Source organism: Flavimarina sp. Hel_I_48, assembly GCF_000733945.1.
Taxonomy (GTDB): domain Bacteria; phylum Bacteroidota; class Bacteroidia; order Flavobacteriales; family Flavobacteriaceae; genus Leeuwenhoekiella.
On the sequence record NZ_JPOL01000002.1, the window covers coordinates 644,388 to 701,858 of the forward strand.

Sequence of the window (57,471 nt, forward strand, 5' to 3'; positions counted from 1 at the left end):
ATAACTTATAAGAAGGTCATAATGCTGGTTCATAAAAAAATCAGTCTGCGCATTGCTCAACTCTCCCTGCCAGTTTATCGCGCGATTGTCAAAGGTACTATTCGAAGGAAAGCCCGTTTTATGAACACGCTCCACATAATAGATCACATTGATCCTGGCTTGTTTCTGTAAAAGGCTCAACGCGCTCGTAAGGGCTTCTATGTCAACATCTTCTGTCGTATCTACAAGCAGCCCCACACGTTGAATAGACGTTGCAGGGGATGCCCCGGGGTATCCTAAAGCCGCCTCCTTGAGATTTCTTTTTATTCGTTTTTCCCTCCAAACGTCTAAAAACATCTAATTTTACATTTTATACACACAAATGTACTCAAATTACGCCAACTCAAAACCTTAATTTTACATTGACTATGCGCGCGCTACTTTTTTCAATATTCCTCCTTTTCCTTACCAGCAGTTGCATGAATTCCTCACTACATCTTCAGAAAATCGAAGGTGAACAGATAAATATCAATGATAGCCTTTCCGCAGACGCTAAGATCAATGCGTTTATAAAACCCTACAAGGAGCACATTGACAAACAAATGGATAGCGTACTCGCCTATTCTCCAAGAGCGCTTTCTAAAAAAGATACTAAATACAATACGGCCATTGGCAATATGATGGCAGATGCCGTCATGGCTTATGCAGACCCCATTTTTAAAGGCCGTACCACCTTTGATATTGATGCGGTGCTGCTTAATTTTGGCGGTATCAGATCAACCCTTCCGCAGGGAAATATCACCATGCGCGAAGCGTATAACATCATGCCTTTTGAAAACCGTGTGATTGTTCTGGAACTTAGCGGAAAAAAAGTGAACGAACTCTTTGATTATCTCAAACAGGGAACTGCCCACCCTATAAATGGCCTCCAGCTGATTATCAATGACGATGGCGCTATTGAAGAATCAAGAATTCACGGTAAACCGGTAGATACTAACGAAACCTATTTTATAGCCACAAATGATTATTTGCAAAATGGTGGCGATCATATGGATTTCTTTAAAAATCCGGTGAGCATGCTTGATTTGGATTACAAAGTGCGAAATATACTCATAGATTATTTTGCCGATACTGATACTATTGCCCCCATTGCTGACGATCGTTTTATAAAAAGATAAGTACCATGAGAAGAAGGGATTTTATAAGGAATACAGCGGCTGCAACCGCTTTTACGGGACTTGCAACCTCACCCGTACGGGCAATGACTTCCGCGCCCGCAAAACATATTACCATTTTGCATACCAATGATGTGCATAGCCATATTGAACCTTTTGATTCAAACGACCCGGAGTACGCTAATCAAGGTGGGGTGGCAAGAAGACTGGCGCTTATTGAAGCTGTACGCCAGGAAAATCCCAATACGCTTTTGCTTGATGCCGGGGATATTTTTCAAGGGACTCCCTATTTTAATTTTTATGGGGGCGAACTTGAATTTAAGCTTATGACCATGCTCAAATATGACGCGGCCACGGTGGGCAATCATGATTTTGATAATGGCGTGGGCGGTCTCGCCGCACAAATGCCGAATGCAGGTTTTAAATTACTTGTTGCTAACTATGACTTCTCCAATACCCTCATGGAAGGCCTCACAAAACCTTATGAAATCTATGAAAGTGACGGCATTAAAATTGGTGTTTTTGGCCTTGGGATTGAACTCGACGGACTTGTAGATCCTAAAATGTATAAGGAAACAAAGTATCTCAATGCGCTTGAAATTGCTCAGGATATGACCCGGACCTTAAAAAAGGAGGAAGGATGTGATCTTGTTATCTGCTTATCCCATTTGGGTTATGCCTATGAATATGATAAATTATCTGACCAGACGCTGGCGGCAAAAACGCAGGATATTGACCTCATAATAGGCGGCCATACCCATACGTTCCTTCCAAAACCGTTAGTTGTAAAGAATGCTGCTAATAAGAATGTATTGATCAACCAGGTGGGCTGGGCCGGAATAAATATGGGCCGTATCGACTTTTACTTTGATGAAGGTAAAAATGTAGAAAATAAGGGCGTTTTGATTCAGGTTTGAGGTCGTTTTTAGACACATATTCCTAATAAAGCAACTTTTCTTTTCGGCGGAAGCTTAGGGCTTACTGTACTTCTTATTAATTTCCTACCTATGAAAAAAAAAAATTAAAGTCTTTTTTGCATTTTTCTTTTTGATTGCGTTAAAAGGCAACGCGCAGCTTGACCTAAAAACTTCCATTGAAAATATTCTTAAGGGAAAAAAGGCGCAAGTAGGGGTTGCCATTGCATCAAATAAAAGCAAAGACGCTATAAATATCAATAACGACTTTCAGTATCCACTTCAAAGCGTTTTTAAATTTCCTATTGCCCTTACCATTTTGTCTGAAGTGGATAAAGGTAAATTTTCCATAGACCAGCCCATTGAAATATCAAAAAATGAATTAGCTGCCAATACCTGGAGCCCCATCAAAGATAAATTCCCTGACGGGACAATCCTGACTCTTGGAGAAATCCTTGCATATACCGTAGCCCAAAGTGATAACATAGGCTGTGATATTTTACTGAAATTGATTGGTGGAACTGCTACGGTTGAAACGTTCTTGAAGGACAATATTATAGAGGATATTGTTATAAAAGTGAACGAGCAGCAAATGCATGAAGACTGGGCAGCACAATACAAAAACTGGGGAAAGCCCACGGCGCTCAATGAATTGCTGATCAAAGCCTACCGTAACGAAGGCCAGATGCTTTCTCACAAAAGCCATGAACTTATCTGGAAAATAATGCGGGAAACTACTACCGGAACCAAGCGACTAAAAGGAAATTTACCTCAACATGTTGCTGTAGCCCATAAAACCGGAACCTCTGGAACGCGTGAGGGCTTAACACCAGCTACTAATGACATTGGCGTTATTGAACTTCCTGATGGCGAAGTGATTTTCATTAGTGTTTTGGTAGTAAACTTTCAGGAACAACCTGAAACAAATGAGCAACTTATCGCTAAAATCTCCAAAGCCGCTTTTGATTATTATAAGCGATAAGACGAAAAATATTTTCCGGACTCTGGTCTTCTTCATAAATCTCTAAAAAAGGCCTATAAAACAAAGGTTTTTAAGCCGTTTTCTGTGTTTTGAACATGAAAATAACGGTTTCGCTCTTACACTTTAATATTCCTTCGGAAATTAGTTATGTTATTTACTGTCACGGTTTGGGAAGAGATTTTTCAGTATAATAAGCATCATACCAATCACATTTGCGGTAGAAGTTATCAGTAAAGCAATGAGTACCTCATCACTTAATTTATAGTGCAGGTTGTTTCCTATAAGAATAGCACCACCGCAAGTAACCATAAGGTTATGATCATTGTAAAAGCGGTAGAAAGGTTTTCCCGCAACCTGGTTTCCCTGCGCTATAGCGTTCCTCCTGCGGGGTAAGTACCGCTTCATTCAGCCGTTTATCGTCTACTTTTCCCTCCGCATAATCCGCAGCCGAATATTTCGCTTTTAGGTCAGAATTAGGTAATTTATTGAGCAATTCTTCACTAGACATATCAATCCACTAATCTAAGTTTATAGTGCCTTAAGATTTCCTCGTTCGGTATTTCTGAATCCCGCGTATCCTCTTTGTAGATTTTTTGCCAGGACGTGTCATTGGCGTGGGTTATGGCGCTAAGTTCAATACCATTGTAACTACCGTACATATCCCAGATACGCTCCAGAAACTCTGCATCATCTTTAGAGATCGTTTCTTCCCTGTCATAAGGCAGGGGGTCTGAAATCTCGATCTTTCCCTTCAATTTGATATTATCAAATAAAGAAGGAAAAACAGGACCGTATTTCCATGCCTGTATTCTCTCGTCAACCAACTTTTCTCCGTCAGTTAACGTCAGGTACCAACTGTGGGCAAAGTAAACCAACTTGATAAGTTTTATGGGAGTAAGCTTACCAAATTTTGCCTTTTCCTTAATATAGTAATTTGCTATCGTCGTGGGACTATACGCCATATATTAAAGTTAAGAACCCTTCGCGCTTTGCGCGATTTCTAATATATAAATATACTGAAAATTTAAATAAAAAGGCCGTAATGTTTTAATACACAGCTACCTTAACCGGGAACGAATAAACCTGTTGAATTATACTTGAGTTTTTGTCCATGTCGCCAGCCTAATATCGCACTTCTTATAATCATTAAAGTCTAAAACAACCTATTCTATGGCAAATTATTCCACTCTTTACTCTCTATTCTTTGCTTTTTGCTCTTTGCTCTTTACTCTATATTCTTTACTCTTTGCTCTTTACTCTATATTCTTTACTCTTTGCTCTTTACTCTTTACTCTTAATTCCCCTAAACCATCCCTAAAAGATCAGCTTCGGAAATAATAGAAATCCCCAGACTTTCTGCCTTGCTCAGTTTCGCCGGACCCATATTTTCCCCCGCCACCACATACGATGTTTTAGAGGAAATTGAACCGGAAACCTTACCGCCATTATCTTCGATCAGTTTCTTTAGATCCGTGCGTGACATTTCAAAAACGCCTGAAACCACGAAAGTTTTTCCCGCCAGAGTTTCACTTTGATTTTCCAGTAGTTCAGGATCGATTTCCAATTGAAGTCCGTAATCTTTTAACCGGTTGATGATCTCCAGGCTTTTTTCCTGCGCAAAAAAGCTGACCACGCTTTCCGCGATGCGCTCCCCTATTTCGTCAACCGCGACCAGTTCCTCTTCGCCTGCGGCTGCCAGGGCATCTATATTTTTGTAGTGCTTGGCCAGTTTTTTGGCCACCGTTTCGCCCACATAACGTATCCCCAGACCGAATAAAACCCGCTCAAAAGGGACGTTTTTTGACGCTTTTATGCCATTTATTAGGTTTTCTGCCGACTTTTCTGCCATGCGCTCCAGCGGTAGCACTTGCTCTTTTTTGAGTTCGTAAAGATCAGCGTAATTATGAATCAGGTCATTTTTGACCAAAAGCGCAACCGTCTCCCCGCCCAGGCCTTCAATATCCATGGCGCGACGCGAAATAAAATGTTGAATACGCCCAATAATCTGCGGCGGGCAGCCCAACGCATTGGGACAATAATGAATCGCCTCGCCTTCGGTGCGTACCAGTTCTGTCTCGCATTCGGGGCAGGTTTTTCGGTATTCCGTAGGTTCCGAATTGGGATCGCGTTTTTCAAAATCCACCCCAATGATTTTCGGGATAATTTCCCCTCCTTTTTCCACAAAAACGGTGTCCCCCTCGCGTATATCAAGCTTTTCAATCTGATCTGCATTGTGCAAAGAAGCGCGTTTGACAACCGTTCCCGCCAGTTGTACCGCTTTTAAGTTGGCCACTGGCGTTATCGCCCCGGTTCTGCCCACCTGATAGGTGATTTTCTTCAACAAAGTAGAAACCTGTTCTGCCTTAAATTTGTAGGCCATCGCCCAGCGTGGCGCTTTTGCGGTAAAACCAAGCTCTGTCTGTTGTTCAAAACTGTTTACTTTGATCACCACGCCATCGGTCTCATAAGGTAGATCGTGGCGGTGCGTGTCCCAGTACTTGATAAAATCAAGTGTTTTTGAGGTAGATTCAACCAGTTTTGCCGCTTCCGGAACTTTAAAGCCCCATTCTCGTGCTTTTTCCAGGCTTTCAAACTGTGTGGAAATATCCAGGTTCTCACCCACGATCGTATAAAGCAAACATTCTAAGGGACGACGCGCAACCTCAGAGCTGTCCTGTAATTTCAAACTTCCGGAAGCCGTGTTCCGCGGGTTGCTGTACGGCTCCTCCCCGTCTTCTACGCGCGCCGCATTCATCTGCGCAAAACCAGCATATGGAAGCACAATTTCACCGCGTATATCAAATTTTTCGGGAAAATCACCCTTAAGTTTTAAGGGTACAGAGCGTATGGTGCGCACATTGTGGGTCACGTCATCGCCCTGTGTACCATCGCCGCGGGTAATGGCGCGCACAAGTTCGCCATTTTCATAGGTAAGGCTTATGGATGCCCCATCGTACTTTAGTTCGCAAACATATTCCACCTCGCCTTCGACCAACTTTTTAATGCGCTTTTCCCAGTCTTCCAGATCTTCCTGTGAGTAGGAATTGGCCAGCGAGTACATGCGCGTATCGTGCTTTACGGTCTCAAAATTTTTGGTCACCATACCGCCCACGCGTAAGCTTGGCGAATTGGCATCGTAAAATTCAGGATGCTTTTCTTCCAGTTCCTGAAGTTCCTTCAGCTTTTTATCAAAATCATAATCTGAAATCTCTGGAGTATCAAGCGCATAATACTTGTAATTATGCTGCCGCAGTTCGTCGCGGAGTTGGTTTATTTTTTCTTCAATATTCATGTACTGTAATAAAAAAATCGGATTTATGAATAAGATTTTGGGCGTTACCCTAGCGGGTCGGGCTTTGCGCTACAATCTTTTGGCTCGTTCCTCGCAAAAAGGATTTTCACTGCAATCCCTAACGCAAAACTTGTTCTTTATAAGAGAGAAATTAAATTATAAATACTTAAAGTTCTATGTTCGTCATTATATTTTTTGAAATTGGAAACAACATTTATTTAAATAGAAATCCAGTGTTTTACCCCTCCGCCTTCGGCACCTCCCCTTGAAAAAAGGGGAGGAACTTCTCCTGAGTAAAAATAATTTTATGTTTGTTCCAGTTTTAACCATTTTGCCTCAATGGTAGGCTCAAACGTTTCCATTTTGTGCAGTAGCGACTCTATATCTTCATCTACAATGAGCAGCTCCATATTTGCTGTTTTGAGAAATCCCTGGCGTACCATTTCTTTGAGCAGGGCGATCAGGTGGTCATAAAAACCGCTGGTATTGAGCAGGCCAATGGGTTTATGGTGCAGTCCCAATTGTGACCAGGTGATGATTTCAAAAAGTTCTTCCAGGGTACCAAAACCTCCCGGCAACGCGATAAACGCATCGCTCCTTTCCTGCATGAGCATTTTACGGTCGTGCATGTTCTTTGTCGTGATCAGCTCATCGAGACCCAGATGAACAATTTCTTTTAGTTTTAAAAACTCTGGGATGATCCCCACAACCTTCCCTCCATTTTCAAGCGAAGCATGGGCGACTTTACCCATAATCCCTATTTTTGAAGCACCATAAACCAGGGTTATTTTTCGTTTGGCAAGTGTTTTTCCCAGTTGGGTGGCTTGTTCAATGATTGCGGCATCTTTGCCTTCGCTGCTTCCGCAGAACACACAAATGGACTCAATTTTGTTCATGGTTTTGTAGCTTTTAACATTCTGGCTTTGCCAAATATATCGTTACGTAAAATTATCTCTTTATAACCAAAACCCGCAACCAGATCGCGGGTTTCCGCTTCAAGATACTCATTGATCTCAAAATAAAGGCAGCCGCCTTTTACTAAATTTTGCATTCCCAGCGCCGCTATTTTTCGATAAAAAACCAGCGCGTCATCATCAGCCACAAAAAGCGCTGATGCCGGCTCGTGGTTCAAAACATTGGGCTGTAGTTCTACTTTTTCAAGCGCGCGCACGTAGGGCGGATTGGAAATAATCACATCATACTGTTGCGGGAGGGATTCACACTTTAAAATATCCTGCTGTAAAAATGCTACTGAAACTTCACTGAGGAGCGCGTTTTTTTTAGCCGTTTCCAGGGCTTTTTCAGAGAAATCAAGACCAAAAACCTGTGCTTTTTCAAGCTTTTTTGCAAGCGAGATGGCGATACAACCGGAGCCTGTACCTATATCCAGTATTTTTGGCCTTTTAGTATTTATATCACTTTCTGCAGAAATAGCTTTTTTTTTTAAATCGCTGAGCACCCAGTCCACTAGTTCTTCGGTTTCCGGGCGTGGGATCAGCACGTCACTATTTACCAGAAATGGAAGTCCATAAAACTCGGTTTCCCCCAGGATATATTGCAAAGGTTCGTGCTGCAACAGGCGTTTTAATGCCATTTGTAACCGATTTTCCTCACTTTTGGTCAGTTTTTTATCAGGATTTAAAGTCACCTCTATGCGTGTCATGCCCAGATAAGCTTCGGCAAGGCGCTGAAAGAACGTCTGAATTTCCATTGCGGGATAGGCAGATTTTAATTCTGAACTAAAATATTCCCGGAAAGCTTTAACCGTCATGTTCTTCCTTTAAATCTTTCAACATGTGCACGGGACAGGCACAGTGACCGGTATTGCCCATGGGACCGTCAATGTAGTAAAATCCGGATTTTTTATAAAGGTTTTGCGCGCCTTCCATATTCGGCATGGTTTCAATATAAACCCGCTCAAAACCCTGTTTTTTGGCAAAATCAAGACATATTTGCATCAATTGTTTTCCGTAGCCTTTGCCCCGTATTTCGGCAAGCGCGTACATTTTTTGGAGTTCGCAGACCGGTCCATCATAGTTGGCCAGCTGCGCGATTCCCGCACCGCCCAGCAGTTTTCCATTTTCTTCGATCACAAAATATTCGGCTCTCGGCTCATCGTAGGTTTCATAGAGCATATCAAGCGCTTTGTCTGCATAAGCGGTGCCTACTTTAGGCACGCCCATCTCGATCAGCACTTCGCGGAGCACACGGGCCATCGTGGCGTTGTCTTCTTTCTTTATGGGTCTAATGGTCATATCTGAGTAAATTTAAACGTTCTTAAAGCAACTTTTAAAGGATGCGTACGCCATCATTTTTACTTATTTTTGAGACGTGAAGATACATGAAAAATATATGGATCGCTGCCTGCAACTGGCTAAGAATGGCTTTCCGGCGGCGATGCCCAACCCATCTGTGGGCGCGGTGCTTGTGGTTGATGGTGTTATAATAGGTGAAGGTTTTACCAGCCCCTATGGCGGCCCTCACGCGGAAGTAAATGCGATTAATGCGGTACGCGATGCGCGCCTGCTGAAAAAGGCAACGTTATATGTAAGTCTTGAACCCTGCAGCCATTATGGGAAAACCCCACCCTGTAGCGATCTTATCATTGCTAAAAATATTCCGAAAATTGTAATTGGCACCATTGATCCCTTTGCAAAAGTCGCCGGTCGCGGTATTCAAAAATTGCTTGAGGCCGGGCGCGAAGTTATGGTGGGCGTTCTGGAAGACGAATGTCAAAAAATAAATAAACGCTTTTTTACCTTTCACGAGAAAAAAAGACCTTTTATCATCTTAAAATGGGCGCAGACCATAGATGGTTTTATCGCTCCAGATCCTGAAACCCGGGATAAAAAAGAACCGGTGTGGATCACAAATACCCATTCCCGCCAACGTGTGCACCAACTTCGGGCAGCAGAACAGGCCATACTGGTGGGAACAAACACGGTTTTACAGGACAATCCCAGCCTAACCGTTAGAGACTGGAAAGGCAACAATCCCGTGCGGATCATTATTGACCGAAACGGTAAAATACCCGCCGATTTTTCAGTTATGGATGGCGAAGTAAAAACGCTCATTTTTACCGAAAAACAGCAAGAAAACAGTCAAAATCCCGAGTTTATTACGGTAGATTTTAATGGAAACGTACCCCAACAAATTTGCAATAGCCTCTTTAAACGCGATATACAATCGCTAATCGTAGAAGGTGGAGCCGCAACCTTGCAACATTTTATCGACCTGAAATTATGGGATGAAGCGTGGGTTTTTACAGGGAATAACCAGTTTCAAAAAGGTATAAAATCGCCTGTTTTTCAGGGCAAATTAACCGAAAAACAGGCGATTTTAGAGGATATTCTACATATTTACGAGCCGCTTGTCGAAGCAGTCGCAAATGACTAATCCGAAGAACTGCTGGCGTCGTCTAAGCGATCGAGTTGATCCTTATTCAGATCAATTTTTACGGCCCGGTAAAATGCTTCCAGATGTTCGGGCTTGGTAGCGCTGGCTATGGGTGCGGTGATTCCCGGTTGCGCCATCGTCCAGGCTATCGCAACGGCAGCCTGCGAGGAATTATGCTCTTGAGCTATATCTTTTAATGTATTGAGAACCTGTTCCCCTTTTTTATTGAAGAACTTACTCACATGTTTCTCACGTGCCCTTCCCTCAGAATCTTCTTTCGCATCGTATTTTCCGGTAAGGAAACCGCTGCCCAGTGTAAAGTAACTGGTTACAGAAATGTCATTTTCAATACAAAAATCACGAACTGCACCTTCAAAACCATCGCGTCGCATCAGGTTATATTCTGGCTGATAAACCTCGTAGCGCGGTATATTTTTAGTTTTTGAATGTTCAAGGGATTCCATCAATTCCGCAAGCGGAAAGTTGGATGCACCTATATAACGTACTTTTCCGTCGTTTACCAGTTGGTTATAGGTTGCCAGCGTTTCTTTGATAGGCGTATCATCGTCATGTTTATGGCTAAAATAAACATCCACGTAATCTGTTTGCAGGCGCTGCAGGCTCTGATCCATCTGTTTTTTTATATGCTCTGCGGAAAGTTCTACGTGACCCTGTCCCATATCCATTCCCACTTTTGTGGCAATAATCATTTTATCGCGGTTGCCGCGTTCTTTCATCCATTGACCTATCACCGTTTCACTTTCCCCGCCTTCATGGCCCTCAACCCAGCGTGAATATACATTTGCGGTGTCAATATAGTTGAAGCCTTTTTCCAAAAGCTCATCAAGAAGCCTAAAAGACATCTTTTTATCTGCCGTCCACCCAAAAACATTTCCACCAAAGGCAATGGGGGGAATCTCCAGTGAGGTCCTGCCCAGTTTTTTTAAATTCATATCATGTATTTTACCTCAAAATTACAATGCCTGCACTACAAAATAGAAGGTTGAAAATTAAAGTCCTGTTAATATGCGGGCAGCATGTCATGGGCAAACAATATTCACGTATTTTAGTCGACTAACTAACCGATACTTTTTACAATGAAAAATCTTTTTAGGGCGCTGATCGCCGGCTGGGGAGCAAAAAAAATAGGCGGCGGCCGCTGTGGTTGCATAGGCACCATTGTGGTTTTTGCAATTCTTTACTGGTTGCTAGGTTATGTATTCCAGGTATTTTAAACCAGAATCCAGAACAATTTTACAACACAACTTATGATTCAGGTTTCTCAAGACGTTCCAAATAACGCCAATAACGCACCCTTAGATTTTAGTGATCCAGCAGACGTGATCATTTTTATCGTTTTGCCCGTGCTCTTTATCATCCTGTATTTTATATGGCGGAACAAAAAGAAGAAAAAACCCTGATAACCTGCCGCCTGTGATCAAAATACAGCGTGCAATCCAGAATAATAAAAGCCATTTTTGGTCAGAAATTGATCAAAAATGGCTCATTTTTTTATATAAAATCCCTATTTAGTTTATGAAAACAACAAAATCACTTTCCTGTAAAGCACTTATTTTTGATATGGATGGCACCATGGTTGACAATATGATGGTACATCACCGCGCCTGGCAGCAAAAGCTGAAAGAACTGGGACGTGATCTTACCTTAGACGAGGTAATGCGTGATATTCATGGGGTAAATGATGAGATTTTAAAGAGGCTTTTTGGCGATCGCTTTTCCGAAGGGGAAATGCAGGAAATTGCCAAAGATAAAGAAGCAACCTACCGTGAACTATACGCCGAAGATATTAAACTCGTTCCCGGCCTGGCAAGGTTTCTAAAAGAAGCTAAAGCCCTGGGAATCCCAATGGGAATAGGAACTGCAGCCCCCGCCGAAAATCTTGAATTTACGGTAAAAGCCCTTGACCTACAGGAGTATTTCAGTGTTTTTATTCATGCAGGCGATGTGAAAAAAGGAAAGCCAGATCCCGAGGTTTTTACAAAAGTTGCCGAAAAACTGAACGTAAAGATCGAAGATGCAATCATTTTTGAAGATAGTCCCACGGGCGCAAAAGCAGCAGAGAATGGAAAAGCAAAAAGCTTTGTTCTCACTTCCACACATCAAAAAAGTGATTTTGAAGGTATAAAAGCTATTGGTGGATTTCTGGAGGATTTTCGCAGTTTTAGCATCAAAAAAGGTGAAAAAACCGGGGATTTTGTGATTAGCTGCGCTCCAGATGCGCTACCAGCAGACTAAAAGGACCCCTTTTCTCAGAGTTTTTAGGAAATGTTATATTTGGGCATTATATGTGTAGCCTTTTTGGAAATACCAATTACTTCAATAAATACGATTAAGATATGAAAACGCTTATGCTTTCTGCCACAATGGTGGCTTCAATGATGCTGACCAATTGTGGTTCTCAAATGACTGCTGATGACGCGGCAAAAAATGTGGATATGACCCAGGTTGATCCTGCGCCGTTCGCAGAAACGATTACTGCGGAAGAAACCAAAGAAATGCTTTACACCTACGCCTCTGATGAGTTTGAAGGCAGGGAAACCGGTGAGCCGGGTCAGAAAAAAGCAGTCAATTACATTCGTGATTTCTACAAAGAGCACGATATTCCATCAGCGATGGACTCTACCTACTTTCAGACCGTGCCGGCAACCTTTTTTAAAGAAGGAAGCGGAATCAAGGATTCTGAAAATGTAGCGGCTTTTATCAAAGGAAGTACAAAACCCAATGAATATGTTGTGATCTCAGCACACCTGGATCATGTAGGCGTTAACGACGACGGGCAAATCAACAATGGAGCTGATGATGATGGTTCTGGTACGGTTGCCGTTATGGAAATCGCCGAAGCTTTTCAGGAAGCTGTAAAACAGGGTTACCGTCCACAGCGCAGTATTTTGTTCTTACATGTTACAGGGGAAGAAAAAGGACTTGTAGGTTCAAGATATTATGTTGAACATCCTATTTTTTCACTGGATAGTACGGTGGTAGACCTTAACATTGATATGATAGGCCGTCAGGATGCAGAACACAGCGACGATGAAAACTATGTGTATTTGATAGGTTCAGACAAGCTGAGCCAGGGATTGCATGATCTTTCTGAAGCGACTAATGAAAAATACATGAACATGGATCTGGATTATACCTTTAACGATGAGAACGATCCCAATCGTTTTTACTACCGTTCAGACCATTACAACTTCGCTAAAAACGGTGTTCCTATAATATTTTATTTCAATGGTGTGCACGAAGATTATCACAAACCGGGGGATACTCCAGATAAAATCAACTATCCATTGCTTACAAAACGTGCCCAACTTGTATTTTACACCGCCTGGAACGTGGCGAATCAAGAAAAGCGTATTTCCGCAGATAAAGAGTAAAACCGATTACTAAGTATTAAAACGAGGCCGTTATTTAACTAATGGCCTCGTTTTTTTTGTAATTAGTTGGATTGATCCAAAATTCTTAACTCCAGGCATTCATATAAAACCTTAACCAGTTCTTTGAACAAATATTCTCAATATTCTCTTTTGTATACCCTCTCTGGGAAAGTAAATACGGAATTTTTTGTAAATCAGCTATGGTATCAACGTCCTTTGGACCCTGCTCTGTACCAAAAGCCCCATCTAAATCTGATCCTATACCCGCATGCAAACTGTTACCGGCGAGCTGGCAGATGTAATCGATATGATCTACTACCTGGTGCAGTGAGATATTTTCACCTTTCGGGGTTGACTTACCACGTATCCAGTTCGGGGTTAACATCCAGGCATCCATAACTACTCCTATTATCGCCTCTCTCGCAATTAATGCGTTCAGTTGGTCATCAGAAAACTGCCGGTGATGGGGAACAAGCGCCCGGCAATTGTTATGGCTTGCACAAACCGGACCTTTAAAATTTGCTAAGGCTTCCCAAAAGCTGTCATCACAAAGATGTGTAGTATCCAGAATGATGTTCAACGCTTCCATTTCCTTTAATAATTCACGCCCACTCTGCCCTATTCCACCCGTAGCATCTGTACCCTGAGCATAAACTCCCGGACCGTAATGCGCAGGGCCAATAGCACGCAGTCCATCTTCATAGGCCTTGTGAAGATAGTGCATACTCAATATGGAATCTGCTCCTTCAAGACTTCGGATAAGCCCCAGAGGCGTATTCGCAGCATCTGTTTCCCAGCTTGCCAAATGCTTATCAATATCCTCTTTATTCAAAATTTGCCTGATCTGCCCTTTATGCTCCATCGCCTGGTACCAGGCGAGTTGGCCCTGGGTTTGTGCCCAGGCCTGTTCTGGTGAATTCCAACTAGCGCCGGGCAGGTTTCCTTTTCTTTTTGCAAAGCGGGCGATCTGCGTTCCCACAACAATACCTACATTTCCCTCCCTTAAACTGGGGAAGGATACCGTCCCTTGCGCACGGTCTGGCTTATCGATCATTCCGTCTTCGGTAGCCCTCAATTCTTCTATGGTATGGGTAAGGTCCCGGTTCCATTCCATCGCATTCATTGCCAAATCAAGGTGCGCATCAAAAATAAAGGGTTTATCAAGAGGCTTGTCAACATTCATAATTTATAAATTCTATCGCGTGCCCCAATTTCCCAAAAACCGGTCAAATCCTGATTTTCAACAATAGCCGCCTGATAATGCAGGGCAACAGTGGGACAGATATGCCACGGAATCCCATATAGGATATCGCCAATATGCCGGTTTTTTGCCTGATTGGTTTTAATGACCATGTGCTCCTCGCTATGCACCAGAATTTTAGCATCGGGAAGCTGCGGAAAGAAAACAGAATCCTTTTTCATTTCTGAAGCTACTGCTTTGTGGCCCAGGTCCAGACATAGCGTGTCTGCTGCCGGTTTACTTATCACGCGCGTACCGACTGTAGCGGCATTTTCAAAAGGAAGATCAGGAAATACTGAAGCATAACCTTCGTCCCATAAAAGTGTTGTTCCTGGTGAAAGGGTACGATGAGCATATTTTGCATGCACGGGAAACGTGATACTACCTCCGCAGGTAATTTCAGCATCTTGTGTACCGGTTTTGTTGAGCAATTGTTCCAGACCACTAAACGCTTCGGCCACTGCCCCTTCTCGATCTGCGATGGCTATATCATGAATATGGCCATCATAAAGGTGCCATCCCATGAAGTTTGTTTGGGAGGAATGGAGCACCCTCTTATAGAAAGCCGCAGCTTCCTGCATCTGTATTCCCGTGCGGTTCATACCTACATTCAGGTCGATAAAAACAGAAATTTTTTCTCCTTTTTTGTCCCAAAGCTCAAGCTGATCCTCATGGTCTACAAGTACTGAAAACCTGGAATTCGCATAGGTTTTACACAATTCTAAAAAAAGGATTTGTGCCGGTCCCACGAGTGGGTATGCGACTAATATATCTTTTGCCCCGGCCTTGGCCAGCATTTTAGATTCGGCAAGCGTAGCACATTTAAATTTGCAGATCCCCTTTTTCAATTGCATCTGGACAATTTCTGTACACTTATGGGTTTTGACATGGGGGCGCAGTCTTGAAGGAGAACCTGCAATCTGTATCATTTTTTCTATATTCCGCGCAATACGCTGTGGATAGAAAAGTAAGGCCGGAGTCAGCAAACTGTCTGGCCGAAGGATTTCAAACCAGTCTTTCATGACCCATGCATTTCAAAGATGGCTTCAATTTCAACCGCGATATTACCGGGAAGTGTCATTCCTACGGCGCTGCGTGCGCCTTTTCCAAGGTCATCGCCAAGCAATTCAACCATAAGTTCACTAAAACCGTTGATAACTTTGGGATGGTCATAAAAATCAGGCTGGCCGTTTACCATGCCCAGGGTCTTTACCAGACGCTTCACGTTTTTTAAATCCCCCAGTTGCGCCTTCATCGTTGCCAGCATGGTTAGCCCCACCTGTCTTGCCGCATCATAACCTTCCCGTGTCGTCAGGTCCTTGCCCAACTTGCCGGTGATAAGCGAAGTATCATTCCTAACGGGCCCCTGACCAGAAACATAAAGCATATTTCCTACCTGTATAACCGGTTTATAAACACCGCCCAGTGGTGGTGCCGGGGGCAATTGTAAATTGAGTTCCTTAATTCTATCTTCAATATTCATAGTTAAACAATTAAGTTGAGCAATAAAACGACAATTAGCCCCACAATGGAAACCGAAGTTTCCATCAATGTCCACGACATTAGGGTTTCTTTTATGGTAACATTGAAATATTCTTTAAAAAGCCAAAAACCGCCGTCGTTGATGTGTGAAAAAGTAATACTGCCCGCTCCGGTAGCCAGCACAAGTAATTCTGGTGACACATCAGATGACGCTACCACGGGCATGATGATACTGGCAGCGGTGAGACCAGCTACGGTTGCAGAACCCACACAAACCCGTATCAGGGCGGCAATGATCCAGGCCAAAAGTAAGGGGGATAAATCCATACTGCCCAGCAACTGGCCAATTTCCTCACTAATTTCGGTCGCTACCATTATTTGTTTAAAAGCACCGGCCCCGGCTATAATGAGCAATACGCCAGCTATACTGGCAATAGATTCAGACAAGGCTTTAGTGACATCGCTTAGGGTACGCCCGGTACGTATTCCGAGAAAATAAATGGCCGCCAATACCGAAATAAGCATCGCAATGGAAGGATTACCTATCGCGCTTATAATGGGGTTTTCAATAACAAAAGTGTTCAAAACAGAAGCGCCACCAATTAGAATAACGGGAAGCAGCGCAATAGAAATACTTGTTGACATGGGCGGCACGGTATAACGGTCATCCCGCTCTACCACAAATTCCTGGAGCGGTTTAGGCTGAATACGCTTCATCACGCCAGAAAGTAGAAATTTTGCAGTTAAAATCGCTGGTATCCCGGCAATTATGCCATAAATAAGAGTAAGGCCAAGATCTGCACCGTAAATTTCAGAAATAGCGGTGGGTGCAGGATGCGGTGGTAAAAAACCATGGGTAACTGATAGGGAGGCCAGCATAGGCAAACCTACATAAAGCAGCGGCAGTTTTGTCGTTGTGGCAATTGCAATTACCAAAGGCACGAGAATCACAAATCCCACGGTATAAAACATAGGAATTCCCACTATAAAACCTGTAATGATCAATGCTATTTGAATATTCTTAACGCCAAATAAATCTACCAGTGTATTCGTGATCTGATCTGCGGCGCCACTGGTCGCAACTAATTTGCCCAGCATGGCTCCAAAACCGAGTATGAGCACGAGCGAACTTAGGGTATTTCCTATTCCTGCTTCGATAGCATCCATAGATTGACCCATTGTCAACCCGCCGGTGACACCCACAAGTAAACAAACAAGGACAAAGGAAATAAATGTATCCAATTTGATAACGGCGACGAGAAACACAAGTAAAAGAATACCGATTATAATAAGAAAAAAGACCATGACTTTGTTAAGTTTAAAAGTTTAGTATAGCACTGATAAGAAATGTATAAAAATCTGTTAAGATAATTATTAAAAGTAGAAATGGAAACGGTACTTTCTAGAAATACCATTTATAAAATGCGCTAGATCCCGGTCGGAAATATACTTTGCTGATTATCCTGTAAGTAGAAGTGCTCCACAACCCTTAGAGGTCGTATTCTAAATTGTAAAAGTTTTAAAGAAGGATAATAACACTTGAAAATAAAACAAAAATCGCCCCTAGTTTCATAGAACAATGAGGTTCAACCAAAAAGTTTAAAAACAAAAAAAGCCTTTCATTGCTGAAAGGCTTTTTGGGTGGAAGATCGGTCTCGAACCGACGACCTCCTGGACCACAACCAGGCGCTCTAACCAACTGAGCTACAACCACCATTTAAAAAACATATCTCATTACCAAAATATGCGGGTGCAAATGTACGGTAAATACCCTGTTTGCACAATAGTAAATTTATTTTTTTCGGCAACTCTTTTAAATCAGGTCAAAAATAGAGTTTACCGCCGGGAAGCGTTCTGCCGTAAAACCTTCCCCATACTCGGTACCTATGAGTCGGCCAAGGTCCCTTGCGCGATAATCTACACTTTCCTTAAAGTTAATACTACTTATGGGGGTATTCCCCTCCTGATTTTTCTCATCAAAAAACTGTGATTTGTAGGCAAGGACGGCTTCTTTTTTCTTATCCATAAAGCCGGTGACATCAACTACAAAATCTGGTGTGATATTTTCCCACTGAATGTAATGATACACATGCTTGGGCCTCCATTTTTCCTGGGATTTCCCGTCCATTTGCGTCTCTATTTTCAGAAGTCCGCTTAAAAAACACGCGTGGCTTACAAGGGTACTACCGCGCCCATGATCAATATGTCGATCCCTGATGGCATTACACAATACGATTTCGGGTTGATATTTGCGCAACATTTCTATAATCCTGATTTGGGTTTCGCGGTCGTTACTAAAAAAGCCATCAGCAAGTCCCAGGTTTTCCCTAACGCTCAGTCCCATGATCTTTGCAGCTTCCGCGGCTTCCTCATCCCTTAATTCCGCAGAACCGCGCGTTCCCAGTTCGCCACGTGTAAGATCCAGTACGCCCACTTTTTTTCCGTTCGCCACTTCCTTTACAAGTGTGGCCGCGCAGGAAAGTTCCACGTCATCAGGATGGGCGCCTATGGCAAGAATATCTAATTTCATAAAGTGCTTTTTATCTCTATTTTTCAGTTAATTTCAGTCAAAAAATAGGGATATATTACTGTTTTATTGTCTTTTTGATTGAACCTTAATTTATATTTATTTTATCAAGTGTTGCTCTGTAACCGCTGCAAGCGCTTGTTCCAGGTCTGCGATAAGGTCTTTTTTATCTTCAATACCTACCGAAAAACGCAGTAAACCATCGCTTATTTTCTGATTTTTACGTTCCTCTGGGCTCATCAGGGAATGCGACGTTTTCGCGGGTGAAAGAATCGTACTCTCTACGCCCGCAAGGCTCATACTACTTTTAATAAGTTTTAGTTCCTTCTGAAACTGATCTGCGTCAAGGCTATCGTTGAGTTCAAAAGAAAGCATGCCGCCGTATCCAGACATCTGCGATTTTGCAAGTTGATGGTCTGGGTGTGATTCTAACCCCGGATAGTATACATGCTTCACATGCTCATTTTTTTCAAGCCATTTGGCGAGCTTCCTGGCATTTTCGTTCTGCGCTTTCACCCGAAGCCCGAGTGTTTTCAGACTGCGCTCCAGCATCCAGACCATAAAATCTGCAAGGCTACCGCCCAGATTTTTGGATTTGTTCCAGATAACATCCATATGTTCCTGCGTACAGGCAATCGCCCCGGCCGTTATATCACTGTGACCACCCATGTATTTTGTAGCGCTGTGAATCACAATGTCAATACCGTGCGCAATGGGATTTTGGTTTACGGGAGAGGCAAAAGTATTATCGATCATCGTGATAATTTTATGTTTTTTGCCCAGTTGCGCGACCATTTCGAGTCCGGTGATGGTCAATAGCGGATTGGAAGGTGTTTCTATATAGATCACTTTTGTGTTCTCTTTAATCGCCTTTTCAAAAGAATTTTCATCCAGTCCATCCGTAAAGGAATATTGGATACCAAAACGTTCAAATTCTTCCTCCACGAGGTTAAAAGTACCACCGTACAGCGTCTTTTGAAGTACCACGTGATCGCCATGTTTTAAGAAGGAAAGCAGCGCAGTGCTCACCGCAGCCATGCCGCTGCCAAAGATCATCCCGGCTTCGGCACCCTCCAGTGCGGCAATCTTTTTGCCCAGCATATCCTGGTTAGGCGTATTAAAATATCTGGGATAGCGTTTTTTTTCCACATCTTCAAAAGCATAGGAAGTTGACATATATATGGGCGAGATAGCGCCTTTGAACTGTTCATCATGAACTTCCCCTACATGGGTACAAATCGTATTTAAGCCTGGTTTTTCTTTTTTCATCACTTGGTTTTTTAGCAGAGTGTAAATTACAAAATATAGCTGGGAAAATAGAAAATAGGTTACTTGTTAATAGCTTTTTGAATTTTTATAAAAGTTCCAAAGTATAAATAAATGTTCTTGAAATTGGATGGCATTATTTGACTCTGAACAACTTTGGCTCTTTTGTTGGTTTTGGGCGTTTTCCCTGCGGGTCGGGCTTTACGTTGCAATCTTTTGCTCGTACCTCGCAAAAAGGATTCCTCCCGGAAGGGACAAAAAAATTCACTTCAATCCCTAACGCAAAATAAGTTCCCAGAAAAACTAACTTTGCATAATAATTAATTTTGGGAAGAGTAGATGCCTTATCCATCTACAGAAATTACCTTTAAACTCTGATTAACCGCAAACCCCTACTAATGATAGATCCTGAATATGACACCTTCAAACCAGAATATAAAGAAGCCTTTGAACATCTTAATATTGCCTGGCTGGATGAATTTTTTGTAGTGGAAGCCTACGACCGCAAGGTACTTGGCAATCCTCAGGAATTCATCATTGACAAACAAGGTCATATCTTGATCGCTAAAATTGACAACCGCGTTGTGGGTACCGTGGCGCTTATGAAAATAGATGAAGCAGAATATGAACTCACAAAAATGGCCATTGACAAAGCTTATCGCGGTCAGAAAATTGGCCAGAAGCTGCTGACCTTCGCGCTTTCTTTTGCTAAAGAAAACCTAATAACGAGTTTGATTTTGTACTCAAATCGTACATTAGAAAATGCGATTTATATCTATGGGAAGTTTGGTTTTGAAGAAGTTCCGTTAGAAACTAATACTCCTTATAATCGCGCCGATATTAAAATGAAACTTAATCTTTAATACTTATTTTATGAGAAACACTACACTTTTACTGATGGCCACCCTTGTACTGGGAAGCTGTAAAAATGACAAAAAAACCGAAACAAATAGCCCGGAACCTGAGCAAATGGCAATGACCGAAGAAGATTCTCAGGAGAAGCCCGATTTTGATATAATGCCTATAGAGCACGCGACCGCGGTTTTTAATATTGATACCACTGTTTTCTATATTGATCCCGTGGGCGGCGCCGAAGCTTTCAAAGACCAGTCAAAATCTAATGTTGTACTGATTACCGACATTCATGGCGATCACCTCAACGCAGAAACATTAAAAGCTGTCATAACCCCGGAAACAAAAATAGTTGCACCACAAGCGGTAGCAGACCAACTGGACAAGGGTATGAAACAGCAAATGACCATTCTAGGCAACGGTGAAACAACGGAAATCTATGGAATTTCAATCACCGGTGTCCCAATGTATAACCTACGCGAAGAGGCCAAAGAATTTCATACTAAAGGCCGTGGCAATGGATATGTACTTGAAAAAGATGGACTTAGGGTTTACTTTTCCGGCGACACCGAAGACATTCCCGAAATGCGCGATCTTAAAAGCATTGATTATGCTTTTGTATGCATGAACCTTCCCTATACGATGACCGTTGAAAGTGCAGCAGATGGCGTTCTCGCCTTTGCACCTAAAAAAGTATATCCCTACCATTACCGTGGTCAGGATGGATTGAGCGATGTCGACAAATTTAAAAAACTCGTCGAAGAGGGAAATCCTGAAATAGGTGTTGTACAATTAGACTGGTATCCCAATGCGGAGAAATAAATAGTTCGAAAACAACTGAAAACCCTCCAAAATACATTCAAAAAAGCCGATTTTTAAGGCGAAATTGAAACTTTTTAGGGGGTTTTTTAATACCTTAAAACGAAAGATATGCGCACCCCGAACCAGCTACTTAAAAACGCTCCCGAACTCGAAAAACATCCCGCCGTGCAGGAACTTATTGAGCAGTTTGAAGAAACGCGCGATCTCCTGGTGGATGCAGAGCAGCGTATAGAACAAAAAGCAACCCGGTTAAAACATCTGGAAGAATTGGTTACCCAAATCAGGGCGGGAATTCACGACGAACTCAAAAAAGACGAGGAGGCCGAACGTTTTAAGGAAACACCCCGCATCGATTTTAAGGAGGCGGTAAAAAATTTACAGCGGTATATCAATGATTATCTCAGGGATTATAAGATCTGGATGTAACTTTTTTTTCTTAATTATTTTAAAGCCGGGAAAATTTCAAACTTTCAAAACCCATGATCTCAAGTTCAAAATTGCTTCTCAAAGTCCATTTTTTGTCCTAAAACCCGAATAATCAAAATGCCTTCTGCCGTTGGTTTAAAAAAGATAGCGTGCGCTTTGTAAGAATAGCGTTTCAAATGCGGAGCAAGAATAGAAGCATCACGGCCTATATCAGGATTATCGGCTAAAAATTGAAAACAATTGTAAAATCCTGTCTTGTACTTTCTTGATTGTTCAATTCCCCAAGTTTCGATACCATATTTGGCAATTTCTAAAATATCTTTGTCTGCGGCTTCAGTGAAATGAAATTTAGACATTTTTTACACTTATTTCTTTTTCTGCTTGCTTCCAAATCTCGTCTATACTCCTTGCACTTACGCCACTGTTCAATCCCTCTTCTATCGCGGCTTTTGTAGCCATAAAATTTGCAAATCCCTCTTGCTCCTTCCGTAAAAGATCGCGGATGTATTCACTTTCATTAGTATAATCCCCTTTTTCAATTTGCGCCTTAATCCACTCATCCTGCTTATGGGTAACGGTTATGGTTTTTCTGATCGTTGCCATCTCTTTTGTTTCAATGTTCATACTATTGATGTAATTTAAGCAAAATTTTTATTTATAAAGATGAATTTTAATAAACTGCTTTAATTTATTAATATCCTCGAATCATAACCTGTCGTCACCCTAAATTTATTTCACGATCACACAAGTAGCTTAATCGTTGCTCTATACGGAAACTAACCAAAGTTTGGGAAATGCCGGTGCGATGCTGAAACAACTTCAGCATGACAATAAACCCACTTTAAGACTAACTTCGTATAATCACTTATCTTATAACTAAACTTTCTCAACTATAAACGGGGATGATTTGCTTCAAAGTAGTTTTCTGAATATTCCATTGATTTTTAGGGCGTTACCCTTCGGGTCGGGCTTTACGTTGCAATCTTTTTGCTCGTACCTCACAAAAGGATTTCCACTGCAATCCCTAACGCGGAAAAATGGTTCTCTTCTAAAAAATCAAAAAAAAAGCCCGAATCTTGCGATTCGGGCTTTTTCGTTCTGTTTTAAAAATACCGATTTGCACCGGTATAAGCGCTTTATTCAATTTATGCTTTCACACAATTTGATTTACAGCTTATTTAACTTCTTCGAAGTCTACATCTTCTACATCGCTGCCAGAGGCATCAGCACCAGCGTTGCCGCCTTGTGGTTGACCTGCGCCTGCATCAGCACCGGGTTGCCCTGGAGCCTGACCTGCATCGGCCTGTGCTTTGTACATTTCTTCAGAAGCGACTTTCCAGGCTTCGTTGATTTTATCAAGTGCAGGAGAGATTTTCTCAAGATCCTTAGAAGCGTACGCCATATGAAGTTCTTTTAATGCTTCTTCAATTGGTTTTTTCTTATCGTCAGATAATTTATCACCAAATTCTTTAAGCTGCTTTTCCGTCTGGAAAATCATTGCATCAGCTTCATTTAGCTTATCAGCAGTTTCCTTCGCTTTCTTGTCTGTTTCAGCATTTGCTTCCGCCTCAGACTTCATTTTTTTGATTTCTTCTTCGGTCAATCCTGAAGAAGCTTCAATACGAATATCCTGAGACTTATTGGTTGCCTTATCTGTTGCAGAAACTTTGATGATACCATTGGCATCAATATCAAAAGTTACTTCAATTTGTGGCGTACCGCGCTGTGCTGGTGGAAGACCATCCAGGTGAAAACGACCTATAGTCTTGTTATCGTTTGCCATGGGGCGTTCACCCTGCAATACGTGAATCTCTACACTTGGCTGATTGTCTGCCGCTGTTGAGAATACCTGTGATTTTTTAGTAGGTATGGTTGTATTAGACTCAATCAATTTGGTCATAACACCGCCCATAGTTTCAATACCTAAAGAAAGTGGGGTTACATCAAGAAGTAAAACATCTTTCACATCTCCTGTCAATACACCACCTTGTATCGCTGCACCTACGGCAACAACCTCATCAGGATTCACACCTTTGCTTGGTTTTTTACCGAAGAATTTCTCCACAGCTTCCTGTACTGCAGGAATACGGGTAGAACCACCTACAAGAATGATCTCGTCCATATCACTTTTTGAAAGTCCGGCAGCTTTAAGTGCAGACTCACAAGGAGCGATAGTTCGTTTTACTAAATCATCAATCAATTGCTCAAACTTAGAACGGGTCAATGTGCGCACCAAGTGTTTTGGTCCACTAGCGGTTGCCGTAACATAAGGTAAGTTGATTTCAGTCTGTGAAGAAGAAGAAAGCTCAATTTTAGCTTTTTCCGCAGCTTCTTTAAGACGCTGAAGTGCCATAGGATCTTTTTTCAAATCCATGTCCTCATCTTTCTGGAACTCATCTGCAAGCCAGTCAATGATCTTCGCATCAACATCATCACCACCCAAGTGCGTATCTCCATCTGTAGCAAGTACTTCAAAAACGCCATCACCCAATTCTAGGATAGAAACGTCATGCGTACCACCACCAAAGTCAAATACAACGATCTTCTGATCCGTATCTTTTTTATCAAGTCCATAAGCCAGTGCAGCTGCGGTAGGCTCATTGATTATACGCTCTACTTTAAGACCAGCGATCTCACCAGCTTCTTTTGTAGCGTGACGTTGACTGTCATTAAAGTATGCAGGTACCGTAATTACTGCACGGGTTACATCCTGACCTAAATAATCTTCAGCAGTTTTTTTCATTTTCTGAAGAATCATTGCACTCAATTCCTGAGGCGTGTACATTCTCCCGTCAATATTTACACGTGCAGTATCGTTATCACCTTTTACCACTTCATAAGCAGCGCGTTCAGATTCCCCTTTTGATTCAGAGAATTTGTTACCCATAAAACGCTTGATGGAAGCAACCGTTTTCTGCGGGTTTGTTACTGCCTGGCGTTTTGCAGGATCTCCCACCTTAATTTCACCACCTTCTACGAAAGCAATTACTGACGGGGTTGTTCTTTTTCCTTCTGCATTTGGTATTACCACCGGTTCGTTACCTTCCATCACGGCAACACAGGAGTTGGTAGTACCCAAATCAATTCCTATGATCTTACTCATCTTTATATATAATTTAAGTTGTTATTAATATTTTCACTAGCTAATTGTCAATCTTTATGCCAGCGGAATACTTGTGACAGGTTGGCAGTAAATATTTCCACTATTGTATTTCACTATGGAAAAACCGACTATAATTCAAAATATATGAAAGGAAGTACTATTGAATTCCAGCTGAAAAACCTTCCAAAAACCCTATAAAACTGACTGAAAACAGGTGTAATTTGGTGATTTTCACAAGCAGAATCCGAAAAATACACCCAACTACAAAACGCATTTTGTAACTTGCCATAGTTTCCGAAAACCTTATGAACCTACCCGAAAAGTTCGTTATTCTCCTACGAAGTACCTTCTACCTTTTAGGATTGTATTTTATTTATGGTTTTATATCAAGCCTGCTTCATACCATTTTTCCAGAACTGGATACGGCCACATATGAACAGGGCTTTATTATGGAAATGCTAACCGAAAATCCCTTTCGCGCCCTGATCATGATCGTGGTCGTGGCACCGGTGACCGAAGAAATGATGTTCCGTTCCCTGCTTAGGCCTTCACATACAGAACTTGTATTGTTTATTGCCATTTGGCCTGTATTTTTCCTGTTGCGCTTTATTCCTTTAGATGTCTACTGGGGACTAAAACTGGCCTTTGCGGCAATTTTCCTTTTTTGCGTTGTTTATATCTCCCGCCAAGTGATTCCGCCACAGCGCACCCTGAGAATAAGAAATTGGCTTATTTCCCATCAAATTTGGATCTGGATCATAACCTCACTCGTCTTTGGTTTTGTACACATCACAAATTATGTGGATCATTTTACGATCAACCTGGCCTTATTTCTTTTAATTATGCCGCGTATATTGGCTGGTTTTATGATAGGATGGGTGAAAATCAACAATAAAAAATTGCAGTGGGCAATGGCATTGCACGCCATAAACAATGGGATTGCCTTTTTCTTCATCTACGTTTCTTTATAAAAAAACTGTATTCTGCGGAATGATTGTACCATGCCCTTTTCAAAATTAGTAAGATTAAAAATGTTCTTTTAAAGCGACATTATACTTTAAACAGTCTACATCATACAACAAATCATGTTTAACCTTTCTTTCACGCCATAAATAGCAGGTCTTTCGTAATTTCAAGTCGAACTAGAAAAGAAAAATATGAAAGCAATTCAAGTACCTAAAGCGGGCGCCGATTTTGAAATAATAGATCGCGATATCCCAACTCCAAAAGATGATGAAGTTTTAATTAAAGTAGAGGCCTGCGGCATTTGCCACAGCGATGACATGGTAAAAGGGGGTCACATGCCGGGCATAGAATATCCCCGCGTACCTGGCCATGAAGTTGTGGGAATTATAGATAAAATAGGTAAAAATGTTTCCCAGTGGGAAAAAGGACAGCGTGTAGGCGTGGGCTGGCATGGTGGCCATTGTTTTGAATGTGAACAGTGCCGTCGTGGTAATTTTATCAATTGCGAAAATGCGAAAATCTGCGGAATCTCTTATGATGGTGGCTATGCGGAATATATGACCGCGCCACAGGAAGCCGTGGCCTCCATCCCGGAAGAGCTATCTTCTCAGGAAGCCGCTCCCCTGCTCTGCGCCGGTATTACAGTTTATAACGCTATGCGCAACAGTAACGTGCGCGCTGGTGATGTTGTTGCCGTACAGGGCATAGGTGGCCTGGGTCATTTGGCCGTACAATATGCCAACAAAATGGGCATGCGGGTTGTAGCAATTTCTACTTCCGAAAGTAAAAAGGAGCTTGCAAAAGAATTAGGTGCACACCACTTTATTGCTACAGACAATCAAGATGCGGTAGAAGCGCTCAAAAAACTGGGCGGCGCTGACCTCATCGTAGCGACCGCGCCCCATGCTGATGCCATTTCTTCTGTTATAGATGGACTGGCAGTAGATGGTGAGCTTATTTGCATAGGCGCTACCGGTGATCCTGTAAAAGTATCCCCTTTACAGTTGCTCATGGCGCGCAGATCTGTTTCTGGATGGCCCAGCGGTACCGCGATAGAAAGTGAGGACACTTTGAATTTCAGCGCGCTAACCAATACCAAACCTATGATCGAGACTTTTAAATTTGATGATGTGGAAGAGGCGTATAAAAAAATGATGGACAATAAAGCGCGCTTTAGGGTGGTGCTTGTTCCATAATTCTCTTAAGACATAATAAATTGTTGTATTACCCATTCAACCCTCTTGTTTAATGGGCAATATTTTTAAGGTGCCTTGACAACGAGCAGTTCATCCCATTGTGTGGTATACCGCGGGCTGCGGTCTTGTTTTATGAGTTCCCACTTCTCTACCCGTGTACCTACTGCGGCAGAAAAAACGGTAGATTTGCCATATTTACAGTTCAGGAAGTCAAGCATTTTGGATAGCTTCTCATTATTAACGGGAAGGCTTTGTTCAAAGAGATTTCCCTGAACATATTCCTGCGGAATAATCCCACTTAGGCAAACCCCAACTTTCTTATATCGATATCCCGCTTTATACAGGCTTCTGAGCGCTTTTCTTGCTTCAGTGATCAACAAAAACGTATTGTTTGTGGGTACGGGTAAGGTTACGGTCACACTGTTGCTATACTGCTTATCAGTCGCGCTGTGAAAATTTGTGGTCACAAAAACCTGTAAAAAAGAAGCGCAGGACTTTTGCGTACGCATCAGTTCGGTAATCTCGGTTATGTAATAAGAACAAGCCTCTTCGATAAGCCCCAGGTCTTCCAATTTTTTTCCGAAGGATTTGGCCGTACCTATCCCTTTTTTGGGTTTTGGATTTTCATCAAGCGCCTGGCAAGGTTCTCCGCGCAGTTCGCGCCATATACGCTCTCCCACTACGGTCATTTGTTTGCGCACCCAGGCCAGGGGCAGCTGGGTAAACTCATATGCATTATGAACCCCTTCATTTTTTAACCTGATCTCGTGCTTTTTGCCAATGCCCCAGATATCTTTGATACCAGCCCATTTCAAGGCATCAATCCTTTTTTCTTCAGAATCGATCACGTGAACCTGCAGTTTGTTCTCGTTTCGTTTCTTAGAGATGCGGTTGGCCAGTTTTGCCAGTACTTTTGTGGGAGCGATCCCTACACCCACCGGGATGCCGGTATTTCTATAAATGGCTTGCCTTATCGTAGATCCATACGTTTCCAGGTTTATATGCTCAAGGCCGGTAAGGTCAATAAAAGATTCGTCAATACTGTACACCTCTACAAGTGGCGAAAATTCCCGCAATACGTTCATGACCCGTTGTGACATCTCGCCATATAAAGTATAATTTGAAGAGAAAAAAGTAACTCCGTTTTTGATCAGGTCGTTTTTGATCTTAAAGACAGGCTCAAACATGGGGATATGGGTCATGGCTTTTGCCTGCGCATTCGCCGCGATGACACAACCGTCATTATTGCTCAGCACTACCACGGGTTTTCCCCGCAGATCTGGTCTAAAAACCTGTTCGCAGGAAGCATAAAAACTGTTACAATCTACCAGGGCGATCATTGGGCTTTGTGTATGATATACGTGATTTTACCCCAGAGAATCAAGTCTTCTGATGTCGATTTTCTGGCTATGCGTGTGATTTTAAAAGCACCGTCTTCAATCATTAAAGCCAGATCGTTTTCTCGTGGGGCACTACTGCGGTCAATAATGAGTACATCCCCATCATTTATGGCATACGATGCATAGCCATTTCCGGAAATTCTAATAAAAAATGTGGCATCCCTGTTGGTTATGAGCTCGTCCTGTAAATTGATGCTCGGTTCCAGGTAATGCGTTGCCGGACTGGGAAAACCTGTTTGCTTTACACTGCCGGGTGCATGCTTCTTTTGCTCTGTGGCTACTTTGCCAAAACTTGAAATCTCCATGATTCAAAATTATGGAAATATTCCTACTTTATGGATTTTTTACTAGTTAAGGCCGCAAAAGTTACTAACAATTGTTGATTTCCTTCATCCACCGGCAAATAATCTCGTGCTATTGAATGCATAACATTTAGTGGTACATTTGCCGCAAATAATACAATGGGATGGCAAAAATAGAAAGCATCAGTGTTTTTGATATGTTGAAAATAGGCGTGGGACCCTCCAGTTCACACACATTAGGTCCCTGGCGAGCGGCAGGAAACTGGATCACGAAGTTGCGCGCGAAAGGAAATTTTGACAAGGTAGAAAAGATTACGGTAGAAATCTATGGTTCGCTCAGCCTCACGGGCAAAGGGCATGCTACAGATATTGCCATACTCTTAGGGCTGGAGGGTCTCGATCCCAAAACCTTTCCCATAGAAGAAATTCCGCCACGCGTAGAACGTATCAAAAACGATCATAAATTGCTTTTTGATTCCGAAAAACCGCTGGAATTTGACCCAAAAACCCAGATAATTTTCAACCGAAAATTCAAGGAATTCCATCCCAATGGTATCACTTTTCGGGCATTGTTGAGCAATGGAAAGCGCACCAGCGACACGTTCTACTCCATAGGAGGCGGTTTTGTGGTACAAAAGGAACGCAAACGTGCCAAAAGACAACAGGAAAAACTGGCCGGTTTTCCGTTTCCGGTGCAAAGCGGCAAGCAATTGCTTGAATTTTGCAATGCCGAAAATAAGAAAATTTCAGAAATCGTCTGGGCCAATGAACGTTCCCTGGCGGAAGAAAATGACATCAACACCCGTTTAAAACAAATTTGGGAAGTCATGCTTGACTCCATGTTTGTGGGCTGTCATACGGAAGGTACGCTCCCCGGCGGACTCAACGTACGCCGCCGTGCTTTTGATATGCATCTTAAATTAATTGGGGATCAGAAATATGCAGATGCAAACGAATGGATCAGCGTTATTAGGGACAGTGAGATTAAATTCCGCCAGATTCTGAAATGGGTTTCCTGTTTTGCCCTTGCGGTCAATGAGGTCAATGCTTCCCTGGGCCGTGTGGTGACCGCGCCCACAAATGGCAGCGCCGGTGTCATCCCTGCGGTGATGATGTATTATATGGTGATTGAAAACCACGACGCGAACTTTGACGATGTAAAACAGTTTTTGCTTACCGCTGGTGAGATAGGCAGTTTGTTCAAAAAAGGGGCTACGATCTCCGCTGCGATGGGCGGTTGCCAGGCAGAAATAGGTGTTTCAAGCGCGATGGCGGCCGGTGCGCTTACTGAACTCATGGGCGGCTCCCCAGAACAGGTGCTCATGGCCAGTGAAATTGCCATGGAACATCATTTGGGCCTAACCTGTGATCCTATTGCCGGCCTGGTGCAGATTCCCTGTATTGAACGCAATGCCATGGGTGCGATCAAAGCCATCAACGCCTGTGAAATGGCACTGGATACTGACGCGAAAAATGCTAAAGTACCTCTGGACAAAGTGATCGAAACCATGTGGCAGACCGCTCAGGACATGAACCATAAATACAAGGAAACCAGCGAAGGTGGTCTAGCGGTAAATGTGGCGTTGAGCGATTGCTAGAAAACTTTCGATCTTCGGGTTCATAATATCTTGTTGTCAAAATTCCGAAGAAAAGTAAAAACAACAACAGCTTTTGTCGGGTTGGGCTGCAGGTTTGTGCCATACCGCAATGGAATTTAGTAATTTTACAGGCAACCAAAAACAAATCAATGTCTACAGCAAAAAAAGAATACAAGCGAATTACCGTAAAATCACTGACGGAAATGAAAGTTCGTGGTGAGAAAATCTCCATGCTTACCGCCTATGATTTTACTATGGCCACCATTGTGGACAGCGCAGGCATTGATGTAATCCTGGTGGGGGACTCAGCTTCAAATGTTATGGCCGGCCATGAGACCACGCTTCCCATAACGCTGGATCAGATGATCTATCACGCAGCTTCCGTGGTACGCGCCATCAAGCGCTCGCTTGTAGTGGTAGATTTACCCTTTGGAAGCTACCAGAGCGATCCCAAAGAAGCGCTACGTTCTGCTATCCGGATAATGAAAGAGAGCGGCGGACACGCAGTGAAACTGGAAGGTGGTAAAGAAATCAAAGAATCAGTAAAGCGTATTTTGCAGGCAGGGATTCCGGTGATGGGGCATCTTGGACTCACACCGCAGTCCATTTATAAATTTGGAACCTATACCGTACGCGCCAAAGAAGAAGAGGAGGCCGAAAAATTGAAAAAAGACGCACTTATGCTTGAAAAAGCAGGCTGTTTTGCAGTGGTTTTAGAAAAAGTGCCGGCAAAACTGGCTACCGAAGTGGCAAAAAGCCTTACCATTCCAGTAATTGGTATTGGTGCAGGTAATGGTGTGGATGGTCAGGTTTTGGTAGTGCACGATATGCTTGGGATGACCTATGAATTTCAACCCAGATTTCTAAGACGTTACCTCAATTTGTACGAGGAAATGACCGGCGCGTTCAAAAATTATAGTGAAGATGTAAAAAGCGGAAGTTTTCCCAGTGATGAGGAACAGTATTAATTCCCAATAGCCCCCGAAGGGGGATTTGCTACCTGCGCTAAAGGCTCCCCTCCTTTTTCAAGTAGGGGAAATTTTCAGCTTTGCTGAAAAAGGGGTGGTTAAAAGGCTGATCCCATTATTACATGTCAATCGAATCTTAATTAGATAGTAAATAAAAAACTAAATCATCGCATCTTCCATACACAGTACTAAAGATAACCTAAACGTTATTTACGAGGACAACCACATCATCGTTGTGAACAAAAGGCCCGGAGATATTGTGCAGGGCGACAAAACCGGCGACAAACCGCTTAGCGAAGTGGTGAAATCCTATATTGCCGAGAAGTACAACAAACCTGGAGCAGTCTATCTAGGTGTTGTACACCGGTTGGATAGGCCTACAAGCGGAATCGTGATTTTCTCTCGTACCTCAAAAGCACTCCCGCGTCTCAACAAGCTTTTTGCCGAAAAAGAAGCAAAAAAAACCTACTGGGCCATCGTTAAAAATGCTCCGCCAAAAATAGAGGACACACTGGTACATTATTTAAAACGTAACAGCAAACAAAATAAATCGTACGCACATCCCAAAGAAACACCGGGAAGCAAAAAAGGAATTTTAGACTATAAAATCCTACAGGAGTTCAACAATTATTTTTTGCTTGAAATTGCGCTGCATACCGGCAGGCATCATCAAATTAGGGCCCAGATGGCCGCAATAGGATGCCCTATAAAAGGCGATCTCAAGTACAGTTTTGACCGTAGCAACCCTGACGGAAGCATTCATTTACATTCCAGAAAATTGATCTTAACGCATCCAGTGCAAAAAGAGCAGATGACCTTCATTGCACCGCCACCGGAAGGTGATGCGCTGTGGGATTCCTGTAGACTGTAAACTGTAGACCGTAAAACAGTATACAATATACAGTCTACAACCTTTCATTTCTCTATCATCTCTTATCTTCGATCTCTACTCTTCCTTCTTTATTCCTATTCCGAAGGCTACGTATGCTTTCTGTAATAACGGCAGTTAAAATCATCGCTCCACCTATAAAAGTTCCCCAGCGTGGAATCTCACCCAGAAAGAATATACCCATCAATATACCATAAATGGGTTGCACACTGCCCAGAATGCTCGCCGTGGTCACATTAAAATATTTAAAGCTCATTAAATAGAGTGTATGTCCCACTGCCGTGGTGACCAGGGCGAGCGCGACCAGATAGGGAAAAGCTTCGGTCACCGCCTCTGGAGTGGCCATAAAATACAAAGGGATCAGCGCCACCGCCACAATGACCATCTGATACCACATAAGCAGGCTCCCGTGGTAATTTTTAACCTGTTCTTTCATCAAAATATTCCGCAGGGAATACGCCAGCGCAGAAATCAAACCGAAACCAATCGCCTGGGTATACTGATTTTCAAAATTGAGTTCTGGCACCAGAAAAGAAATTCCGATGAGTACTAAAATGCCCAACAGAATATGGATTTTCTGAAATGGCTTTTTCATGATTATAGGTTCCAGGATACTGGTAAGCGTAGGATGCGTGTAAATGGTGAGCATCCCAATGGCCACGGTGCTCAACTGCAAGGCCTGAAAATAGAAAACCCAGTGCAGACCCATTAAAAAACCGCCTAAAAGGATCATTTTTCGGTCTTTTTTGGCAATAAAAAGGTTTATCTTTTTATACCGAAGGAATAGAAACAAAAGCAAGGCAGCAAACAACGCCCGGTAAGCAATCGCGATGGGTGCCCCTAGCGGAATGCTGCGTCCCAGCACACCGCTGGTACTCACCAAAAGCATGGCGAGGTTAAGCTGTAAAAGGTTGTTTAAAAAAGGACTCTTTTTTGCCATTATCGCATCAATAATGCCGATTTTTCCTTAATTATCTGGGCAACGGGCCTGCTTTCTATACGGCTGTCAAGCCAGGAAAGAATATCCAGGTACAAGAATGCGCGCCTTTCGTAGGGATCATTCTCATAAACCTCAAGGCGCTTACGCAGTTTGGTAAATTCGCTTTTGAGTTCGCTAGGGAAAATCTCACCCAGATTCCGTAGAAATTTGATCATTTCTTTTTGAACTTCGTGCAGGTCATTCATTTTGATCAGGAACTTATACGTACTGCGCAATAGCGATTCCAGATGGTAGTCCATACCGGCTTCATAATGTGCCACAAGATTGAGAATACGCGCAAAACACATGAGATCTTCACGCATTTTGAGCGATTTATTATTGATGATCTTTTGCAAATAGGAAATGCATTTTTTGTTCTCCCCGTTACCAAAATATAGACTTGCGATCTTGTAATAAAAAACCATCACATGATGCGCATCCATCTTGCCGCCCAGCACCTTTAGCTTTTTGGTGATTTCTTCTATGAGTCCGTCATCATTGCTGAAATCACCAACTAAAAATTTCAGGTTTAGCTTGTTAGAATACAAATACAAAAACTCCAGCGTTTCCAGGTTATCGCTTTTGGGAAAGTCGGTTTCCGCAAGGCGCATTTCAAGATTTTCAAGCACTTCTTTAAAATGCGTATGATGGCGCAGGTAAAAAAGCGATTCAAGCAGATAATGATTCCCTTTCAAGTAAAAAACAGGGTTGCGGGCGATCATTTTTGGCTGTTCCTCAAATAATTCCACAAACCGGCTGGCGTAGCGATAGCAGGACAAAAAATCCTGAATGAGGAAACTGTACCACAAATATGCCTTGTAAAGCCATAATTTTTCTCGAAAACCGAGTTCTTTGAGATCATATTCTGGCAAATGTTCATTAAAATAGACCTCTATTTTTTGCTTTTCGGCATCGCTGCGTACATATCCCATTTTTAGCATTTTACCATAAAGCTGCAAGGATAGATTGGAGAGTTTGCTGGTCATCATGTTCTGCCGGCTCAGGGATTCTGCTTCCTGGGTGAGTTCATCTGCGCGGGTGCTCATGCTGCGGGTAATGTACTGGGTCTCAATCACTTTTTCAAGCTCCACGATCTCGTAGGCCACATTTTTCTCCTCGTTTTCAATGGCCATGTGTTTGGCCTTTTCAAGCAATTTTAAACTTTGCTGGTACAATCCTTTCTGATAGAGAACGGTAGCAAAATCAAGCTGTTCCCGTATCTGTATACGTATGTTCTGATGGGCAGGGCTGAGCCTTAGGCTTATAAGAATTTGCTTGTACAGATGGGCCTTTAGATTAGAAAGTTGCTGCTTTTTGACAATGCGGTTGTTCAAAATTTCCGCTTCATCATAAACCTTCATCTTATCCATAAGGGCAAAAAGCTGCAGGTACTTTGAATCAGCATTGCCATCAAGACGGCCTACATACAGGGTAAACTGGCGTTTTTCAGATTTGGACAATGACCTGACCAAAGTAAATAAGGCATCTTTTGAATCATTTGCCGTTGTAATGATTTTACGCATAAAACACTGTTATTCAATTATATAAGTATGCTTAAAATTAGGTTAACATCGTAACCTCTCCAGAAGGGGATTCTTCAAAAGTACTACGTATATATATATTCACATATAAATTGAGCTAAAAACCACTTTTATGAGCACCGACAAAGTACAAATTTTTGATACCACATTACGTGACGGAGAGCAAGTTCCCGGATGCAAGTTAGATACACACCAGAAACTTGTAATAGCCGAACGTCTCGATAATCTGGGTGTTGATGTTATTGAAGCAGGGTTTCCCGTCTCCAGTCCAGGGGATTTTAACTCTGTGCGCGAGATTGCAAAAATAGTTAAAAATGCGACTGTTTGTGGACTCACACGTGCAGTAAAAAAAGATATTGAAGTTGCTGCAGAAGCACTAAAAGGTGCAAAACGCCCCCGTATACATACGGGTATAGGCACCAGTGATTCTCATATTAAATATAAGTTTAGGTCTAATCAGGAAGAAATTCTCAAACGTACTTTTGAAGCGGTCGCCTATGCGAAAACTTTTGTTGAAGACGTGGAATTTTACGCTGAGGATGCCGGGCGTACCAATAATGAATATCTGGCACGTGTTTGTGAAGCGGCCATACGCGCGGGGGCAACCGTGCTCAATATTCCAGATACCACTGGTTATTGCCTTCCAGAGGAATACGGCGCAAAAATCAAATACCTTCGGGAAAACGTCAAGGGTATAGAAAAAGCTATTCTTTCCTGCCACTGCCATAATGATCTGGGACTCGCAACGGCAAATTCCATAGCGGGCGTGGTAAACGGCGCACGCCAGATTGAATGTACCATAAACGGTATAGGAGAGCGAGCAGGAAATACCGCGCTTGAAGAAGTGGTGATGATCTTAAAACAACATCCCTATTTAAATCTTGACACCGGCATCAATACAAGACTGCTTTATGATACCAGCCGCATGGTCAGTGAGAAAATGGGCATGGTCGTACAACCTAATAAAGCCGTAGTGGGCGCAAATGCGTTTGCGCACAGTTCTGGCATACATCAGGATGGTATGATCAAGAACAAGGAAACCTATGAAATTATGGATCCCGCAGAAGTGGGTGTGAGCGACAGCGCCATCGTACTCACCGCACGCAGCGGCCGGGCAGCACTGGCGTACCGCTCTAAAAAAGTAGGCTACGAACTTACAAAAGTACAGTTGGACGTGGTTTATAAAGAATTTCTGATCGTTGCAGATTCTAAAAAAGAAGTGAAAGATGAAGATATCCATCAGATTATGAAGACCACAAATAGTGGTGCACAGGCGGTCGCTTAAGCGAACATAAAAACTAAGAATTATTACTAAAATTTGCCGGTTTTGACCCTTTTTCTGACTGAAAATAGGTTAAAATCGGCAGTTTTGAATCAAAATTAAAATGGCAGGAAAAACACTTTTTGATAAAGTCTGGGATGCGCATGTGGTCGATAAGGTCGCAAACGGCCCTCAGGTTTTATACATAGACAAACACCTTATACACGAAGTTACGAGTCCGCAGGCTTTTGCTGAGCTGGAAGAGCGCGGCATTCCCGTGGCCCGCCCTGATCAGATCGTGGCCACGGCAGATCACAACACGCCCACGGTAGACCAGCACCTGCCCATACAGGATGAACTTTCCCGCAACCAACTCAAAAAACTCACCGAAAATTGTGAGAAGCACAACATTACACTCTACGGTCTGGGCCATGAATTTAATGGTATCGTTCATGTGATCTCACCAGAGCTGGGCATTACCCAACCCGGTATGACCATGGTCTGTGGGGACAGCCACACCTCTACCCACGGGGCTTTTGGTACGATCGCTTTTGGTATAGGAACCAGTCAGGTGGCGCAGGTTTTCGCCAGCCAGTGCCTATTATTGACCAAACCCAAGAAATTGCGCGTTTCCGTAAACGGAAAACTTAAAAACGGCGTACTTCCCAAGGATGTCATTTTATATATCATCTCGCAGATAGGCACAAACGCCGGTACCGGTTATTTTTGCGAATATGCCGGCAATGTATTTGAAGAAATGAGCATGGAAGGCCGTATGACCGTTTGCAATATGAGTATTGAAATGGGCGCCCGCGGCGGAATGATCGCGCCAGACGAAACCACCTTTAACTATATAAAAGGCAGAAAATTTGCACCGGAAGGAGGCGAATGGGAGCAAAAAGTAGCATACTGGAAAACACTTCCCACCGATGCAGATGCCGAATTTGATAAGGAATTTCATTTTGACGCCGCCGAAATTGAACCTATGGTTACCTACGGTACCAATCCCGGAATGGGAATCAAGGTAAGCGGGACCATTCCCGATAAAGAGGATGAAAACCTTGAAAAATCCCTTGAATATATGGGCTTTCAAAAAGGGGAAAGCCTCATAGGAAAAGCCATTAATTATGTTTTTATAGGCAGTTGTACTAACTCGCGCATTGAGGATTTCCGCATTGCGGCAAATTATGTTAAGGGAAAACACAAGGCCGAAAATGTGAATGCCTGGCTTGTCCCCGGCTCGCAGCAAGTCGCAAAACAACTTGTTGAAGAAGGTCTTGACCTTGTCTTTACAGAAGCTGGTTTTGAACTTCGGCAGCCTGGATGTTCCGCCTGCCTCGCCATGAATGATGACAAAATTCCGCGTGGCGAATATTGTGTTTCCACTTCAAACCGAAATTTTGAAGGCCGTCAGGGACAGGGCGCACGTACCATTTTGGCGAGTCCGTTAATGGCCGCCGCCACCGCTGTAGAAGGCAAAATCGTTGATATTACAAAAAATTTGAATTAATGGAAAAATTCACAAAACTTACCGAAACGGCCGTCCCGCTTCCGGTAGAAAACATAGATACAGACCAGATCATCCCGGCGCGCTTCCTAAAAGCAACCGATAAAAAAGGCTTTGGCGATAACGTGTTCAGGGATTGGAGATTCAATAAAGATGGAAGCAAAAATGAAGATTTTGTTTTAAATAAAGATGCATACTCAGGCCCTATTCTGGTCGCGGGAGATAACTTTGGTTGTGGTTCCAGTAGGGAACATGCAGCCTGGGCGCTGGGTGGTTATGGCTTCAAAGTTGTCGTAAGCAGCTTTTTTGCTGATATTTTTAAAGGAAATGCCCTAAACAATGGTATTTTACCGGTACAGGTGACCCCGGAATATCTTAAAAAACTCTTATTAAGTATTAAAGAAAATCCGGCTACAAATGTCACCATAAACCTTGAAGAGCAAACGATAACTTCTGAAGCAGGTCAGGACCATTTTGATATAGACCCCTATAAAAAAGTGTGCATGATCAATGGTTATGACGATATTGATTATCTGCTCAGTAAGAAGGAAACCATTGAAAGTTTTGAAAAAGAGCGGGAATTTTCGGTTTAATAGCTAAAAACTACTATTTCCAACCTAAAACTGGGGCGAAAAGGCTATTTTTCAGTCCTTGATTTAATATACAAATTCCCTGAAAACCTTTAAAAATTGCCCTGAAAATGGCAAAATTGACCATTTTCATTCAAAAATAACGTTATGAAATACAAAATAGCACTCCTCCCCGGTGATGGTATAGGCCCTGAAGTTACAGATCAGGCCGTAAAAGTCCTTGAGGCGATCGCCGATGTTTACAACCATACGTTTACCTATACGCACGCGCTCGTGGGCGCCGTTGCGATTGATAAAACGGGCGATCCCCTTCCTGAAGAAACCCTTCAGATCTGTAGGGAAAGTGATGCCATTTTGTTTGGAGCCATAGGGCATCCCAAATATGATAACGATCCTTCGGCTAAGGTACGGCCAGAACAGGGACTGCTTAAACTGCGCAAATCCCTGGGTCTGTTTTGCAATGTGCGACCGGTTAAGGCTTTTGAACAACTTATCGATAATTCTCCCTTGCGCCGGGAAATAATTTCTGGCACAGATATTAGTATTTTCAGGGAATTGACCGGTGGAATCTATTTTGGTTCCAAAGAACTTAGCGAAGATGGCCAGACGGCTAGCGATGGTTGTTCCTATTCTGTGGAAGAAATCTCCCGAATCACCCATTTAGCGTTTAAAGAAGCGCAAAAAAGACGCAAAAAACTCACGCTGGTTGACAAAGCAAATGTGCTGGAAACGTCCCGCCTATGGCGGAAAACCGTAAAAGAAATCGCGCCTCAATACGCTGACGTAGAACTGGATTTTCTTTTTGTGGATAATGCCGCAATGCAGCTTATCTTAAATCCAAAACAATTTGACGTGATCCTTACCGAAAACCTTTTTGGCGATATCATCAGCGATGAAGCCAGTGTTATAGGCGGTTCCATAGGACTTTTAGCTTCTTCTTCCCTAGGGGCGGAAAATGCTATGTTTGAGCCTATTCACGGTTCGTTTCCGCAGGCAACTGGCAAGCATATTGCAAATCCACTGGCGTCCATTCTTTCCGCAGCCATGCTTTTAAGGCATTTAGATCTACATAAAGAAGCAGATGCGATTGAAACTGCGGTAGAAAAGTCGCTGGAACTTGGTATTACCACCGGCGATATCAATCCTAAAAATCCGTTTTCTACCTTAAAAGTTGGTGATTTTGTGGCTGACCATATTACGCATCCCAATGATACCAATATCAATTACAAAAATGTACATATGGGACAGAGTACGATTATTTAGTTCTGGTTCTATAATAAAATTTTGAAGTGCGGCTAGTAGCCGCATTTTTTTTTAGCCAATTTTAAAACAGAAATTCCAACCTCAACCAACTCTTATGAAACTTCCTGCCTCGTACAATAACATTCTAGAGAAATCCACCGTCATGGGTTTTGATATGTCATCAGATCCTGACTTTGGCAGTTTGCTTCAAACGTTAGTGGCTTCTAAAAGGGACGCCCATATTTTAGAACTGGGTACGGGTACCGGTTTATCCCTCTCCTGGATGGTTGCGGGTCTTCATGCGACTTCTAAAATAACAACGCTGGATAATGAAGAGAACTATTTGAAAATTGCCAGGGAACACATTGAAGATGATTCCCGTGTTTCAATAGTATGCACAGATGGCGCTAAATGGATCGAGGAATATGCAGGTCCTTCTTTTAACGTAATATTTGCTGATACCTGGGCAGGGAAATTTACACACCTGGAAGAAACTTTGACGTTAGTAGCGCCGGGAGGTTTCTATATTATTGATGATTTGAATCCACAAAAGAACTGGCCTGAGGGTCATAACAAGAAAGTGGAAAAACTGATCGCCTATTTAAACTCCCGCGAAGATTTTAATCTTGCCCATTTGAACTGGTCCACGGGAATTATTATCATGACCAGAATCGCACGCGCTATTGTGAATTAGCTACATCCAGTTCTTTGATCTCTTTTGCATACGCGCTGGGCAAAATGATATTTTTGATAATACGATCTACTGAAATTACCCTGCTGGTTTTATAGACAGGAACAAAAAACCGAAGCATGTGCGCATGATTAAAGTGTAACAAATCCCTGACCCGCTCTGGTATGACCAACTTCTGACCTTCGATCAAAAAGAGATAGCGAATGCTGCCCAAATGCTTTTTATACTGGACAAAGAGATCTTTGGTATACCTGCTTTCAACAAGATCGTTTTCCAGATGGGCTGCACGCTGTGGTAACCAACTTTTATAATCAGCAGCGAGATCTTTAAGTTTCATGCGCTCACCGAGACGTTTAAAAACGGAATAAATCTCTTCCTTTTCGGCCAGTGTTAATCTTCGTTCCAAAACTTCAAAAGAGGAAATGGAATAAAAAATCAACATAAAAAGCACGTCCCGGTACGCCCAGTCTGGTATGGTACTGTCCCTCGAATTTTCTACTGCTTTGTGAATATGATAGATGGCATCTATACTCTGAAACGCTTTTGCCTCATCGGCGAAAATAATCTCCCGTGCATAGGTCACCGTTGAGAATAAACGCCCCAAAGGATCTGCGGGCAACTTTCCCGTAAAATAAAGCCAGTCAACCGCCTTGTTCAGTGCAAATTCTGCCGCAGCCCCGGCAAAAATAAGTAACACGGTATCACTTTTTCCCCATATTTTTCGCACTATGGAATCCTCTTTTACAAAATATTTCATTTCCATTTTAATTCTTGTAAAAGAACGGCTTTATAATTCAATTATTCCCCAAAAACACCGTTTTACCAGTTTTGACAGATTGATCTGCGGCAAGCACTACTTTCAAGCTATTTACAGCGTCATTTAGATGTTCGCTGAGATCTTCGTCGGTGTCGATTGCCCGTAACAAAAACTCCTGCTCCAGCAGACAAAGGGCGTCATGATCTGGTTCATCTGGGGTAGGTATGATCTCATCTTCTTTATCAAAATTCCCTTCACTGTTCAGCGCGCTATGGTGTAACAATAATCCACCGGTTTTAGTATGACCTTCAATATCCTGAGAAGAATTTTTGGGCTTATCAGCAATACTCACAGAACCTTTGGGACCTATGACGTCTTTGACAAAAAAAGCGGTCTCGCTCATCATAGGTCCCCAGCCGGCTTCGTACCATCCTACAGAACCATCTTTAAAACGTACCTGCAACTGACCGTAATTATACATTTCGCTATCAATTTCTTCGGAAAGCCGAACACCTATCGCGCTCACACTCTCTGGCTGGGATTGTGTCATCTGGCACATGATATCAAGATAATGCACCCCACAATCTACAATGGGCGACATACTTTTCATGAGTTGGCGGTGCGTGTACCACTTTTCACCCGAACTTTGCTGGTTTAAATTCATACGCATAACAAGCGGTTTTCCCAGCGTCTGGGCAACTTCAACAAATCTCGTCCAGGAAGGGTGCACCCTTAAAATATAACCAACCACCATTTTCCTGTTTTTCTGAAGCGCTAGTACCACCAGTTCTTTAGCTTCATCAACCGTTGTGGCAAGCGGTTTTTCCACAAAAACATGCGCGTTTGCGTTAAGGCTTTGTCGCACATAATCAGCGTGGGTATCGGGATAAGTATTAACGGAAACCACATCTGGCCTGGTCTCGCGCAGCGCCGTTTCAAAATCTTCAAAGGTGGGCAATCCGCCCAACTCTTTTGATAATTTTTCCCTGCTTTTAGGTGAACGGCTCACCAAACCTACGATTTCAAACGCATCCAGTTGCTGATAGGCACGTGCATGTGATGCGCCCATATGACCGCAACCTACCACAAGTGCTTTTATTTTTTTTTGTCTGTTTTCCATAGTACATTGCATTTTTAAGCACGTAAAAAATAACCGTTTTAATCCGAAAAATGGCTTAAAAAGCCAATTTTCAAGGCAAATCCAGTGGATTTTAAACTGGGATCAAGCTTTATTCACTTCGGTATTTCTGCATAATTTCCTTAAACAGAAAACCTGTGGAGGGAGGCGTATAGGAAACCGCATTCGCCCCGGCTTCTATGACCTGCGTGATGGTTTGCTCTGTTTTACCACCGGTAGCGATAATGGCAACCTCAGCGCTGATTTTTCGGATCGTATTGATAATACTCACTGTATTCTCTCCCCCGGAAACGTTAAAAATATCCACCCCGGCATTCAATCTTCCTTTGATGTCATCTTTTTCGGAAACCACGGTAATGGTCACGGGAATATCAATTTTCTGCTTCAGTTCTTTAATGAGTTCGTTACTTGCCGGTTTATTTAAAACCACGCCCAGCGCCCCTTGAAATTCGGCGTGCAGGGCAAGCTCTACAGAACGTATGCCTGAGGTCACTCCACCCCCTACTCCACAAAAAACGGGTTTATCTGCTGCCGAAATTAAGGCCTGACTAATAATGGGCTGCGGGGTAAAAGGATAAACGGCAATAATCGCATTTGCATTGGTATTGCGGATGATCGCGATATCTGTACTGAAAAGAAAGGATTTCAAAACCTGACCAAATACCTTAATCCCCGAACATTGTTGTATACACCCCGGTACCTCAACAATATTTTTGCGCAGTTTACTGCCAAATGTGGGAATGTTTTGCTCTTTTTTCATTAGTGTTTCATTAGTGTAGAATAACAGTAGAGTCTCCCCCAGTTTAAAAATGAATGCATTAAAGCGTTCGTCTTTTTAGCCTCTTTTCTCTTGTTTTACTAGTTTTGGGCGTTTCCCTGCGGGCCGGGCTTTGCGTTGCAATCTTTTTGTTAGTTCCTCACAAAAAGGATTTCCACTGCAATCCCTAACTCGCAATTTTTGCTAAAATCATTAAAAAAACCTGGTTTACCTCTTAGCCTTATGTTAAAACCGAATGGACCGAAACACATTCCTAAAACCTAAATTTAAGTGCAGGGTTTACAGCTGATTGACAAGCTTGAAAGTCTGGTTGGCAATTTCCAATTCCTCATTAGTAGGTACGATTAGGATCTGTACGGCGCTATTTTCGGCATGAATTCCTCTAATTTTTGATTCCCGAAGTTCATTTTTAGCTGGATCAAGCGCTATACCGAAAAAATCCATAGCTGCGCAGGTCATTTCCCTAATTTTACTGCTATTTTCCCCTATTCCTGCGGTAAAAATCAGGGCATCCAGCCCATTTAGGGCTGCGGCATAGGCACCTATATATTTTTTTATCCTGTACGTGTTGAGCGCTAAAGCGAGTTGACAGGTTTTATTACCTTTTTCGGCCTCCGCCTCAATATCCCGCAGGTCACTGTAACCGGTAAGTCCCAGCATGCCACTTTCTTTGTTGAGTAGCGTATTGACCTCCTGGGCAGAATATCCCAGCGTTTCCATAAGATAAAAGAGCACAGACTGATCAATATCCCCGGCGCGCGTACCCATAACAAGACCATTTGCCGGACTAAAACCCATAGAATGATCTACGGCTTTCCCGTCTTTTATAGCGGTTATACTACAGCCATTACCTAAGTGAATACTGATGATTTTTGAATATTTGTTTGACGTTTTCTTTAAAAAATCAATCGCTTTTTCACTTACATATTTATGGCTGGTACCGTGAAATCCATACTGTCTAATGTCTTCTTTTTCTAATAATTCTTTCGGGATTGCATACTGATACGCTTTCTGCGGAATACTTTGAAAAAATGCGGTATCAAAAACAACGATTTGAGGTGTTTCAGGAAAAATTTTCTCTGCCACTTCTATACCCGTTAAATTGGCGGGACTGTGCAAGGGGGCAAGGGCGGTCAATTCCCCAATACTTTTTTTCACCTGATCATTGACCAGCGTGGTTTCGGTAAATTTACTTCCACCATGTACCACACGATGTCCTACGGCTCCTACCTCATCAACATTTTGCAAAACTCCGTGATTACTATCAAGCAGTAGACCTGTGACCTTTTTTAACGCTTCGGTATGGTCATTGATTTGTGTTTTTTCTGAAGTTTTTCCGGTAGCGGTCTTGTAATGAATTTCGCTCCCATCAATCCCAATGCGTTCCACCATACCGCTCGCGAGCACTTTAGCCGCAGGCATCTCAAACAATTGAAATTTTAAGGAAGAACTGCCAGAATTTATTACTAGTATTTTCATTTATTATTTTAGTGTTTACCGGGGCTTCGGTACAAATTTCTTTTCGCTGTCGCTACAGAAAATTTACTCAGCCGCCTGTGATTTCGGTACAAAATTCTTTTCGCTGGCGCTACAGAAAATTTACTCAGCCGCCTGTGATTTCGGTACAAAATTCTTTTCGCTGGCGCTACAGAAAATTTACTCAGCCGCCTGTGATTTCGGTACAAAATTGTTTTCGCTGGCGCTAAAGGAAATTCACTCAGCCGCCTGTGATTTCGGTACAAAATTCTTTTCGCTGGCGCTACAGAAAATTTACTCAGCCGCCTGTGATTTCGGTACAAAATTCTTTTCGCTGGCGCTACAGAAAATTCACTCAGCCGCCTGTGATTTCGGTACAAAATTCTTTTCGCTGGCGCTACAGGAAATTTACTCAGCCGCCTGTGATTTCGGTACAAAATTCTTTTCGCTGGCGCTACAGGAAATTCACTCAGCCGCCTGTGATTTCGGTACAAAATTCTTTTCGCTGGCGCTACAGGAAATTCACTCAGCCGCCTGTGATTTCGGTATAAATTTCTTTTCGCTGTCGCTGCAGGAAATTCACTCAGCCGCCTGTGATTTCGGTACAAAATTCTTTTCGCTGGCGCTACAGGAAATTTACTCAGCCGCCTGTGATTTCGGTACAAAATTCTTTTCGCTGGCGCTACAGGAAATTACTCAGCCGCCTGTGATTTCATTCAAAATTCAAAATCTATAATTTTTAATAGTTTTCCCCCTTCGGGGGTTAGGGGGAATTAAATTCCCTGCGCCTGTATAGCCGTAATGATTACCGTGTTAAAAACATCATCTACGGTACACCCGCGGCTCAGGTCATTTACCGGCTTATTAAGGCCCTGCAACATAGGCCCAATAGCGAGCGCGCCGGTTTCCCGTTGCACCGCTTTATACGTATTGTTCCCGGTATTGAGATCAGGAAAGATAAGTACGCTGGCCTGCCCGGCAACTTCAGAATCTGGCATTTTGCTCTTGCCCACACGAAGATCTACAGCGGCATCATATTGAATGGGACCTTCCACTTTGAGGTCTGGCCGCTGTTTCTTGACAAGCTCCGTGGCCTGTCGTACCCGGTCAACATCTTCACCTTTTCCAGAGGTTCCCGAAGAGTAGGAAAGCATTGCGATTTTTGGCTCTATGCCAAAACCTTTGCTGCTTTCTGCCGAAGAAATAGCGATCTCGGCCAACTCCTCTGCAGTAGGATTGGGGTTGATCGCGCAATCCCCAAATACCGAAACCCGATCTTCAAGACACATAAAAAACACGGAAGAAACCACCGAAACACCTGGTTTTGTTTTGATAAACTGCAATGCAGGTTTGATCGTGTGCTGCGTGGTGTGCATCGCGCCAGAAACCATACCATCTGCATGACCTTTATAGATCATCATGGTACCAAAATAAGACACGTCTGCCATCCAGTCGCGGGCGATGTCCATATTTAAATTTTTATGCTTGCGCAGTTCGTAAAAGGTTTCTACATAATCATCAAAATGTTTAGAATTAATGGGATCGATGACCTGAACTTTTTCCAGATTCAAGGGAATGGCGTTCAGGTTTATCTTTTCCTCTATTTTTTTCTTTTCGCCAAGCAAAGTAATAGCTACAATATCCAACTGTACCAAACGGGCGGCGGCGTTGAGAATGCGCTCGTCTGTACCTTCTGGCAGTACAATATGTTTTTTGTTTGTACGGGCGCGTTTCATGATACCGTACTGAAACATACGCGGCGTGATACCGCCATGCTTAAAACTTATAAGCCGCTCCACCAGGTCATCAAAATTGACCTGTTTTTCAAAAATAGCCAGGGAAGCTTCAATTTTCTGATTGCTGTCCGCATAGATTTTTGACTTTATGGAACCAATGCGATTGGTCACCGAAAAAGTACCATCACTTACCGAAACGATGGGCACAACCTGTGAAAGCCCTTCGATCAATTTAAGGATAGGCTCTTCGGGAATGAGTCCACCGGTAAGGATAATACCGGAAATACGGGGGTAATTAGAAGAAATATTGGCCTGTAGCGCACCCAGGATAATATCTGCGCGGTCACCGGGCGTAATGACCAGGCTATCGGTTTTAAGATGTGTAAGGTAATTGCGCAATTGCATGGCACCCACCCCAAAGCTTCCGGTTTGATTATCCAGGAAATTCTCACCAAAAAGTACGTTACCGTCCAATTCTTCCACAATTTCCTTAATGGTGGGATGTGCGAGTTTTTCGGTAAAGGGAATGGAAAACACCGAGACTTCTTTTGGTAGGAAATCGCGTAAGCCCTTAGATGCAATCTTTAAATTTTCTTCCTGCACCTTGTTGGCCACCATGCCCACCACCGTAACATCACGGTCGCGAAAAGAGGTATAGGCAATCTGCATACTGCCCAGTAATTCCTCTTCGGACTTGCCTACGCCGCTGGCAACAACGATGGTGGGTATCCCAAGGTTTTTTGCAATCAGCACATTCGTATCAAACTCAAAAACACTACTATCGCCCGTAAAATCCGAGCCTTCCACAAGCACAAAATCAAAGCGTTCTTCAAGCTCTTTATATTTTGTGATTATCGTGTCCAGTATTTCACCGGCGTGGCCTTTATTACGCTTTTTAATGATCTGGCTACGCGTAAATGCACAGGCGTCTTTATAGTCAAGATCAATGTCAAACGTGGAAAGTACCGTGGCAATATGATTGTCTTTCTCACCCTTTTTCTGATCGTCAATAATAGGCCGAAAATAACCCACCCTGGCAATTTTACCCAGAAGGGTGCGCATGAGGCCCAGCGTAATGATAGATTTGCCACTGTTAGGCTCTAACGTAGCGATATAAATACCTTTGTTCATCAGCTTTGTTTACTTCAAAAATAAGGTTTATAGGCCAAAAATAAGGCCTTATACAGCTGAAAACACAGCAGAATATGACAAATATCACCTCTTTTTCAGAGTATCTATTATCAAAAGCAAAAACCCCTTCGGTTCAAAAAACCGAAGGGGTCTGCAAGCTATCTGTAAAAAAGTGTACTAGTTATTTTTAAAGATATCCATGACACCTTCAAACTGTGCGGTATCAAAGCTACCGTCTTCTTTACTAATGTTCTGTGTAAGTTTTACCATTTCTGCAACGTTCATATCATCACCCAAAACACGGGCCAACAAAAATCCCTTTTTATCGTCTTGCGCAAAGACTATCACTTCATCTATCGCATCTTCCTCACCGTTAATATAAAAGCGCATACGCTGACTGGGCTTTCCGAAGGACATTAGTTCTTCATAATCATCACGCTTAAGTATTGACATTACCTTTTCGGTTTCTGGCTGGTAAAGCGCCTGAGTTTCCGAATTTAAAGGAAGTGCAAGAATATTGACTTTTTTTATGGTTTTCAATATTTCCCGCTGCGCCTCAGGCATCGTATTACTGTTCGGCAGAATTAGGTTAGCGGGCACATCGAGCATTACAAAATCATTATTTTCTTTATGATCTACGTAATATTCCTGTAAGGATTGCTCCCCATTGCAGCTCACCATGATGATGGCCAGAAAGGTGACTATTAGATATCTCATTGTTTATTACTTTATTTTCACATTCTTAAGCTCTTCGCTGCCCGAAAAATTAATACTGCTTGCGATTTTCCCTATTTCCCTCAGGTCTATGTTCCCGGTAATCTTAGCGATAACCGTATCTTCACTACCATTGATACCGTCTATAAACATGAGGAATTCGCGCGCATATTCATCACTTTTTCCCGGTTTAACATAAAACTGAACGTTTTTACCGTCATCTTTTACACGCATGAGCTCTTCCAGCTTTGCCATTCCCAGGTATTTATCGAATTCAGTACGCATAAGCTTAGCGGTATTGGCATCTTTAGTGGAATAGAACTTAATATCATCCAGGCTATTCACGAGTTCAATATAACTCTTCATTTCAGGATCATCTGTATCTAAATTGAATTGAGATAGCATCTTAAACATCTTTTGGTTCACAACAATCGAGGCGACATCCTGCATATCTTCAAACCTTTGAAAGGGATCTTGTGCCTGTGCGGCAAAACCCATCAAGAAAACCAGTGCACTTATAAGTATTTTAGTCATAACTGTAAGTTTAATTATTATTTATTAATGTATTTATCTGTTGTTTTTTCAAATTCGTCAAGCGCATTCAACTTAGAAGTGCTTTGACCTACAAAGCTGCCCATCATAAAGAGTGCCTGCCTGGTCTTTAATGCGGCCACTTCTGGATCTTTGTATGTTCCATAATCAGTGGTATTGTTATTACTATTTATATTGTTATTGAAAAAGAAGAAAAGTCCTACAATTACGAGTATACCTGCGGCAATGTTCAGCCAGGGCATTTTTTTTTCTTTGGGGAGATTGATCTCACCGGTGTAACGTTCTTTCCTGGCTTCCGCAAAAGCGGCAAACAATGGGATATAATGTTCCAAATGTGGGGCTACACCTCCACCGGAAAAATATTTCCTAAGCTGCTGCTCTTGATCCAAGGTGCTTTCGCCCTCAAAATAAGCATCTAAAAGCTGCTCTATATTTTTAATTGATTCCATAGCGGTGTTTTTCCATTAATCCTTCCCGTATTGTTTTTCTGGCCCGGGAAAGTGCCGTACGTACAGTGCCTTCGTTAATTTGCAGTTGCTCTGCGATCTCTGCATTAGTATATTGCTCCACATCACGCAACTGTAAAACGAGCTGCTGCTGTTCAGGAAGCGCCTTCATCAATTTATAGACCCAGTTCACGCTATCGCTTACTTCCATTTCCCTTACCGTGTCATAACTGTTGTCTTTATAATTGGTATGAACAAGGCTTAGGTTATTGCTACGTTTGGCCTTTAGGGTATCATAACAGTAATTTTTTGTCATAGTCATCGCAAAAGCTTCCGCACTGCGGTATTTTTTTAGTTGCTTCTTTTTAGACCATAATTTTAAAAGTACTTCCTGAGTCGCATCCTGCGCTTCTTCTTCAGAAGTTAGCAAGCGCCGTGCCAAGCGGTACATTTTGTCCTGAAAGGGGCGTACAATCGTTAAAAAGTCTTTCTGGTTCATCAATAGGCGTTCTTATAAGGAAGACGACCCAACAGTAAATTTGTTACAAAGGGATTGTTTTTTACAATAATACCCTTATTTTAGGGTTCTTAAATAAAAAATAAACATGAAGAAATTACCCCAATTATTGGTTATGTGCTTTTTTATAGCGCTTACAACTTCTTGCAGCAAAGACCGGGACGATGAGATTCAACCCGTAGCTGAAAGCTTAGAAGTAGAAAATTTTATCTACAGCGCCATGAACATCTGGTACCTATATAAGCCGAATGTACCTGCGCTGGCAGATGATCGCTTCGCAAATCAGGAGGAACTTGACGCGTACCTAAACGGCTTTGAAACGCCCGAGCTCCTTTTTTACGAAGGAGTCAAAGCTCCAGAACCACTGGATCGTTTTAGCATCATAACACCAGATTACCGCGAACTGGAACGTAGTTTTGCCGGTGTAAGCCTTAATAATGGTATGGATTTTGGCCTTGGCCGAATTAGTGATGGCAGCAATCAACTTGTAGGTTTTGTGCGTTATGTGCTGCCCAATACTTCTGCTGAAGCACAGGGAGTAGAACGCGGAATGCTTTTTACCCAAATAGACGGCAACCCCCTCACCCTGGATAATTATAGAGAACTTCTCGCACAGACCAGTTATGAGATTACCGTTGCTGACATCAATAGTAACAACGAAATTACCGAAACTGGTCAGACCATATCCCTTACCAAAGAGGAATATACCGAAAATCCTATTTTTATCATCAAAACCTTTGATAACATAGGGGGTCAGAAAGTGGGCTATCTTATGTACAATTCCTTTACGGCCAATTTTGACGAGGAGCTCAACAATACTTTTGCTGATCTTAAGGCCAGTGGTATTAACGAACTCATTCTTGATCTGCGCTACAATAGTGGTGGATCGGTGCGTTCTGCGACAGATCTTGCCGCGATGATCACCGGCCAGTTTGCCGGGGAAGTCTTCTCTACAGAAGTTTTTAATCCGCAGCTTCAGGCTATATTTGAAGCTGGACCTGATGCCGAAGATCTCAACAATCGTTTTAATACTGAAATCAGTGGTGGCACAGCTATAAATAGCCTCAACCTAAGCAAACTTTATGTACTTACCACGGGAAGTTCTGCCTCAGCGAGTGAGCTTGTGATCAATGGGCTAGATCCTTATATAGATGTGGTGCAGATAGGGGAAACCACAACTGGTAAATTTCAGGCTTCGACCACGTTTTATGATAATGAAGCGCCCCGTTTTAGTAGAAATGGTGCCAATCCCAATCATTTTTATGCCATTCAGCCGCTTATTTTTACCTCGGCCAATGTCAATGGGGTAACTGGCTTTGTAGATGGTCTGGTTCCTGAAGTTCTTGTTGAGGAACGCGTATCCACCTATGGTGTTTTGGGTGATGAAAATGAACCTCTTTTAAGAACTGCTTTAGATCAAATACGCGGCGGAAGGTCTTTTGACCTCAAGCAGGCACAAGGTTTGATCCTTCCCCTTGTTGGAGAATCTGGTATGGAAAGCCCCACCTACCAGCGTATGTATGTAGATACGCCGAAGTTGAATAAATAATGGGCTATTTTAGACCTTTTTAAGCTATTTTAGATCAAAAAAAGCCCGATTTTCTGGATTCAGAAAATCGGGCTTTTTGATTGAAAAATAGGGTGTTTTGACCTATTTATTGACCTTTCAGACTAATTAATCATTAGTATAAAAACCATTGGGACCTACACCCACGGTGTACGTTTGCTCTAAGTTTCCATCTAGAGAATAGCGATATGCTTCACTGTCTGTAGCGTAATTACCACTATCTGAAATGTAAATAACATCATCTTCAACATCAAAACCGTACAAGTAAGAAAAACTCTCATCAGTATTAAAGTTTATCAAAGCTTCTTCGGGAAAAGTAGTTTCTCCCTGTTCAATAGTGTAAACAGCATTGCCTGAGGTATAATAAATTTTATTGTCGTCAATTTTTATATTTCCAGGGCTAACCGTAGCTTCTGGAAGTGTTAAGGTTTGCTCAATGCTGGCGGAAGCAAGATCAATGGTAAAAAGTTTGCCTAGACCGGTACTATCCGCAGTCATTACTAATATTTTATCATCCTCCTCTTGAAAGGAGTTAGGAATATTACCCTTCCCAAGATCAATTATTTTCTCAACGGTATTTGAGGTTGGGTCAAAAACATCGATCGAATTGCCCTCACCATAATAACCGTTAGATATATATACCTTTCCATCCTCGCTTAGTATCTTTTCCGCGCTATTGTTTAGGACAACCTTTTCAGTAGAATAGTCATCTAAATTAATAACGGTTAAAAAATTATCATTGCTACCTTGAGCAAAATTTGCCGCATTTGTCACATAGGCTTTACTGCCTACAATTGTTCCATAACGTGGATTTTCAAAATCACTGCTAATTGTAGCTACATATTCAAAAGTATAACGATCTACCACGGTTACGCTATTTGCAGAACCTGAAACAATAAACGCACGCGTATCGTCAAAAAACATGTTTTGAAGGAAAGTCCCAATCTCTGCTGCGTCAGGATTTACTTTTCTAAAAATATCATTGGTAAGTGTTCCATCATTGGCAATAAAACTAATCGAAGCCGTTGCAGGATTGCTGTTGCCTTCATTAAGCACAAAAGAACCTTCTGCATAATCGCCTTCCGGTACCGGATCTGGGCCTATACCATCATCATCGCTAGAACAAGAGGTCAGGAAAAGGGTCGCCGCAAAAACGGTAAAAAAGAGGTGTTTCATTGTTTTCATAGTTATTAAAAATTAAAGTTTAGATAAAAATTGTAATTGCGGCCGGGCATTTCCCTGCTCGCCACGCTTTGATAAGCGGTATTAAATATATTGCGCACCTGGAGGCCCACTTGATATTCCTTTTTTCTGCCAAAAGTGTAGCTCCCGCCCAGATTAGAAAGCGCGTAGCCCTCCAGGTTATATTGCGATGCATTGTCTGACCGCGTAAAGACTTCGCCCACGCCTACCAACTGATAAAAAAAAGCATAGCCGCGGTTCTCATAGGCGGCAGAAAAGGTGGTTTTGTTGTAGGGAACGTAGATCAATTGATCGCCGGTTTCTACATCTTCTGAAACGGTGTAGGCATAATTTCCACTGAATTTCAACTGCTTATGGCCAAATTTCTTTACATAGTCGGCCTGAATTTCAACTCCGTAAGCATGCACATTATCTGTATTTACCGGTTTCCAATTGGCACCCGCGGGAATCCATCGGATCATATTGGTGATATCCATATAATAGCCGGTAATTCTAGCGGAAAAATCACTGATTTGGAAGGAATTTCCCACTTCGGCCTGGTAAGACGTTTCTGGTTTTAAGTCGGCATTGCCGCTGTTTTCCCAATAGAGATCGTTATACGTTGGAATCCTAAAGTTTTTGGAAGTATTGAACGAAAGCGCGTAAAATTCTGAAAACTCATACCGCGCTCCAGCGGAATATAAAAACGGACTATCATAAACGGAAGTCGCTTCTTTTCGCCCAGAAAGTTCATAAACAAAGAGGGATCCCAGTTTTTGTTTAAAAAGCAGACTGGCGGCGGCAATATTTCGGCGTTCTTCAGGGATGCTACTGCCTTCACCTTTGTTGCTGTTGTAACTTAAAATAGCATTGACCTGCGCCTGCGAACCCAGATCATAACCCAGGTCCAACTTACCAATTAGGGTATTCACGCTTCCGCCAGAGTAACTTTGCTTATAGATATTAGCAAAGTATTTATAGTCTTCGGTAAGAAAGGCCACTTTGGCGAGGCTTGTAAAACGCTTATGTTTTTGTTCCCATTCTACCAGGCTTCGGGTATCTGTATTCTCATATTTAGTCCTGATTTCCGTTGGGATAATCAATGAAAAATTGCGCCTTCCATCAAATATATAGTGATACAATCTGACAGTATTTTCCGTATCCAGTTTAAAAGCAACCGAAGCATTTAAGCTGTTGTTGTAAAACTGGCCATTAAAATTCTGGCCATTACTATCGGGAAATTCAAAATCATTATCAGAACCGGTCCTGTTTACGGTAATTGCCGTACTTACATTTTCGGTGGAATATTTTGTTTGAAAATTCACTCCATAGGCATCAAAACTGCCATAATTTACCCGAAATTCAGTATTAAAATCCAAATTGAAAGCCAGGGAATTATCCAGATGAACGGTGCCGCCTATCGCACTGCTGCCGTAAAGCACGCTACCGCCACCGCTGCGCACGCTCACCGCATCAAAAACCAGTGGATTGATCGTGTTAAAATCGGTTTGCCCATTGAGTTGGGAGTTGATGTTTATACCATTCCATATCACGGCGGTTTGCTGCGCGGTGGTACCCCGGAAGGAAGGCGAAGAAACCATTCCCGCACCATTTTCCTTGAAATAAATAGAAGAATTGGTATTCAGTAAATCAGTAAGGCTGGAACCGCTGCGCTTGATAACGCTATCTGTAAGTCTGACTACCGGCTGGGTACTGCTGTACTTTTTGAGGTTTTTATCACCGTAGAGTAACACCTCATCTAAGGGGACAGGTTGCTGCGCGAAGCCCGAAAAGCTCGCCAAAAGACAAATAATAAGAAGTTGAAAGGTATGTTTCATAAGCGCTCAGACCCCTATCCCGGAGGTTTTAGACAGTTATGAACCCTGGCAGGTCTCCTGGCTCGCGTATATGGATCAACCTTCCCGTTTAAAAAACAGTGGTTTTAAGAACAATCCATACCGCCCCAATTACGGGACAAAGCATACAGTTGCGGGAACAGCGAAAGCTTCTTATTTATTTTGAATTTAAAGTTTTAAATTCAAAATTCTCTTTCTTCCCTTTTAAGAGGCGGGTAATTTAAAAACCTTCCTCACCAAAATTCAGGCGCGAAAGTACTTCAAAAAATTGGTTTCTGAGTAGTTTGCTATGAAAGCAATTATACTTATATTGAAATAAAAAAATTTTATGCCTCAATCAATTTATTTAGTTGCAACTTTAATGCAGTACTTAGCATGTCCTTATTTATAGTTTCCGAATCGACAGACAATACCTGAACAATAACATCTATCCATTGTTCATTATTTTATTTGAATTCAATAGTTTTAGTAAAACTTTTCATCCTCAAATTGGTTAAAATTACTTTCACGCGCTCTAGGCCCGTATTTCTCGGATAGTATATGATTTACACACGGAAATTCCTCTCCACAGAAACCAATAAGTTATTTCGTATTTGCATCAGAAATTTCGATTATTTTATCTATTTTCATAATAGAATTTCTTATAATTTCAATTCATAAATCCAGTCTTTTGCGAATTTTATAAAATCGGCTATTGGAATTTCTTCTATTTCTTGATTTGTATAGCTATTGATCAATTGCGTAGTTAAATCTTCAATAAACTGGTTGTAAGAATTCCAAATTACACGCTGCCCTTCAATTTGGGTTTGTTCCAAATTTGCTGAAAGCCAATTCCGCACCTTTGTGATCAATACATAAGGCTCATCATTATGATTTTCAATATCTTGACCTGCTATATCGGAGAGTACTTTTTGATAATAATATTTCTCCGTTTCCAATATGAGAATTTTCTTATTCTTTAATTCATTGCTCCCATATTCCATTGCCCCTATATCTAACCCAAGTTCATAGGGCATATTAAATCTTGGAAGATCTCCTTTACTAAGAGGTTTGCTTCGAGAAAGGTCATGAATGCCATATTTGCAATCCCTAATTAAATCTTTAATCCCATTGATTCTAATTGTAGCAGATGAAAATGTTTGTGATAATTTTGGATTGAAATCTAAGTAAAGTAATGTAAAAATCAAGGGTTTGATTAGAATACGATAATCATTATCAAAAGGACAATTTATAAAAACATTTTTTTCAAAACCCATAAAAGTTAGTCTTCAAAGGATACCACTTCTTCTACTTCACCTGTACTTTTATGAACAATAACTTTACCATTTGATTTTGTGGCAGTTTGTTCTGCATAAAATTTTGCTTGTTTTTGATCAGGAAATACACGTAAAGCCCGGGTTTTTCCATCAGCCACTACGGCCCATTTATGACCGTCGCTACGTATGATATGATATCTATGAGGATCTACAATTTTTGCTCCTTCTGCTACTTTTTTACCTAGTTCTTTAGTATAAAATGTCTTCCTTTTCATAATAAAAAATATTATATCAATATACGATAAAGATTTTAACTCAATATGATATTTACAGATTGTAATACGAACGATATATAAGCCTCGACCATTTTCAACCAAATAACCTTACTTTTGAAGCATGAAGAACCAATTCCGACTTAATTTTGCGTGTTTTTACCCCATTTTATTGGGTTTTTTGATCATTTCTTGTAAACAGGAACCAAAAAATTCGGTCAAAGTTCCTGGCGGAAACGAAGTGGAAATAAACTATGCAACTGGTTTTGAGATCACCCACTATCCTGATTTTTCCATCATTACCGTGACCGAAGCTTTTCCCGATAGCGATAAAACATACCGCTATGCTTTAGCCAAAGACAAAAACAACGTGCCAGATTCCCTCAATGCGGATGCAGTGATCCACATCCCTGTTAAAAATATGGTCGTGACCTCAACCACGCACATCCCGTCGCTGGAAATGCTGGGCGTGGAAAATACCTTAAAAGGCTTTCCCAATCTGGATTATATTTCTTCGGAAAAAACCAGAAAATTAATCGATGCCGGTAAAATTAAGGAACTGGGACAAAACGAATCAATCAATACAGAAACCACGATCAATCTCGATCCTGATGTGGTGGTGAGTTTTGGTGTGGAAGGAGAGAATAAAGCGCTTGCTTCCCTAACCCGAGCGGGTATTCCTGTAGTTTACAATGGGGACTGGGTAGAACATGATCCGCTGGGAAAAGCAGAATGGATAAAGTTTTTCGCCGCTTTCTATGACAAACAGGAAATGGGTGATTCCATATTCAGTTCCATCGTAGCAAACTATTCTCAAATCAAAGAAAAAGTCGCCAATTCAAAAGAAAGCCCCACGGTTTTAAGCGGCGCCATGTTCAAAGATGTCTGGTATATGCCAAAAGGTGATAGCTGGGCGGCAAAACTTATTGAAGATGCGCACGGTGATTATTTATATAAGAAGACAACGGGCACGGGCAGCCTTTCCTTAAGCCTGGAAGAGGTGCTTGACACTGCCCAGAAAGCCGATTTCTGGATCGCGCCAAACTCCTTTGAATCTTATAATTCACTTCAAGATGCCAGTGCTGTTTACGCCCAGTTTGAAGCTTTTAAAAACCACAAGGTATTTGGTTTTGGTTCAAAAAAAGGAGCGACGGGAGGTTTGATCTATTATGAACTCGCTCCAAACAGGCCTGACTGGGTCCTTAACGATCTTGCCGCTATTTTGCACCCTTCGCTTTTTCCTGATTACAAACCTCATTTTTACGCGCCCCTTGAGCCATAACATAAAAAATAAAGGTTTATTTCTCACCCTGGGGCTATTTCTAATGCTCGCATTTCTGGCCAATTTATGGTTGGGATCGGTACATATTCCGCTTGTTGAAATCCTTTATGGAATCACGGGTCAGGAAGTTTCTAAAGAAGCCTGGCAGTATATTATTGTTGATTACCGCCTTCCCAAAGCGCTTGCCGCACTTATGACCGGTAGCGGACTCGCAGCCGCCGGACTCATGATGCAAACCTTATTTAAGAATCCGCTGGCGGGACCTTTTGTGCTGGGAATAAGCAGCGGCGCCAGTCTGGGCGTGGCCATTTTTATTCTGGGCGGAAGTTTTTTGGGCATTTCGGCAAGCTATTTTAGCGGAAGTTGGGGTTTGATTTTAGCTGCCAGTTTGGGAAGTTTTTTGGTACTGGCCGTGGTGGTATCGGTGGCGGCACGGGTTCGTGATGCGATGGCTCTGCTCATTATCGGGCTTATGTTTGGCAGCCTTACTTCTGCCGTAGTTAGTATTTTGGCTTATTTTAGTCCGGCGAGCGAGCTGCAGCGCTACATTTTCTGGTCTTTTGGCAGTCTGGGCGATATTTCGTGGAGCGGTATAGGGATTCTGTCCATTTGCTACGGCATGGGGATTTTAATGGCTTTCAGTATTTTAAAAAGCCTAAACAGTTTGCTACTTGGCGACCTCTATGCACAAACCATGGGAATCTCCTTGAAAAGAAATCGGCTTATCGTTATTATTGCAACAAGCATTCTCGCTGGGAGCCTCACCGCTTTTACCGGTCCTATCGCCTTTGTGGGCCTTGCCGTCCCCCACCTGATCAGGCAGTTGTTTA

The 57,471-nt window shown here is 42.3% G+C and carries 59 protein-coding genes, 1 tRNA gene and 1 riboswitch (2 of these 61 running past the window's edge); of the genes, 25 read left to right on the forward strand and 35 right to left on the reverse strand.

The genetic code is table 11. The annotated features are described in order from the left end of the window. Positions 1-336, reverse strand: partial view of a DUF6913 domain-containing protein gene (locus tag P162_RS02915; RefSeq protein ID WP_051907750.1) — the 5' portion only. The gene continues 186 nt to the left of window position 1, outside the view; the window shows 336 of its 522 coding nt (coding positions 1-336); the start codon lies at positions 334-336; its stop codon lies off the left edge, out of view. Positions 337-458: 122 nt separating this feature from the next. Here P162_RS02915 and P162_RS02920 point away from each other — a divergent pair, with 122 nt between their 5' ends. From P162_RS02920 to bla, 3 genes are all read left to right on the forward strand, one after another. Then, positions 459-1,157, forward strand: a complete 699-nt coding sequence (locus P162_RS02920) for a 5'-nucleotidase C-terminal domain-containing protein (protein WP_241077721.1) — start codon at positions 459-461, stop codon at positions 1,155-1,157. 5 nt (positions 1,158-1,162) lie between these two features. Beyond that, positions 1,163-2,071: a metallophosphatase gene (locus tag P162_RS02925; RefSeq protein ID WP_031425735.1), complete on the forward strand. Its 909-nt coding sequence runs from the start codon at positions 1,163-1,165 to the stop codon at positions 2,069-2,071. A 103-nt stretch (positions 2,072-2,174) separates the two neighbouring features. Beyond that, on the forward strand, positions 2,175-3,050 hold the full coding sequence (bla, locus tag P162_RS02930) for a class A beta-lactamase, subclass A2 (protein ID WP_035916798.1): 876 nt from the start codon (positions 2,175-2,177) through the stop codon (positions 3,048-3,050). A 150-nt stretch (positions 3,051-3,200) separates the two neighbouring features. Here bla and P162_RS17655 read toward each other — a convergent pair whose 3' ends face one another. The 6 genes from P162_RS17655 to P162_RS02960 form a co-directional block, all read right to left on the reverse strand. Continuing rightward, a complete protein-coding gene (locus P162_RS17655) occupies positions 3,201-3,455 on the reverse strand; it encodes a hypothetical protein (protein WP_164076198.1) in 255 nt (84 codons plus the stop codon). Positions 3,456-3,559: 104 nt separating this feature from the next. Beyond that, on the reverse strand, positions 3,560-4,012 hold the full coding sequence (locus P162_RS02940) for a Panacea domain-containing protein (protein WP_031425738.1): 453 nt from the start codon (positions 4,010-4,012) through the stop codon (positions 3,560-3,562). A 341-nt stretch (positions 4,013-4,353) separates the two neighbouring features. After that, complete coding sequence (ligA, locus tag P162_RS02945; protein ID WP_031425739.1) at positions 4,354-6,342, reverse strand: NAD-dependent DNA ligase LigA; 1,989 nt, start codon at positions 6,340-6,342, stop codon at positions 4,354-4,356. Positions 6,343-6,647: 305 nt separating this feature from the next. Continuing rightward, a complete protein-coding gene (locus P162_RS02950) occupies positions 6,648-7,238 on the reverse strand; it encodes a TIGR00730 family Rossman fold protein (protein ID WP_031425740.1) in 591 nt (196 codons plus the stop codon). After that, complete coding sequence (gene prmC, locus P162_RS02955; protein ID WP_031425741.1) at positions 7,235-8,113, reverse strand: peptide chain release factor N(5)-glutamine methyltransferase; 879 nt, start codon at positions 8,111-8,113, stop codon at positions 7,235-7,237. Before prmC ends, P162_RS02950 begins: the two co-directional genes overlap by 4 nt. Then, positions 8,103-8,597 (reverse strand): GNAT family N-acetyltransferase, encoded by a 495-nt coding sequence (locus P162_RS02960; RefSeq protein WP_031425742.1) that lies wholly within the window; start codon positions 8,595-8,597, stop codon positions 8,103-8,105. Before P162_RS02960 ends, prmC begins: the two co-directional genes overlap by 11 nt. 76 nt (positions 8,598-8,673) lie before the next feature. On the opposite strand from P162_RS02960, the gene ribD reads away from it, so the two are divergent. After that, positions 8,674-9,738 carry a bifunctional diaminohydroxyphosphoribosylaminopyrimidine deaminase/5-amino-6-(5-phosphoribosylamino)uracil reductase RibD gene (ribD, locus tag P162_RS02965; protein ID WP_241077722.1) on the forward strand — a complete coding sequence of 355 codons (1,065 nt, stop codon included), beginning with the start codon at positions 8,674-8,676 and terminating at the stop codon, positions 9,736-9,738. Here ribD and P162_RS02970 read toward each other — a convergent pair. After that, complete coding sequence (locus tag P162_RS02970; protein ID WP_031425744.1) at positions 9,735-10,691, reverse strand: aldo/keto reductase; 957 nt, start codon at positions 10,689-10,691, stop codon at positions 9,735-9,737. The genes ribD and P162_RS02970 overlap by 4 nt on opposite strands. A 144-nt stretch (positions 10,692-10,835) precedes the next feature. On the opposite strand from P162_RS02970, the gene P162_RS17660 reads away from it, so the two are divergent. The 4 genes from P162_RS17660 to P162_RS02985 all read left to right on the forward strand — a co-directional run bounded on the left by P162_RS17660 (position 10,836) and on the right by P162_RS02985 (position 13,133). Then, on the forward strand, positions 10,836-10,973 hold the full coding sequence (locus tag P162_RS17660; protein ID WP_031425745.1) for a hypothetical protein: 138 nt from the start codon (positions 10,836-10,838) through the stop codon (positions 10,971-10,973). 33 nt (positions 10,974-11,006) lie between these two features. Next, positions 11,007-11,159: an adenylosuccinate synthetase gene (locus P162_RS02975; protein ID WP_117434192.1), complete on the forward strand. Its 153-nt coding sequence runs from the start codon at positions 11,007-11,009 to the stop codon at positions 11,157-11,159. A gap of 115 nt (positions 11,160-11,274) precedes the next feature. Next, on the forward strand, positions 11,275-11,994 hold the full coding sequence (locus tag P162_RS02980; protein ID WP_081868366.1) for an HAD family hydrolase: 720 nt from the start codon (positions 11,275-11,277) through the stop codon (positions 11,992-11,994). Positions 11,995-12,095: 101 nt separating this feature from the next. Next, positions 12,096-13,133 (forward strand): M28 family metallopeptidase, encoded by a 1,038-nt coding sequence (locus tag P162_RS02985; RefSeq protein ID WP_031425747.1) that lies wholly within the window; start codon positions 12,096-12,098, stop codon positions 13,131-13,133. Positions 13,134-13,218: 85 nt separating this feature from the next. On the opposite strand, the gene P162_RS02990 is transcribed toward P162_RS02985, so the two are convergent. The 7 genes from P162_RS02990 to P162_RS03020 all read right to left on the reverse strand — a co-directional run bounded on the left by P162_RS02990 (position 13,219) and on the right by P162_RS03020 (position 19,651). Next, on the reverse strand, positions 13,219-14,316 hold the full coding sequence (locus P162_RS02990; RefSeq protein ID WP_051907752.1) for a dipeptidase: 1,098 nt from the start codon (positions 14,314-14,316) through the stop codon (positions 13,219-13,221). Then, positions 14,313-15,395: a D-TA family PLP-dependent enzyme gene (locus P162_RS02995; RefSeq protein ID WP_031425749.1), complete on the reverse strand. Its 1,083-nt coding sequence runs from the start codon at positions 15,393-15,395 to the stop codon at positions 14,313-14,315. The genes P162_RS02990 and P162_RS02995 overlap by 4 nt, the downstream gene beginning before the upstream one ends. Then, positions 15,392-15,856 carry a RidA family protein gene (locus P162_RS03000; RefSeq protein WP_031425750.1) on the reverse strand — a complete coding sequence of 155 codons (465 nt, stop codon included), beginning with the start codon at positions 15,854-15,856 and terminating at the stop codon, positions 15,392-15,394. The genes P162_RS02995 and P162_RS03000 overlap by 4 nt, the downstream gene beginning before the upstream one ends. A gap of 2 nt (positions 15,857-15,858) precedes the next feature. Beyond that, complete coding sequence (locus P162_RS03005) at positions 15,859-17,160, reverse strand: gluconate:H+ symporter (protein ID WP_031425751.1); 1,302 nt, start codon at positions 17,158-17,160, stop codon at positions 15,859-15,861. Positions 17,161-17,494: 334 nt separating this feature from the next. Continuing rightward, a tRNA-His gene (locus P162_RS03010) sits at positions 17,495-17,570 on the reverse strand. A 98-nt stretch (positions 17,571-17,668) separates the two neighbouring features. After that, positions 17,669-18,385, reverse strand: a complete 717-nt coding sequence (gene bshB1, locus P162_RS03015; RefSeq protein ID WP_031425752.1) for a bacillithiol biosynthesis deacetylase BshB1 — start codon at positions 18,383-18,385, stop codon at positions 17,669-17,671. A gap of 96 nt (positions 18,386-18,481) precedes the next feature. Next, positions 18,482-19,651 carry a trans-sulfuration enzyme family protein gene (locus P162_RS03020; RefSeq protein WP_031425753.1) on the reverse strand — a complete coding sequence of 390 codons (1,170 nt, stop codon included), beginning with the start codon at positions 19,649-19,651 and terminating at the stop codon, positions 18,482-18,484. Positions 19,652-20,046: 395 nt separating this feature from the next. On the opposite strand from P162_RS03020, the gene P162_RS03030 reads away from it, so the two are divergent. From P162_RS03030 to P162_RS03040, 3 genes are all read left to right on the forward strand, one after another. Further along, positions 20,047-20,511 (forward strand): GNAT family N-acetyltransferase, encoded by a 465-nt coding sequence (locus tag P162_RS03030; protein ID WP_031425755.1) that lies wholly within the window; start codon positions 20,047-20,049, stop codon positions 20,509-20,511. Between the two features lie 10 nt (positions 20,512-20,521). Then, positions 20,522-21,322: an MBL fold metallo-hydrolase gene (locus tag P162_RS03035; protein ID WP_031425756.1), complete on the forward strand. Its 801-nt coding sequence runs from the start codon at positions 20,522-20,524 to the stop codon at positions 21,320-21,322. 108 nt (positions 21,323-21,430) lie between these two features. After that, complete coding sequence (locus tag P162_RS03040) at positions 21,431-21,748, forward strand: hypothetical protein (RefSeq protein ID WP_031425757.1); 318 nt, start codon at positions 21,431-21,433, stop codon at positions 21,746-21,748. A gap of 65 nt (positions 21,749-21,813) precedes the next feature. On the opposite strand, the gene P162_RS03045 is transcribed toward P162_RS03040, so the two are convergent. From P162_RS03045 to dnaK, 3 genes are all read right to left on the reverse strand, one after another. Then, the gene (locus P162_RS03045) at positions 21,814-22,104 is read right to left on the reverse strand and encodes a type II toxin-antitoxin system RelE/ParE family toxin (protein ID WP_031425758.1); all 291 of its coding nucleotides are present in this window, start codon (positions 22,102-22,104) and stop codon (positions 21,814-21,816) included. Beyond that, the gene (locus P162_RS03050) at positions 22,097-22,372 is read right to left on the reverse strand and encodes a type II toxin-antitoxin system ParD family antitoxin (protein ID WP_241077723.1); all 276 of its coding nucleotides are present in this window, start codon (positions 22,370-22,372) and stop codon (positions 22,097-22,099) included. The genes P162_RS03045 and P162_RS03050 overlap by 8 nt, the downstream gene beginning before the upstream one ends. A gap of 550 nt (positions 22,373-22,922) precedes the next feature. Beyond that, positions 22,923-24,851 (reverse strand): molecular chaperone DnaK, encoded by a 1,929-nt coding sequence (gene dnaK / locus P162_RS03055; RefSeq protein WP_031425760.1) that lies wholly within the window; start codon positions 24,849-24,851, stop codon positions 22,923-22,925. A gap of 305 nt (positions 24,852-25,156) precedes the next feature. On the opposite strand from dnaK, the gene P162_RS03060 reads away from it, so the two are divergent. Beyond that, positions 25,157-25,822 carry a type II CAAX prenyl endopeptidase Rce1 family protein gene (locus P162_RS03060; RefSeq protein ID WP_051907753.1) on the forward strand — a complete coding sequence of 222 codons (666 nt, stop codon included), beginning with the start codon at positions 25,157-25,159 and terminating at the stop codon, positions 25,820-25,822. 186 nt (positions 25,823-26,008) lie between these two features. Beyond that, positions 26,009-27,013 (forward strand): alcohol dehydrogenase, encoded by a 1,005-nt coding sequence (locus P162_RS03065; RefSeq protein ID WP_031425762.1) that lies wholly within the window; start codon positions 26,009-26,011, stop codon positions 27,011-27,013. A 65-nt stretch (positions 27,014-27,078) separates the two neighbouring features. Here the strand turns inward: P162_RS03065 and P162_RS03070 are convergent, their stop codons facing one another. Next, complete coding sequence (locus P162_RS03070) at positions 27,079-28,353, reverse strand: Y-family DNA polymerase (protein ID WP_031425763.1); 1,275 nt, start codon at positions 28,351-28,353, stop codon at positions 27,079-27,081. Beyond that, entirely contained in the window at positions 28,350-28,718 is a 369-nt protein-coding gene (locus P162_RS03075; RefSeq protein ID WP_031425764.1) for a S24 family peptidase, read from the reverse strand. Before P162_RS03075 ends, P162_RS03070 begins: the two co-directional genes overlap by 4 nt. A gap of 161 nt (positions 28,719-28,879) precedes the next feature. Between P162_RS03075 and P162_RS03080 the strand changes: the two genes are divergently transcribed. The 3 genes from P162_RS03080 to P162_RS03090 all read left to right on the forward strand — a co-directional run bounded on the left by P162_RS03080 (position 28,880) and on the right by P162_RS03090 (position 32,152). Then, complete coding sequence (locus tag P162_RS03080; protein WP_031425765.1) at positions 28,880-30,313, forward strand: L-serine ammonia-lyase; 1,434 nt, start codon at positions 28,880-28,882, stop codon at positions 30,311-30,313. Between the two features lie 149 nt (positions 30,314-30,462). Then, on the forward strand, positions 30,463-31,281 hold the full coding sequence (gene panB / locus P162_RS03085; protein WP_031425766.1) for a 3-methyl-2-oxobutanoate hydroxymethyltransferase: 819 nt from the start codon (positions 30,463-30,465) through the stop codon (positions 31,279-31,281). A 229-nt stretch (positions 31,282-31,510) separates the two neighbouring features. Next, on the forward strand, positions 31,511-32,152 hold the full coding sequence (locus tag P162_RS03090; protein WP_410471169.1) for an RluA family pseudouridine synthase: 642 nt from the start codon (positions 31,511-31,513) through the stop codon (positions 32,150-32,152). 55 nt (positions 32,153-32,207) lie between these two features. Here P162_RS03090 and P162_RS03095 read toward each other — a convergent pair whose 3' ends face one another. Together P162_RS03095 and P162_RS03100 are read right to left on the reverse strand one after the other, a co-directional pair. Then, positions 32,208-33,110: a DMT family transporter gene (locus P162_RS03095; protein WP_051907754.1), complete on the reverse strand. Its 903-nt coding sequence runs from the start codon at positions 33,108-33,110 to the stop codon at positions 32,208-32,210. Beyond that, entirely contained in the window at positions 33,110-34,672 is a 1,563-nt protein-coding gene (locus P162_RS03100) for a hypothetical protein (protein ID WP_031425769.1), read from the reverse strand. Before P162_RS03100 ends, P162_RS03095 begins: the two co-directional genes overlap by 1 nt. Before the next feature lie 130 nt (positions 34,673-34,802). Here P162_RS03100 and P162_RS03105 point away from each other — a divergent pair, with 130 nt between their 5' ends. The 5 genes from P162_RS03105 to P162_RS03125 all read left to right on the forward strand — a co-directional run bounded on the left by P162_RS03105 (position 34,803) and on the right by P162_RS03125 (position 39,984). Beyond that, the gene (locus P162_RS03105) at positions 34,803-35,975 is read left to right on the forward strand and encodes a 2-isopropylmalate synthase (RefSeq protein WP_081868367.1); all 1,173 of its coding nucleotides are present in this window, start codon (positions 34,803-34,805) and stop codon (positions 35,973-35,975) included. 100 nt (positions 35,976-36,075) lie between these two features. Continuing rightward, the gene (gene leuC, locus P162_RS03110) at positions 36,076-37,461 is read left to right on the forward strand and encodes a 3-isopropylmalate dehydratase large subunit (protein ID WP_031425771.1); all 1,386 of its coding nucleotides are present in this window, start codon (positions 36,076-36,078) and stop codon (positions 37,459-37,461) included. Then, complete coding sequence (leuD, locus tag P162_RS03115) at positions 37,461-38,051, forward strand: 3-isopropylmalate dehydratase small subunit (RefSeq protein ID WP_031425772.1); 591 nt, start codon at positions 37,461-37,463, stop codon at positions 38,049-38,051. The genes leuC and leuD overlap by 1 nt, the downstream gene beginning before the upstream one ends. 144 nt (positions 38,052-38,195) lie before the next feature. Then, positions 38,196-39,311: a 3-isopropylmalate dehydrogenase gene (gene leuB, locus P162_RS03120; RefSeq protein ID WP_031425773.1), complete on the forward strand. Its 1,116-nt coding sequence runs from the start codon at positions 38,196-38,198 to the stop codon at positions 39,309-39,311. A 94-nt stretch (positions 39,312-39,405) separates the two neighbouring features. Then, a complete protein-coding gene (locus P162_RS03125; RefSeq protein ID WP_031425774.1) occupies positions 39,406-39,984 on the forward strand; it encodes an O-methyltransferase in 579 nt (192 codons plus the stop codon). Here the strand turns inward: P162_RS03125 and P162_RS03130 are convergent. From P162_RS03130 to P162_RS03145, 4 genes are all read right to left on the reverse strand, one after another. Then, positions 39,971-40,738, reverse strand: a complete 768-nt coding sequence (locus tag P162_RS03130; protein ID WP_031425775.1) for an oxygenase MpaB family protein — start codon at positions 40,736-40,738, stop codon at positions 39,971-39,973. The two genes, P162_RS03125 and P162_RS03130, sit on opposite strands and share 14 nt — an antisense overlap. A 37-nt stretch (positions 40,739-40,775) precedes the next feature. Beyond that, positions 40,776-41,858 (reverse strand): Gfo/Idh/MocA family protein, encoded by a 1,083-nt coding sequence (locus tag P162_RS03135; protein ID WP_035916805.1) that lies wholly within the window; start codon positions 41,856-41,858, stop codon positions 40,776-40,778. Between the two features lie 109 nt (positions 41,859-41,967). Then, complete coding sequence (locus P162_RS03140) at positions 41,968-42,636, reverse strand: hydrolase (RefSeq protein WP_031425777.1); 669 nt, start codon at positions 42,634-42,636, stop codon at positions 41,968-41,970. 297 nt (positions 42,637-42,933) lie between these two features. Continuing rightward, positions 42,934-44,133 carry an acetate/propionate family kinase gene (locus P162_RS03145; protein ID WP_031425778.1) on the reverse strand — a complete coding sequence of 400 codons (1,200 nt, stop codon included), beginning with the start codon at positions 44,131-44,133 and terminating at the stop codon, positions 42,934-42,936. A gap of 208 nt (positions 44,134-44,341) precedes the next feature. Here P162_RS03145 and P162_RS03150 point away from each other — a divergent pair, with 208 nt between their 5' ends. Beyond that, positions 44,342-44,866, forward strand: a complete 525-nt coding sequence (locus tag P162_RS03150) for a hypothetical protein (RefSeq protein ID WP_031425779.1) — start codon at positions 44,342-44,344, stop codon at positions 44,864-44,866. Positions 44,867-44,903: 37 nt separating this feature from the next. Here the strand turns inward: P162_RS03150 and pta are convergent, their stop codons facing one another. The 5 genes from pta to P162_RS03180 form a co-directional block, all read right to left on the reverse strand. After that, positions 44,904-46,997, reverse strand: a complete 2,094-nt coding sequence (pta, locus tag P162_RS03155; protein WP_031425780.1) for a phosphate acetyltransferase — start codon at positions 46,995-46,997, stop codon at positions 44,904-44,906. Positions 46,998-47,174: 177 nt separating this feature from the next. Beyond that, a complete protein-coding gene (locus P162_RS03165; protein WP_031425782.1) occupies positions 47,175-47,714 on the reverse strand; it encodes a DUF4252 domain-containing protein in 540 nt (179 codons plus the stop codon). 6 nt (positions 47,715-47,720) lie between these two features. Then, positions 47,721-48,245: a DUF4252 domain-containing protein gene (locus P162_RS03170; RefSeq protein WP_031425783.1), complete on the reverse strand. Its 525-nt coding sequence runs from the start codon at positions 48,243-48,245 to the stop codon at positions 47,721-47,723. A 17-nt stretch (positions 48,246-48,262) separates the two neighbouring features. Further along, positions 48,263-48,712, reverse strand: coding sequence for a hypothetical protein (locus P162_RS03175; protein WP_031425784.1), 450 nt, complete (start codon positions 48,710-48,712; stop codon positions 48,263-48,265). After that, positions 48,699-49,208, reverse strand: a complete 510-nt coding sequence (locus P162_RS03180; RefSeq protein WP_031425785.1) for an RNA polymerase sigma factor — start codon at positions 49,206-49,208, stop codon at positions 48,699-48,701. The genes P162_RS03175 and P162_RS03180 overlap by 14 nt, the downstream gene beginning before the upstream one ends. Positions 49,209-49,314: 106 nt before the next feature. Between P162_RS03180 and P162_RS03185 the strand changes: the two genes are divergently transcribed. Beyond that, on the forward strand, positions 49,315-50,775 hold the full coding sequence (locus tag P162_RS03185; protein WP_031425786.1) for a S41 family peptidase: 1,461 nt from the start codon (positions 49,315-49,317) through the stop codon (positions 50,773-50,775). Positions 50,776-50,901: 126 nt separating this feature from the next. Here P162_RS03185 and P162_RS03190 read toward each other — a convergent pair whose 3' ends face one another. The 4 genes from P162_RS03190 to P162_RS03205 form a co-directional block, all read right to left on the reverse strand. Then, positions 50,902-51,978 carry a DUF5074 domain-containing protein gene (locus tag P162_RS03190; RefSeq protein WP_164076200.1) on the reverse strand — a complete coding sequence of 359 codons (1,077 nt, stop codon included), beginning with the start codon at positions 51,976-51,978 and terminating at the stop codon, positions 50,902-50,904. A 5-nt stretch (positions 51,979-51,983) separates the two neighbouring features. Continuing rightward, entirely contained in the window at positions 51,984-53,813 is a 1,830-nt protein-coding gene (locus tag P162_RS03195) for a TonB-dependent receptor plug domain-containing protein (protein WP_031425788.1), read from the reverse strand. A 29-nt stretch (positions 53,814-53,842) separates the two neighbouring features. Then, positions 53,843-54,087: riboswitch (cobalamin riboswitch) on the reverse strand. A 385-nt stretch (positions 54,088-54,472) separates the two neighbouring features. After that, entirely contained in the window at positions 54,473-55,087 is a 615-nt protein-coding gene (locus P162_RS03200) for a hypothetical protein (protein WP_031425789.1), read from the reverse strand. Between the two features lie 5 nt (positions 55,088-55,092). Next, positions 55,093-55,362, reverse strand: a complete 270-nt coding sequence (locus tag P162_RS03205; RefSeq protein ID WP_051907755.1) for a DUF2188 domain-containing protein — start codon at positions 55,360-55,362, stop codon at positions 55,093-55,095. A gap of 121 nt (positions 55,363-55,483) precedes the next feature. Between P162_RS03205 and P162_RS03210 the strand changes: the two genes are divergently transcribed. After that, the gene (locus P162_RS03210; protein WP_051907756.1) at positions 55,484-56,641 is read left to right on the forward strand and encodes an ABC transporter substrate-binding protein; all 1,158 of its coding nucleotides are present in this window, start codon (positions 55,484-55,486) and stop codon (positions 56,639-56,641) included. After that, positions 56,631-57,471 carry the 5' portion of an iron chelate uptake ABC transporter family permease subunit gene (locus P162_RS03215; RefSeq protein ID WP_031425792.1) on the forward strand. The gene runs 188 nt beyond the window's last position, so 841 of the gene's 1,029 nt are visible here — the first part of the coding sequence; the start codon lies at positions 56,631-56,633; its stop codon lies off the right edge, out of view. Before P162_RS03210 ends, P162_RS03215 begins: the two co-directional genes overlap by 11 nt.

Coding starts and splice junctions, on each gene's coding strand:
- P162_RS03065 (WP_031425762.1), top strand. CDS start 26,009: ATGAAAGCAATTCAAGTACCTAAAGCGGGCGCCGATTTTGAAATAATA.
- P162_RS02985 (WP_031425747.1), top strand. CDS start 12,096: ATGAAAACGCTTATGCTTTCTGCCACAATGGTGGCTTCAATGATGCTG.
- P162_RS17660 (WP_031425745.1), top strand. CDS start 10,836: ATGAAAAATCTTTTTAGGGCGCTGATCGCCGGCTGGGGAGCAAAAAAA.
- P162_RS03040 (WP_031425757.1), top strand. CDS start 21,431: ATGCGCACCCCGAACCAGCTACTTAAAAACGCTCCCGAACTCGAAAAA.
- leuD (WP_031425772.1), top strand. CDS start 37,461: ATGGAAAAATTCACAAAACTTACCGAAACGGCCGTCCCGCTTCCGGTA.
- P162_RS03100 (WP_031425769.1), bottom strand. CDS start 34,672: ATGCGTAAAATCATTACAACGGCAAATGATTCAAAAGATGCCTTATTT.
- P162_RS03060 (WP_051907753.1), top strand. CDS start 25,157: ATGAACCTACCCGAAAAGTTCGTTATTCTCCTACGAAGTACCTTCTAC.
- P162_RS03180 (WP_031425785.1), bottom strand. CDS start 49,208: ATGAACCAGAAAGACTTTTTAACGATTGTACGCCCCTTTCAGGACAAA.
- P162_RS03080 (WP_031425765.1), top strand. CDS start 28,880: ATGGCAAAAATAGAAAGCATCAGTGTTTTTGATATGTTGAAAATAGGC.
- P162_RS03200 (WP_031425789.1), bottom strand. CDS start 55,087: ATGGGTTTTGAAAAAAATGTTTTTATAAATTGTCCTTTTGATAATGAT.
- P162_RS03075 (WP_031425764.1), bottom strand. CDS start 28,718: ATGGAGATTTCAAGTTTTGGCAAAGTAGCCACAGAGCAAAAGAAGCAT.
- P162_RS02970 (WP_031425744.1), bottom strand. CDS start 10,691: ATGAATTTAAAAAAACTGGGCAGGACCTCACTGGAGATTCCCCCCATT.
- P162_RS02940 (WP_031425738.1), bottom strand. CDS start 4,012: ATGGCGTATAGTCCCACGACGATAGCAAATTACTATATTAAGGAAAAG.
- P162_RS17655 (WP_164076198.1), bottom strand. CDS start 3,455: ATGAAGCGGTACTTACCCCGCAGGAGGAACGCTATAGCGCAGGGAAAC.
- P162_RS03045 (WP_031425758.1), bottom strand. CDS start 22,104: ATGTCTAAATTTCATTTCACTGAAGCCGCAGACAAAGATATTTTAGAA.
- P162_RS03005 (WP_031425751.1), bottom strand. CDS start 17,160: ATGGTCTTTTTTCTTATTATAATCGGTATTCTTTTACTTGTGTTTCTC.
- P162_RS03165 (WP_031425782.1), bottom strand. CDS start 47,714: ATGAGATATCTAATAGTCACCTTTCTGGCCATCATCATGGTGAGCTGC.
- P162_RS03195 (WP_031425788.1), bottom strand. CDS start 53,813: ATGAAACATACCTTTCAACTTCTTATTATTTGTCTTTTGGCGAGCTTT.
- P162_RS03105 (WP_081868367.1), top strand. CDS start 34,803: ATGAGCACCGACAAAGTACAAATTTTTGATACCACATTACGTGACGGA.
- P162_RS02980 (WP_081868366.1), top strand. CDS start 11,275: ATGAAAACAACAAAATCACTTTCCTGTAAAGCACTTATTTTTGATATG.
- P162_RS03175 (WP_031425784.1), bottom strand. CDS start 48,712: ATGGAATCAATTAAAAATATAGAGCAGCTTTTAGATGCTTATTTTGAG.
- ligA (WP_031425739.1), bottom strand. CDS start 6,342: ATGAATATTGAAGAAAAAATAAACCAACTCCGCGACGAACTGCGGCAG.
- P162_RS03130 (WP_031425775.1), bottom strand. CDS start 40,738: ATGAAATATTTTGTAAAAGAGGATTCCATAGTGCGAAAAATATGGGGA.
- leuB (WP_031425773.1), top strand. CDS start 38,196: ATGAAATACAAAATAGCACTCCTCCCCGGTGATGGTATAGGCCCTGAA.
- P162_RS02960 (WP_031425742.1), bottom strand. CDS start 8,597: ATGACCATTAGACCCATAAAGAAAGAAGACAACGCCACGATGGCCCGT.
- P162_RS03205 (WP_051907755.1), bottom strand. CDS start 55,362: ATGAAAAGGAAGACATTTTATACTAAAGAACTAGGTAAAAAAGTAGCA.
- panB (WP_031425766.1), top strand. CDS start 30,463: ATGTCTACAGCAAAAAAAGAATACAAGCGAATTACCGTAAAATCACTG.
- P162_RS03095 (WP_051907754.1), bottom strand. CDS start 33,110: ATGGCAAAAAAGAGTCCTTTTTTAAACAACCTTTTACAGCTTAACCTC.
- P162_RS03185 (WP_031425786.1), top strand. CDS start 49,315: ATGAAGAAATTACCCCAATTATTGGTTATGTGCTTTTTTATAGCGCTT.
- P162_RS03190 (WP_164076200.1), bottom strand. CDS start 51,978: ATGAAAACAATGAAACACCTCTTTTTTACCGTTTTTGCGGCGACCCTT.
- P162_RS03140 (WP_031425777.1), bottom strand. CDS start 42,636: ATGAAAAAAGAGCAAAACATTCCCACATTTGGCAGTAAACTGCGCAAA.
- P162_RS03125 (WP_031425774.1), top strand. CDS start 39,406: ATGAAACTTCCTGCCTCGTACAATAACATTCTAGAGAAATCCACCGTC.
- P162_RS03135 (WP_035916805.1), bottom strand. CDS start 41,858: ATGGAAAACAGACAAAAAAAAATAAAAGCACTTGTGGTAGGTTGCGGT.
- P162_RS02920 (WP_241077721.1), top strand. CDS start 459: ATGAATTCCTCACTACATCTTCAGAAAATCGAAGGTGAACAGATAAAT.
- P162_RS02950 (WP_031425740.1), bottom strand. CDS start 7,238: ATGAACAAAATTGAGTCCATTTGTGTGTTCTGCGGAAGCAGCGAAGGC.
- P162_RS02990 (WP_051907752.1), bottom strand. CDS start 14,316: ATGAATGTTGACAAGCCTCTTGATAAACCCTTTATTTTTGATGCGCAC.
- P162_RS03020 (WP_031425753.1), bottom strand. CDS start 19,651: ATGAAAAAAGAAAAACCAGGCTTAAATACGATTTGTACCCATGTAGGG.
- pta (WP_031425780.1), bottom strand. CDS start 46,997: ATGAACAAAGGTATTTATATCGCTACGTTAGAGCCTAACAGTGGCAAA.
- P162_RS03210 (WP_051907756.1), top strand. CDS start 55,484: ATGAAGAACCAATTCCGACTTAATTTTGCGTGTTTTTACCCCATTTTA.
- bshB1 (WP_031425752.1), bottom strand. CDS start 18,385: ATGAAATTAGATATTCTTGCCATAGGCGCCCATCCTGATGACGTGGAA.
- P162_RS03170 (WP_031425783.1), bottom strand. CDS start 48,245: ATGACTAAAATACTTATAAGTGCACTGGTTTTCTTGATGGGTTTTGCC.
- P162_RS02995 (WP_031425749.1), bottom strand. CDS start 15,395: ATGAAAGACTGGTTTGAAATCCTTCGGCCAGACAGTTTGCTGACTCCG.
- leuC (WP_031425771.1), top strand. CDS start 36,076: ATGGCAGGAAAAACACTTTTTGATAAAGTCTGGGATGCGCATGTGGTC.
- P162_RS02925 (WP_031425735.1), top strand. CDS start 1,163: ATGAGAAGAAGGGATTTTATAAGGAATACAGCGGCTGCAACCGCTTTT.
- prmC (WP_031425741.1), bottom strand. CDS start 8,113: ATGACGGTTAAAGCTTTCCGGGAATATTTTAGTTCAGAATTAAAATCT.
- P162_RS03070 (WP_031425763.1), bottom strand. CDS start 28,353: ATGATCGCCCTGGTAGATTGTAACAGTTTTTATGCTTCCTGCGAACAG.
- P162_RS03145 (WP_031425778.1), bottom strand. CDS start 44,133: ATGAAAATACTAGTAATAAATTCTGGCAGTTCTTCCTTAAAATTTCAA.
- P162_RS03030 (WP_031425755.1), top strand. CDS start 20,047: ATGATAGATCCTGAATATGACACCTTCAAACCAGAATATAAAGAAGCC.
- P162_RS03000 (WP_031425750.1), bottom strand. CDS start 15,856: ATGAATATTGAAGATAGAATTAAGGAACTCAATTTACAATTGCCCCCG.
- dnaK (WP_031425760.1), bottom strand. CDS start 24,851: ATGAGTAAGATCATAGGAATTGATTTGGGTACTACCAACTCCTGTGTT.
- P162_RS02975 (WP_117434192.1), top strand. CDS start 11,007: ATGATTCAGGTTTCTCAAGACGTTCCAAATAACGCCAATAACGCACCC.
- P162_RS03050 (WP_241077723.1), bottom strand. CDS start 22,372: ATGAACATTGAAACAAAAGAGATGGCAACGATCAGAAAAACCATAACC.
- P162_RS03035 (WP_031425756.1), top strand. CDS start 20,522: ATGAGAAACACTACACTTTTACTGATGGCCACCCTTGTACTGGGAAGC.